This is a genomic window from Hydrogenophaga sp. Root209 (genome assembly GCF_001428625.1).
In the GTDB taxonomy this organism is placed as follows: domain Bacteria; phylum Pseudomonadota; class Gammaproteobacteria; order Burkholderiales; family Burkholderiaceae_C; genus Hydrogenophaga.
On the sequence record NZ_LMIE01000012.1, the window covers coordinates 384,571 to 441,632 of the forward strand.

The window sequence follows — 57,062 nt, forward strand, 5'->3', positions numbered from 1 at the left end:
GCGGGTGCAAATCGTCTCGGCCGACGGCCGACCGCTCACCATCGCCAACGGCGTGCACGTGGTGCCAGACGCTTCGCTCGCCGACGCAGCGCCGCCGCAGGTGATCTGCGTTCCGGAGGTGTTTCTGCTGCCGGACGCCGACCTGCGCGGCCGCTTCCAGATTGAAGTGGCCTGGCTGCGCGAGGCGCATGCCCGGGGCGCCGTGGTGGCCGCTGCCTGTTCGGGCGCGCTGCTCCTGGCCGAGGCCGGCCTGCTCGAAGGCGAAGACGCCACCACCCACTGGGCCTACTGCGATGCGCTGGCGCAGCGGCATCCCGGCATTCGCCTGCACCGCCAGCGCGCGCTGGTCACCGCGGGTGAAGGCCAGCGGCTCGTGATGGCCGGTGGCGGAACATCGTGGCAAGACCTGGCGCTCTACCTGATCGCGCGGCTGGCGGGCATGGAAGCGGCCATGCAGATGGCGCGCCTGTACCTGATCGACTGGCACGAGCGCGGCCAGCAACCCTTTGCCCGGTTATCGGCCAGTCGGCAATCGGACGACGCGGTCATCACACGCTGCCAGCTCTGGGCGGCCGAGCACTACCGCGAGCCCAGCCCGGTCGCGGCGATGACGCGTCTTTCCGGCCTCGCCGAGCGCTCCTTTGTGCGCCGCTTCCAGCAGGCCACGGGCCTGTCACCGCTGCAATACGTGCACCACATCCGGCTTGAAGAGGCCAAGCAATTGCTGGAAGCCAGCGTCGACTCGATCGAGGCCGTGGCCGAGCAGGTGGGTTATGAGGATGCGGGCTACTTCGCACGTCTGTTCAAGCGCGAGGTCAACCTCACGCCGGCGCAGTACCGCAAGCGCTTCGCGGGCCTGCGCGAGGTGCTGCAGCAGGGTCGCGCAGCCTAGGCCCGCCGGGGCGTCTCGCTCGTCACCATGAACGCGCCGGCGCGCTGCTAGCCCGCGCCGGTCGTCAGACGGTTGGGCAGCCACAGCACCAGATCGGGCGCCGCGAGCAGCAGGAACACGAACAGAATCATGATGGTGAGATAGGGCAGCGCATAGCGGGCGATGCGGCCGAGTTCCAGGCCCGTGAGCCCCTGCAGCATGAACAGGTTGAACCCCACCGGTGGGGTGATCTGGGCCATCTCGATCACGATCACCAGGAAGATGCCGAACCAGATCGGATCGAAGCCGGCGGCCTTGACGATGGGCAGCACGATGGGCAGCGTGAGCACCATCATCGAGAAGCCGTCGAGGAAACAGCCGATCACCAGATAGAGCACGATCAGCACCGCGATGAGCGCCAGCGGCGCCAGCTCGAAAGCCGTCACCCACGTGCTGATGGCGCGCGGAATACCCAGGAAGGCCGCGGCGCTGGCCAGGATCGAGGCGCCCAGCAGGATCAACGCGATCATGGCGCAGGTCTGTACCGCACCCATCGCGATGTCACGCAGCGATTGCCGCGTGAGACCCCCTTGGAAGTGCGCGATCAAAGCGGCGCCGAGCACGCCCACCGCCGCGCTTTCGGACGGCGTTGCGATGCCGGTGTACATGGAGCCGAGGATGGCCACGATGAGCAGCAGCACCGGCGCCAGGTCCCGCAGTGCGTGGAACCGTTCGCCCCAGGTGGCACGGCGGGATGTTTCGTCGTGGGGCACCAGCGCGGGGTTCAGCGTGGCCTGGATCATGATCCAGGCCATGAAACACCCCGCCAGCAGGATGCCGGGCACCACGCCGGCCATGAACATCTTGAGCACCGACACGTCGCCCAGCACGCCGTAGATGATCATGATGTTGGACGGCGGAATCAGGAAGCCCAGCGTGCCCGCGCCCGCGAGGCTGCCGACCGCAATCGATTTGCCGTAGCCGCGCCGCTCCAGTTCCGTCAGCGAAATCCGGCCCACCACCTGCGTGGTGGCGGCCGACGAACCCGAGATCGCCGCGAAGATCGTGGAGCCGAACACGTTCACATGCAGCAGGCGGCCCGGCAGCAACGAGGCCCAGGGCGCCAGGCCATTGAACAGCGACTGCGACAGGCGCGTGCGGAACAGGATCTCGCCCATGACGATGAACATGGGCAGCGACAGCAGTTCCTGGGTGGTCAGGATGTTCCAGGTGTACTGCGCGAGCAGCTTGTCGAGCGGGATGTCGCGAAACAGCGCGAGCATGGCGGTGCCGGTGGCGCCCAGGCCCAGCCCGATCCAGACACCACTGCCCAGGAACGCGATCAGCAAGGCGCCGAGTGTGAGTACGACTGCAAGCATGGGGGTTCCTATTCCAGTGGGGCGGTGGGTTTCATGCGGCCGTCTTCCAGCGGCAGGCCGGCCAGTGCCTGGATCAGGCGGGCCAGCAACTGCAGCGCGAGCAGAAGAATGCCGAAGGTCACCGCGAGTTGCGGCATCCACAGCAGCGTCCCGCTTTCGGCCGAGACCTGGCCCGAAACGAACGAGGTCCAGGTGAAGCGGGCCATGGAGTAGCTCAGGAACGACACCGACAGCAAGCCGATAAGGGAGGTGAGGGCCTCCAGAGCGCGCCTTGCGCCAGGGCCCAGGCGGCACAGCAAGAGCTGAACCCGGATGTGACCGCCCGTGCGCAGCGTCATGGCGGCGCCGAAAGTGAAGCTGGCCGCCATCAGATAGGAGCAGTACTCCCAGGTGTGCGGAAGACCGCCGGGCAGCGCCGGAAACACGTTGGAGAGTGCTCGCACCGCCAGCTCGGCCACCATCAGCGCGATCAGCGTGGCCAGGCAGGCCACGCCGATCCAGCCGTCCCATTGCGACAGGCTCTCGATGCCTTGCAGCAGCTTCGATACCGCGACCGGGGCGGGTCGCCTGGCAGCGAGCGGCGCGGTCCCGATCATCGCTTGAGCTCGGCGAGGTAGGCCGTCAGAGGCTGCTTCGACGCAGGCACGTTCTTCTCGAACGCCTGCAGCAGGCCCGAGGTGCGTCGGCGCATCTCTGCGTTCATGGCGGCCGAGACCGGCATCACTTCCATGCCCATGCTCTTGAGCTTGGCCAGGCTGTCGCTGTCGACCTTGCTGGTCTGCGCCCAGAACAGCGGCTCGAGGCGGTTGGCAATTTGCGTCATGGCTGTCTGCTGCGCGAGCGTGAGCTTCTTCCAGACATCCAGGTTGATGTTGACCATCTGGGAGATCCAGGTGTGGTTGGTCGGGTAGGCGTACTTGACGAACTCCCACAGGCGGCCGTCCACACCCGACACCGCCGACGTCATGACGCCGGAGATGGTGCCGGAGGCCAGCGCGGGAATGGTTTCCACCCAGGGGATGAGCACCGGCGTGATGCCCACCGCGCTGCAGAGGTCCTGCACGTTGCGGTCGGACACGCGGACCTTGCTGTTGCGCAGGCCTTCGAGGTTGTCGGCCTTGACCTTGGAGAACAGGTACTGCGACGGCCAGGGAACCATGTAGAGGATCTTCTGGTTGTTCTTGGCCGCGGCGGCATCGAACAGGGGCCTCAGGTGGCGGTGCAGCGCCCGCAGCTCGTCGAGACTGCTGACGAGAAACGGCGAAGTCTCCGCCGCAAAGATCGGCTCGTCGCCCGCTTGCTGCGAGGCGTGGATGTCGGCCATGCCCACCAGCCCGTCGCGCACGGCCCGCAGGTGATCCGGACCCTTGAAGCCCAGCGCGCCGCCGGAGTGCACGGTGATCTTCACCTCACCCGACGTGGCGGCGAGCACCTCGGCTGCGTAGCGCTTGGCGTTCTCGGTGTGGAAGCTGCCATCGGGCAGCACGGTGGACAGATCGATGGAGGTCGCCGCATGGGCGGGGCGGCTGGCACCCAGCAGCGTGGCGGTGGACAGCGTGAGCGCGGAAAACTGACGTCGTGTGAGCATGATGGGCCTTTGGTTGAGGGGAAGAATCAGCAGGGGAGTGACACGGTGAGGGGCGACGATGCGCGAAGCAGCCCGTCGGCAAGATCCGCTTCGACCTGTGATGGCGGGCGCTTGCGGGGGTCCCCGCTGCCGCCACCACCGGGCGTCTGAATGACCAGGCGTTGACCCGGCGCGATCTCCTGCACGCCCTTGCCGCGCAGCGTCTGGCCGGTTGAAAGACCAATGAAGCCGGCCGCGCCGTTGCCGCCACCATCGCGGCCGCGCGGCGGATGGGCGATGCGGTCGAAAGAGGCGAGGATCTCGAACGGCTTGCCGCAGGTGGATTCCACCTCGATCACCTGGCCGAGTCCGCCGCGCTGTTCGCCATCGCCGCCGGAGCCTTCCCGCAGCTCCTTGCGCCAGAAGATCAGCGGCGTCTGCGTCTCGGCGATCTCCACCGGCGTGCCGTTCAGATTGGTGGGAAACGCCGTGGCGGAGAGGCCGTCCTTGCGCTCGCGCGCGCCGGTGCCCCCATTGCTGGTGAAGCCCATGGTGAAGCCGTAGCGCCCCTGGGCGGCATCGGCGGTGGGCCCACGCAGCGTGAGCAGCCACACGCACGACGCGCCTTCGGCCGGCACGCGCTCCGGCATGATCTGGCGCAGACAGCCGAAGACCACGTCGGGCAGCATCTGGCCGATGACGTGGCGCGTGGACACCGGCGCGGGCGCGGGCGCATTGAGCACGCAGCCCTCGGGCGCGGAAACGGAAAACACCGACAGCGAGCCCGAGTTGTTCGGGATGTCGCCGGCCACCGCGCAGGCCAGGCCGAACATGGTGTACGCGGCGGCGTAGTTGATGGGCACGTTGATGCCGCGCGTCGACATGGGCGAGGTCCCGGTGTAGTCCACGTGAATGCCATCGCCTGACACGGTGAGGCTGGCCACGAGATCGATGGGTTCGTCGTAGCCGTCGACGGTCATGCGGTTGGTCCAGGTGCCCTGGGGCAGTTGGCGCACGGCGTCGAGCACGGCGGCGCGCGAACGCTCCACGATGAAGTCCGCCAGCGAATCGAGTGTGTCGAGCCTGAACTCCGTCATCATTTCAACGAGCCGTTTGCACGCCACGTCGTTGCACGAGGCGAGCGCGTAGGTGTCGCCTTCGGTTTCCATCGGCTGGCGCGTGTTCGCGGCGAGCATGGCCATCAGGGTTTCATTGGGCTGGCCCTGCGAGAACAGCTTGAGCATGGGAATGAACAGGCCCTCCATGTGCACGTCGGTGCCGTCGGGGCCGAAGCCCAGGCCGCCGATGTCCATCACGTGGCTGGTGGCGCAGAACAGCGCGACCGGCTTGCCGGCAAGGAAGCAGGGCGTCACCACGACGAAGTCGTTCAGGTGCCCGGTGCCCTTCCAGGGGTCGTTGGTGATGAAGACATCGCCTTCGCGCATGTTGCTCAGCGGGTATTTGCCGAGAAAGTGCTTGACGGATTCGGCCATGGTGTTGACGTGGCCCGGTGCGCCGGTGATGGCTTGCGCCAGCATGCGACCCCGGGTGTCGAACACGCCGGCTGAGAGGTCGCTGCACTCACGCACGATGGCGCTGAAGGCGGTGCGCAGCAGCACCTGGGCCTGCTCCTCCACGGTGGCAATGAGGCGCTGCCACATCAGTTGATGTTCGATGGCGGTTCGGTTGCTGTTCATGCGTTCACCTGAGTTTTCAGTTGGCGGTCAAGGACGAGATTGCCGTGGCGGTCCACCTGCGCGCCGAACGAGGCAGACACGAAGGTGGTGGTCTGGGGTTCCGTGATCAAAGCCGGTCCTTGGATGAGCTGCCCCATGTGCAGTTGCGCGCGCTCGAACACCGGAATGGCGATGCGCTGTGCCGTGCTGCCGTCGAAGTAGTCGCGGTGCCCGGTGGGAATGGGAGGCGTGTGGCTGACAGCGGCGTCCGCTGACGGTGCGCTGGCTTCGGGATGGGTCGTCACCAGAACGGACCAAGTGAGTATTTCCACCTGCGCACCCGGAATCGCGCGTCCGAAAAGCTTGATGTACGCCGACTCGAAGGAGCGGCCCAGCAGCGCCACGTCGGCATCGGTCAATCGGTGTTTCGACGCCGGGATGGCGATCTCATGACCCTGGCCCACGTACCGCATGTAGGCGGTGCGCTGCGTGATCAAGGGTTGGTCGGGCGCGCCTTGCCGCACCAGTTGCACCGCCTCGGCGGCCATCCGGCCCAGCATCCCCTCAGTCTGTTCCACGTCCAGGACACCCAGCAGCGAGTGGCGGCTGCGCACCACCTCGTAGGAAATGGGCGCACGCAGGAAGCCGATGGCGGAGCCCACACCGGCATGGGGTGGCACCAGGATGCGCTGGACGCCTGTCTTTTCGGCCACCCGGGCCACATGCAGTGGCGCCGCACCGCCGAACGCAATGAGTGTGTGGTTGCCGATCGTTTTGCCTTTCTCGATGGCGTGCACGCGCGCAGCGTTGGCCATGCTTTCGCACACCATTTCGTGCACGCCGAAGGCGGCCATGTCGCTCGACAGATTGAGCGATGCGCCGATGCGGGAGAGGGCCCGGCGCGAGGCCAACAGGTCCAGCGGAACGGTGCCGCCCGCGAAGCCGTCGGGATCGATAAGACCCAGCACGGCGTCGGCGTCGGTGACGGTGGCTTCAATCCCGCCCCGCCCGTAACAAGCAGGGCCGGGTTCGGAGCCAGCACTCTGAGGCCCCACCTGGATGTTCTTCAGCGCATTGACCTGGGCAATGGAGCCCCCGCCTGCGCCGATCTCGAACAGGTCGATGACAGGAATGCGCAGTGGCAGCCCGCTGCCTTTCTGGAACCGGGCCGAGCGGTCGACTTCGTACACCCGGTCGGTGTCGGGCGTGAAATCGTCCATGAGGCAGATCTTGGCGGTAGTGCCACCCATATCGAACGCGGCCACGGTGGCTTCGCCGGACCGGCGTGCCACATCGGCGGCAAAGATCGCGCCGCCGGCAGGCCCTGATTCGATCAGCCTCACCGGGAAACGGCTGGCCGTGCTCAGCGAGGTCAGGCCGCCGTTGGAGGTGACCAGGTAAAGCGCGCCTTGAAAGCCGGCCGCATCCAGGTGTTCAAGCATGCGGGTGAGGTATTCCGACATCTGGGGTTGCACATAGGCGTTCGCCACGGTGGTCGACACGCGTTCGTACTCCCGGATTTCGGGACAGACCTCGCTGGAGATCGAGACATGCAGCGTTGGCAGGGCGGCCAGCAGGGTGCGCCTGGCGGCCTGCTCATGCTCGGGGTTCACGTAGGCGTGCAGAAAGCAGATGGCCACGCTGGTGACACCGGCGGCCTTGAGCGCGTCGACGTGCGCCAGCAAGCCCGCTTCATCGAGCGGCAGCACGGCGCGTCCGTGCACGTCCATGCGCTCCTGAACCGGCAGCCGCAGGCTGCGAGGCACCAGCGGAGCGCGTCGCTCCATCTGAAGATCGTATTGATCGAAGCGGCCTTCGGTACCGATCTCCAGCACGTCCCTGAAGCCTTCGGTGGTGATCAAGGCGGTCACTGCGCCGCGCCGTTCCAGCACGGCATTGGTCGCCAGCGTGGTGCCGTGCACGAATACATTGACGTCCTTCAAACCCAGCCCGTGGCGCGCGAGCAGACCACTGGCGCCGTCGAGCACGGCCCGTTCAGGGGCGGAGGGGGTGGTGAGCACCTTGGTCGTGGCAAGCGTGCCGTCGGCCAGCTCGATCACGAGGTCGGTGAAGGTGCCGCCGATGTCGGCCGAGAGGCGCACCCTGGAGTGGGACATGGCGCTCAATCACGCACTCCCGAGGTGCGGAAGTGCACCAATAACGGTAAAACGTGTGCGAAAATAGATGTGTAATACATGTTTGATGACAGGATAACGTTGGGAATTTCCTAATGTTATACGATCGAAGCCACACAGATATAAGGGTTTACGCGCATGAACAAGCCAAAGAAGCCGCTGGTCCTCTCACCTCATCTCGTTTCGCCCAAGGGAGCAGAGCTCAGTGAGTTCGAGTTCGCCATGGTGGTGTGCTGGAACGCCTTCACGCGCTGGCTGGTCAAGGGCGCCTCGGCCACCGGCGTGGGCGACATGACCTTCATCGACGTGGTGGTGCTGCACCAGTTGAAACACCGCGCACGAAACAAGAAGGTCGCGGATATCTGCTTCGTCCTGAACTTCGACGACGTGCACGTGGTGACCTACTCGCTCAAGAAACTGGTGGCGAGTGGCCTGGCGGTGGGCGAGAAGGTGGGCAAGGAGGTGCTGTACCGCACCACCGACGCGGGCGAGGCCGCGATCGAGGCGTATCGCGAAGTGCGCGAGCAGTGCCTCATGAGCAACGTGGACGAGGCCTTGAACGCGCAGTTGCCCGAGATGGTGCGCTTTCTGGGCGGGCTGGGTGGCCTCTACGAAAGGGCCGCGCGCTCGGCCTCGTCGTTGCGCTGACCAGCCTTGCCGTCGGCATCGAGGCTGGGCCGCGCGGTGGTTTCAGGCCATCGCGTTACGCGGCGCGCCCCGGCGTCTCGCTCGTCACCGCAAACGCACTCGCGCGCACATGCTCGAAGGGCCGCACTTCGTATTCGAGCCCGCAGGCCAGGCAGGGGTTGTCGGCCGAGATGCGCGCGGCCTCTTCCAGGCTGTTCGCGCGAATGAACCAGAAACCGCCGACCACTTCCTTGGCCTCGGCGAACGGGCCGTCGATGATGCGCTCGCGCGAGACCAGCTTGCCTTCACGCGCCAGTCGCTTCCCCGAGCGCATCACGCCCTGGGCCACCAGCTCGCCGTGCCATTCGTAGAAGCGGTCGATCGTGGCCTGGATCTCTTCGGGCGATTTGTCGGCGTCCCACTGGCCGCGCGAGATGACGAGGAACTCCAGGGGAGGATTCTCCGAGCTCATGTGGCGGCCCCTGGGGGAGGCTGGGGCGTGCGCTGCGCCGGGTCGTAGAAGAACTGCTCCGCCACGATGCGATCCCCCTCCCAGCGCTGGTAAGCGAGCTCTTCCATTTCGGTGACCGAGTCGTCCCGCCAGACGAAGCGGAACACCCAGCGGATCACCACGTGGTCACCGTTCACCAGGACCGGGCGCACGCAGCGCGATTCGATCGTGGTCGCGCGCGCCATCACCTTGCGCTCGCCCGCCAGCAACTGGTCGCGGCCCACGCGTGGCGGGGCCTGGTTTTCCTGCATGGAGGCGTGCGGCGCGTAAAAGTCGGCAATCGCCTGGTCGTGCGCGTTGCTCTCCACCAGGGCAATGAAGCGTTCGAGGGTGTCGGAACTGGGCATGCGGGGGTCGCTTTCAAATGGAGTGAACCGGCACGGGCGTGTGGCTGCTCGCACCCTGCGCAGGACAGATGTGCTGCGCCACAGTCTGCGCCTGTGCGGCGATCGAGCGCAACAGCCCACCGGGCTGGCGCACGTCGAACCCCACGAAGTACACACCGGCGAGCGCGCCCTGCCCCACCACGTCGGCGGGCATGCCGCGTGCGTCCAGCGGCAGGGACGTGGCGGGAAACAGTTCGCTCAGAGCTGGGTCGTAACCGGTGGCCAGCAGCACCGAATCGAACGGGTGCTCGGTGCCGTCGGTGAAGCGCACGCCGCCGTGCACCAGCGTCTGGACACCGGGGTAGACCTGGATGTCGCCGTTCTTGATGCGCGCGACCGTGCCCACGTCGATCACCGGCGTTTTGCCGTCTTCGCGCAGCTGGCGCAGCGGTGACACCGCGGCGGTGTGCAGGCCGTAGCGGCCGAGGTCGCCCACGCTGAGGTTGCGCAGCAGCGTGGCCGCCGCATCGCCCAACGCAGGCGGCAGCCGGCTGAGCAGGATGCTGGAGAGCTGGGTGGGCCGACCCAGCACGTCGCGGTACACGATGTTGAGCGGCGAGCGCACGGAGAGCGCGGCGCGCACGCCGTGTTCCACCAGGTCCAGCGCGATCTCGGCCCCGGTGTTGCCCATGCCCACCACCAGCACGCGCTGACCGGCAAACGGCTTGGCGTTGCGGTACTCGCGGCTGTGCAGCACGCGCCCACCAAAGAGCTCCTGGTGCGGCAGCGTGGGCACGCGCGGGCGGCGGTTGGCGCCGGTGGCCACCACCACCTGGCGCGCGGCGATCAGCCGCCCACTCGCCGTGCGTATGAGCCAGCCCGCGTTCCGGGTTTCGGGTTCGATGCTGAGCGCGGTCTCGCCCAGCTCGGGGACGATACCGTGGTGATCGGCGTATCGGGTGAGGTAGTCCACCACGCCCTGGCGCGACACATAGCGCGGCGCACTGTCGGGAAACGGCAAGCCCGGCAGCGCCGAATGGGTTTTGACGGTGTGCAGGTGCAGGCGCTCGTAGTGGTGGCGCCAGCTGGATGCCGACTCATGGGCCTGATCGATCACCAATGCCCGGGTGCCGCGCTGTGCCAGGCAGGCCGCCGTGGCCAGCCCGGCGGGCCCGGCACCGATGACGAGCGTGTCGGTGTCGGTGCGGGTGGTGGGTTTGGGGTCCATGGACGCTCGCCTATTGCGCCCAGTGTGTCTGGCGCGTGCGAGGCACGCCATGAGGGCTTACACCCGTGCAAAAGGACCTCAGATCAGCGCAAGCTTTCCGCCCGTTCCAGCAGGAAAGTTCGCTCCCGCTCGTTGCCGGCCAGGGCGCCCGCGCGTTCGAACTCGGCGCAGGCCTCGGCCCGTCGCCCCAGTTGGGCCAGCAGGTCCCCGCGCACGGCGGGCAGCCAGTGGTAGCTTCGCAAGGCCTTGTTGTCCAGCAGGGCGTCCACCAGGGCGAGCCCCGCCGCAGGGCCGGCGTGCATGGACACGGCCACCGCACGGTTGAGCTCCACCACGGGGGAAGGCGCCAACCTCGCCAGCTCGCCGTAGAGCGCGGCGATGCGCGCCCAGTCGGTGTCCCGCGCGTGGACCGCGCGGGCATGGCAGGCGGCAATGGCGGCTTGCAACTGGTACGTTCCCGCCGCTGGCGCCAGCGCTTGGGCGCGCACCAACGCGGCCAGGCCGCGGTGGATGAGCAAGGCATCCCAGCGGCTGCGGTCCTGCTCGGCCAGCAGCACCGGACGGCCCCGCGCGTCGGTGCGCGCGGTGGCGCGCGAGGCTTGTATTTCCATCAGCGCGAGCAGCCCGTGCACCTCGGCTTGCTGTGGCGCAATGCCGGCCAGCATGCGGCCCAGGCGCAGCGCCTCGTCGCACAGGGCCGGGCGCATCCAGTCGCTGCCGCTGGTGGCGGTGTAGCCTTCGTTGAACACGAGGTACACCACCTCCAGCACCGAGGCCAGGCGTTCACCCAGCGCCTCGCCGCGTGGCACTTCGTAGGGCACGCCGGCCTCGCTCAGCGTCTTCTTGGCGCGCACAATGCGCTGTGCGATGGTGGCCTCGGGCACGAGGAAGGCGCGCGCGATCTCGTGCGTGGTGAGGCCACCCAGCAGCTTGAGCGTGAGGGCCACGCGCGCATCGGTCGAGAGCACGGGGTGGCAGGCGGTGAACACCAGGCGCAACAGGTCATCGCCAATGTCGTCCTGCCGGGCTTCGTCCAGCGCGTCCACGAAATCGGGCACGTGGTCGGCGCCCAGGGCTTGGAGGTCGGCGGCGATGTCCTCGTGCCGGGCCTCGGCCATCTGGCGGTGACGCAGGTGGTCGAGGGCGCGGCGCTTGGCGGTGGTCATGAGCCAGGCGGCGGGGTTGTCGGGCACGCCCTGCGTGGGCCAGTGTTCGAGCGCGGCCAGCAGCGCGTCCTGCGCAAGCTCTTCGGCCACGCCCACGTCGCGCACCACGCGCGCGACATGCGCCGTGATGCGTGCGGACTCAAGGCGCCAGACGGTGGCGATGGCCTGGTGAACACCGGAATGCATGCGTCGGAATCTACATCTGTTCCGGCGCGGCGCTCTCGTCCATCCAGAACACCTCCCACTGGTGACCGTCCAGATCGGCAAAGCCGTGCTGGAGCATGAAGCCATGGTCCATGGGGGCGTTGGGGGTGGTGGCGCCGGCAGCCACCGCCTTCGCCACCAGTTCGTCCACCTCGGCTCGGCTGTCGACCGACAGCGCGATCAGCACTTCGGTGGTCTTCTTCGCATCGGCGATGGGCAGTTTGGTGAAGCCCTGGAAGAACGGCTCCACCAGCAGCATGGCGTGGATGTTCGGTGCGATCTCGAGGCAGGCACCCTGCTCATTGGTGAAACGCGGGTTGAACGTGAGGCCCAGCGCCTTGAAGAAGGCCTGGGACCGGGCCATGTCCTTGATGGGCAGGTTGACGAATATCTGGCGCAGCATGATGGCTCTCCCGTCGTTGTTTCAGTTCGTGCCTTCGCACAATTTCTTGAGGCCTTCCAGGGCTTGCGGCCAGACCCTGGCCATCATGTCCTCGTACTCGCCGAACACGTCGGTGTCGACCTTGACGCGGGTGCCGCCGCGCTCGTCGGTGAAGGTGTAGTTCTCATGGCAGGGCGCCCAGGCGCGCACCGCGTCGCTGGTGGTGTCTTCCTTGCCGTTCTCGATGAAGCCGAGATGGCGGATGGACACGAATTCGGCTGGGCGGTGTTCGGCGATCTCGGACACCATGCCGTTGCCGGCCGGGTCCAGAAAGCGGATCGCGTCGCCCTGCTTCCAGGAGCCTTCGAACCGCGAGCCTTCGCAGAACGCGCTGGTCCATTGTTCGTAGGTGGGGGACTGAAGCATGGTGGTCCAGACGCGCTCGCGCGGGGCCTGGATGAGGGTCTCGAAATGTTGCTTTTTCATGGTGGATCTCCTCAGCGTTTGTTGCCTTGCATGGCGTCGAGCTTCTTGAAATCCTCCAGCGGCTGGCTGGGTGGGAAGTCGTCCATCTCGTAGAGCTGGCGCAGCTCGATCACGGCGTCCTTGCCCCGGCCGGCCGGGTTGGGGAAACGGCGGCTCCATTCCAGGGCTTCCTCGCGCGAGCGCACCTGGATGAGCGTGTAGCCGGCAATGAGTTCCTTGGCCTCGGCAAACGGGCCGTCAACGACACGCTTGCCGCCGTCGGCGCTGTAGTGCACGCGCCAGCCCTTGCGGCTGGGGTGCAGGCCCGAGCCGTCGAGCAGCACGCCGGCCTGGGCCAGCTCCTCGTGGTAGCGCACCATCTCGGCCATGAGCGCTTCATCGGGCGCGGGGCTGGTCTCGGCTTCGAACTCGTCGCAGGACTTGACGATGATCATGAATCGCATGGGCTTCTCCTGGTGGGTTGGGTTGGTGTCATGGACTCCAACCGTTACGACGAACCAGCCACGGCCTTTTCGACAAGGTCACTGGTAACAGGGGCCCACCGCCCGCACTTCCACCGTGGCCCATTCGGCCGCCGGGCACTCGCGGGCGATGGCCACCGCTTCATCCAGGCTGGCGCAGTCGAGCAGGAAAAAGCCGCCCACCATCTCCTTGGCCTCGGCAAACGGGCCGTCCATCACTTTCGCCTGCCCTCCGGCGGTGGACACGCGCACCGCGCTCGCCTGCGAGACCAACGACTCCACCGCCTTGAGCTTGCCTTGCGCCTGCAGGACTTCGCCAAAACGCTGCATGCGCCCGTAGACTTCGCGGCCTTCGGCTTCGGTGCGGGTGGCGCGCTGCGTGGTGGGTTCGATGATCAGCAACATGTAGGACATGGTGGTCTCCAGGACGGGGTTGAAGCAAGCTGAGCATCCTAGCCGCACCGTGACCCGAGCGCTTGACCTGCGCCCGCCCCGGAGTGGCATGGCGCAACGCTTGAACCGCCTGGCGCCTTTCCCTCATTTGAGGGTGGTTTTGTCACGCGGCGGGCGCACAGTGGGGGTCTTGGCCATTGCCGGAGAGACACCATGAATCTGCGCCAGCTCAGCATCGCGTCGTTCAACCTCTACAACCTGAACGAGCCCGGCCTTCCGATGTACACCGACAAGACGGGCTGGACCCAGGCCGAGTACGACCGCAAGATCGGCTGGACCGCGCACCAGCTCCAGTCGCTGGACGCCGACGTGTTCGGTCTCCAGGAGATGTGGAACCCGGTGTCGGTGCAGCGCGCGCTGGCGTCGGCCGGCGTGGCGGACAGCTACGACCTGCTGGCACCGCCCAACGCCAACGGCAAGCGCATCGACTGCGGCGCCCTGGTGCGCAAGGGCTTGCTCACGGGCCAGCCCGAGTGGATCACGAAGTTCCCGCCCGGCTTCGTGCTGCGCTCCACCGGCGACGACCCGCAAACCCCCAGCATCAGCGTCAACATCCAGGGCTTCTCAAGGCCTGTGCTGCACTTCACCATCCAGCCGCGCAACCCCGGCCCCGAGGTGCACGTGTACGTGTGCCACTTCAAGTCCAAGGGGCCGACCCAGGTCTTCAACGAGAAGTGGTTCAAGGCCGACAAGGCGCTCTACGGCAAACACGCCACGGGCATCGGCGCGGCGATCTCCACCATCCGGCGCACGGCCGAGGCCACGGCACTGCGCTTCCTGCTCTCGGAACAGATGAAAGGCAACGATACGCCGGTGATCGTGCTCGGCGACATCAACGACGGCCAGCACAGCAACACCGCCAACATCCTCACCGAGCAACCGCACTACCTGGTGGGTGAAAGCAAGGGCGGCGGTGACACATCGCTCTACACCGCGCAGACCCTGCAGGAGTACCGCGACACGCGCGACGTGTACTACACCCACGTGCACCAGGACATCCGCGAATCGCTCGACCACATCCTCGTGAGCCAGGAGTTCTACGACAACAGCAAGAAGCGCCAGTGGCTGTTTGATGGTCTGGTGATCAACAACGACCACCTGAACTTCGACGACCACAAGGCCCTGGGCACCGGCGACCACGGCGTGATCCGGGCAACGTTCAGGTACAGCCCGGCGAAGGTGGTCTGAGCGGCATCAGGCGCTGGCCACCGGCTCCAGCAGCACATACAGACCCATCACCGGTTTCTGCTGGTCTTCGCGCAGCGGGGCCTGCCAGGTCTGGCGCACGCGAAAGCCACCGAGTTCGGCCAGACGATCGATGTAGGCCGGTGAATGGGCGTAGCGCAGGCTGGGCAGCAACTTGAGTTCGCTGCCATCGGTGGAGAGTTCGACCGAAAACGCAAAACACCCGCCGGGCTGCAGGCGCTCACGCACGGCCTCGAACACCGCATCGAGCGCACCCACGTAGATGAACACATCGGCCGCGATCACGAGGTCGACCGGCTCGGTGCTCTCGCGCAGGAAGGCCAGCAGATCGCCCTGCACCACGCGTCGGTAGGCGCCACTGGCTCGGGCCTGGGCCACCATGGCCGCGGACAGGTCCACCCCGTCCACCGTCCCGGCCTGAGCCTGGATGAGACGACCGCACAGGCCGGTGCCGCAGCCGAGATCGAGCACGCGCTCGAAGCGCTGCCCGCTGGCGCGCAGTGGCGCCAGCAAGGTGCTGTGCGCCTGGTGGTTGAGTTGTTCGACCAGGTGCGTCTGGAAGTCGTCGGCGTATTCGTCGAACAAGGCTTCCACGTACAGGGCGGGCGGATGGGCCGGCACAGGGCCATCCTGCACCGAGGACAAATAGAAACGGTTGAGCGTTTCATCGCCCCCTTTGGCCAGCGCCTGCTCGTAGCAACGCGCGGCCTCCGCATGGCGCCCGGTGTCGCGCATCAGGCTGCCGCGCTGGCTCCAGGCTTCGGCCAGGTTGGGCTCGATGGCGATGGCCTGGTCGAGCGCCTGCAGCACCTCCCCCGGCTGCTGCAGGCGCAAGCGGCACATGGCCAGCGACAGCCACAGTTGCCCGGTGTTCGCGCCCAGCCGAATGCCGTGTTGCAGCGCTTGCGCCGCTTCGCTCCAATGAGACAGCGCCTCGTGCGAGAGCCCGAGCGCGATCCAGGCGTCGCGGTGCGCGGGGTTGGCCTTCGTGGCCTGGGTGAGCGTGGCCACGGCCTCGGGCCACTGGCGCAACCGGCACTGTGTCACGCCCAGGTTGGCAAGGATGGAGGGGCGCCCCGGCACCAGCGCGAGCGCGGCCTGGTAGCGGGCTGCGGCGTCTTCCAGCCGGCCCGCCTCGAACAAGGCATTGCCTTCGAAGAAATGGGCCTTGGCTTGTTCGGTGGGACCGGTCATGGCGCAGTACCTTACACGAGCCCCCTCGTACCCAGGGTGCAGAGGCAAGCCGTGCCGTACTGTCGGGAAAAATTACAGAAGGCGAAGAACCAGACCGTGTCCAACACCTCACCCCGGGCGTGGAGCGCAATGGCTCAATAGTTGCTTACCAATCGTTACACGGGCCCGATCGCCGCCCTTGCAACACAGGTAACCCACACATGACAACTCTCTGGAAAAACACCTTGGTCCGCAGCGTGCTCGCACTGGGTCTCGCATCGACGCAGGCATTCGCGGTGGCCGCTCCCATCTACTGGACCGACTGGACCGGTGGGGACCTCGATGCATCGGCAGGCTTCCAGGCCCAAGGCACCATCACCACGAGCACCAGCTCGGTGACGGTTACCTACGTCAACCGCAACGGCGTGGGGTTCTATCAGCCCAGCGGCGGCATCGACTACTACACCGGCGGCGATGCATCCACTTCACCGTTCACCAGCGCGCTGGTGGACAACCGTCCGACCGGTTCGGACATCATTGCGCTGCAGTTCGCGGGCACGCAGTCGCTCAGCTTCTCCCAGGCCATCGCCAATCCGGTGTTCTCCTATGTCAGCCTGAACGGCAACGGGTATGCCTTCGACCAGGACTTCGACATCCTCAGCTTCGGCTCGCCCAGCGACGGCAACGCCTGTGGCTACTGGGGTTGCGGCACCTCATTCAAGCAGATCGTCGACATCGGCGGTGGCGTCATGGAATACCGCTTGCTCGGTACCGGCGAGCCACACGGCACGCTGCGCTTCACCGGCACCTTCGACACGGTCAGCTGGCGCAGCCTGAGCAACGAGTACTGGAACGGCTTCACGGTCGGTGTGCAGGGCACTGCGGCCGAGGTGTTTGATGTGCCGGAACCCGGCAGCATCGCCTTGCTGGGTCTGGCCCTGGTCGGCATGGCCGCGGCTCGCCGGCGCAAGGCGGCCTGAGATCCAGGTGAAGTCCGGGTCGCCTCAGGCCCGCGACGTTCCCGATACAACAGGGCGGCTTGACCGCCCTGTTGCATTTCACACTTTCGAAAAATCAGGCTTGCGGCGTTCCATGAACGCGCCAAACGCCTCCTTGGCGGCCGGCTCGCCGAGCATGCGGCCGAAGCTCGCGCCTTCTTCGGCCATCACCTCCATCACCTGCTTGAGCTGGCCCTTCTTCATCAGGCGCTTGGTCTCGATCAAGGCGGTGATGGGCTTGGCGGCCATCTTGCGCGCCGCGGTCTGCGCATAGCCGGCCACTTCCAGCGGCGGCAGCACGCGGTTGACCAGTCCCACTTCGAGCGCGGCCTCGGCCATGAAGGGTTCGCCCAGCAGCAACGCCTCGGCGGCGCGGTGGTAGCCCAGCATCTGCGGCACCAGCAGGCTGCTGGCCGCTTCGGGGCACAGGCCCAGGTTCACGAAGGGCATGGAGAAGGCGGCGTTGTCGCCCGCGTAGACCAGGTCGCAGTGGAACAGCATCGTGGTGCCCACACCCACGGCCGGGCCGCACACGGCGGCGATCAGCGGCTTGGGGAACTGCGCAATGCCGCGCAGGAAGCGGAACACCGGTGAATCGGTGGTGGCCGGCGGGTTGTTGAGGAAGTCGCCGATGTCGTTGCCGGACGAGAAGATGGTCTCGTTGCCCTGGAGCACCACGCAGCGCACGGCCGCGTCGTCCTGCGCGGCCTGCAAGGCATCGGCCAGTGCGCCGTACATGGCGGCGGTGATGGAGTTCTTCTTGTCGGGGCGGTTGAACGTGAGGGTGCAGACGCCGGCTTCGGTGTGGACGAGGATGTCGCTCATGGGGGGTCTCTCGGTGGGCAAAAGGGAAGCCGCAAATTACCACGAACGGGCGTGCTTTTCTGGGTCGCGCTCCCGAGGTCTGACGGGTGCGTGACAGCGTGTATCGGCACCGGCTTTCAGCAGGTGCCCGCCTACACTTGGCCGCATCCCGGCGCCTGGACGCCGCTTCTGCACACAGGTGTTTCATGCGCTCCCGTTCCATTCTTCTGATCCTCACCACGGTGGCGACGCTGCTCGTGCCACTGCCCTCGGCCGCCCAGGGCAGCAACGCCGGTGAACGCCCTCGCGTGGCCCTGGTGCTCTCGGGCGGCGGGGCGCGCGGCTTTGCGCATGTGGGCGTGCTCAAGGCGCTGGAAGCCGCGCGGGTGCCGGTGGACATGATCGTGGGCACCTCGATGGGCGCGATCATCGGCGGGCTCTACGCCAGTGGCATGAAGGCGGACGATCTGGAGCGCGAGATCGTCGAGGTGGATTGGGGTGGTCTCTTCAACAGCCGCGAGCCGCGCCAGCTGCTCTCGCAACGCCGCAAGGAAGAGGACTTCGAGCTCTCACCGGTGCTGCTGCTGGGCTTTCGCGACGGCGAGTTCCAGCTGCCCACGGGCGCCGTGTCCAGCCGCTCACTGGAAATGCTGCTGCGCCGCTACACGCTCTCGACCCGTCACCTGGAGTCGTTCGACCAGTTGCCCACGCCGTTTCGCGCCGTGGCCACCGACATGGAGACCGGCCTGGCGGTGGTGATGGACCGGGGCGACCTGGCCGCGGCGCTGCGCGCCAGCATGTCGGTGCCCGGTGTGTTCTCACCCCTATCGATCGACGACCGCATCCTGGGCGACGGCGGGCTGGTGAACAACCTGCCGGTGGACGTGGCCAGGGCCATGGGCGCCGAGGTGATCATCGCGGTGAACATCGGCACGCCGCTGGCCGGGCGCGACACGCTGGACACGGTGCTGGGTGTGACGACACAGATGGTCAACATCCTGACCGAACAGAACGTGCAGGCCAGCATCGCCACGCTCACGCCGAAAGACCTGCTGCTCGCGCCTCCGCTGGGCAAGCTCACGTCAAGCGACTTCGACAAGGCGGTCGAACTGGTGAAGATGGGCAACGAGTACGCACGAACCGTGAGCGAGGCGCTTGCGCGCTTCGCGGTGGACGAGCCACGCTACGCGGGCTGGGTGAAGTCGCGCAGCGCACAGGCGCTGGCCAACGCCGACCGGGTAGGACGGATCGGTGCCATCCGCTTTGAAGGCGTGAGCGAAGAGCGCGCGGCGCGCCTGGCCCGGGCGCTGGACACCGAACCCGGCCAGCGGCTGGACGTGCCCAGACTCGAGGCCGATCTGCAGAAGCTCTCGGTCAGCGGCGACTACGAACGCATCGACTACACGCTGAGCCGGCGCGAGGACAACGGCACGGAGGACCTGACGATCAAGCTGCGCGAAAACGCCTGGGGCCCGAACTACCTGCGGGTGGGGCTGGACCTGCGCACCGACTTCCAGGGAGAGGGCGCGTTCAACCTGCGCATCAGCCACAACCGGCACTGGCTCAACGAGAGCGGGGCCGAGTGGCGCAACCGGGTGCAGCTCGGCGAGACGGTGGGCCTGTACTCCGAGATCTACCAGCCGCTGGGCGTGAACAGCGAACGCTTCGCGGCGGCCTACGTGGACACCAGCATCAACAAGGTCGAGCTGTTCAGCGACGAGGGTGACGCGCTCGCGCTGGTGCAGCGGCAAGGCATCAAGGTCGGCGCCGACCTGGGCTGGCCCATCGGCCTGCGTGGCACCATCGGTGAGGCGCGCCTGGGTGTGGTGGCCAGTGCGCATCGGGCCAAGCCCGAACTGATCTCGTCCGCGCTGCCGGTCACCGCGCAGACGGTGCGCTGGACCGAGCGTGGCCTGCGTGCCGCCGTCATGGCCGACCAGCTCGACTTCGCCAACTTCCCCTCGCGCGGCTACCGCGGACAGGCCGAGTTGTCGTGGGGGCGGCGCCAGGTGGACGGCGGCGAGACCAGCGACTTCACCCGGCTGGAGAGTTCGTTCACCGCGGTGAAGAGCTGGGGCGTGCACACGTTCAACGTCGGCGGCCGCATGGCCTACACCAACCAGATTCCTCTGGCCGCCATCGACGAGTATTCGCTTGGCGGTTTCCAGAACCTCTCGGGCTACCGCACGGCACAGGTGGCGGGCAACTACCTGCTGTTCGGCCGGCTCACTTACTACCAGCGCCTGCCTTATTCGGTCGGGGTGGCGCGCGCCTTGTTCGTGGGGGGATCGCTCGAGGCCGGCAACGCCTGGACCGAGCGCAGCGACATCACGTTGCGGCAGTTGCGCGGCGCCGGTAGCCTGTTTGTGGGGGCGGACACCGGCATCGGGCCGCTGTATCTCAGCATCGTGAGCGCGCCCAAGGGCTACACCGGGCTCTACCTGTTCCTGGGCAGGCCCTGAAGGCGGTCACTCCTTGAAGTAAACCACCTGGTGCGTGGTGGCCAGCAACGCGCCGGCCTCGCTCCAGACCTGCGCGGTCTGGTCGAAGAAGCCGTTGCGCAACGCCTGGGCACTGGCCTGACCTTTCAGCCAGCCCGCTCCGGCGGATGCCAGTTGCGCCGAACCGGCGTGGAAGTACACCGTCATCGACACGGTGCCCGCTGGCACCCGCGTGGCGCGGCGCAGCCACACGCGCGGGTAGAACACATCGGCCATGGCGGTGAGGCTGCAGAAGTCGAGCGCTCGGGCGGGTTCGTCGCGCATCCACAGCGTGGTGCGGCTGGCGTCGCCGCTGCCGTCCCACGCGGTGGGGATGGAACCCTCGGTGATGCGGATGTCGTAGCGTTTGACCCACTCCACCATCGCGGCCATGTTGGGTTTGCCGACCGCGTCGGGTGCGGGCATGTCGGGCGCGGCCAGCTCGTCCACGCTCCAGGTTTCGCGGCGCGCGGCCGTCACGGCGGTGGCGGTGAGCACGGTCTCGCCTGCCTGCACGATCTCCACCACCCAATGCTGGGTGGATCGGTTGGTGCGGGCTGCCCGTGCGATCACTTCAAACGGACCATCGGCCAGCGCAGCGGCGTAGTTCACCGTGAGCGCCACCGGCTCGCCCAGCAGGGCTGGGTGCTGCAGCACGGCGCTGAGCGCGGTGGCCGCCGTGACGCCACCAAACGGCCCGACCATGTTGGCGTAGGCGGGCGAAGTCGCGCCTGCGAAGCGCCCCTCACCGAGCGGCTGCAGGGCGATGGCTGAGTCGAATGCGTGCTGAGTGGTCATGCGGGGAGTTTGCAAGAGAGCTGAGAATTCCGGCGTCCACCCCGCGACAGACCGGTCCGGAGCGAGCCAACGTTCACCAGGGATGCCAAGGGTCCGGCTCCGCCGGCCCAAGGCATCGCCCCCCTTTCAGGGGGGTGACGCGCTGACAGCGCGGCGCGGGGGGTGGGTCGTCAGACCCTTTCAATGATTCCAGCAGCCCCTTGGCCCATGCCCACGCACATGGTGACCATGCCGTAGCGCTTGTTGTGGCGCTTGAGCGCGTGCACTACGGTGGCCGCGCGGATGGCGCCGGTGGCCCCGAGCGGATGGCCCAGTGCGATCGCGCCGCCCATGGGATTGACCTTGCTTGGGTCCAGGCCCAGCGTGTTCATGACCGCGAGCGACTGCGCTGCAAAGGCTTCGTTGAGTTCGAACCAGTCGATGTCGTCCTGCTTCAGGCCGGCGTATTTCAGCGCGGCCGGAATGGCTTCGATCGGCCCCACACCCATGATGTGCGGCGGCACACCGCGCGAGGCGTAGCTGACGAAGCGCGCCAGCGGCGTGAGGTTGTAGCGCTTCAGGGCGGCTTCGCTCACGAGGATGAGCGCGCCCGCACCGTCGCTGGTCTGCGAACTGTTGCCGGCCGTGACCGAGCCGCGCGCGGCGAACACGGTGCGCAGCTTGGCCAGTCCTTCGATGGACGTGTCGGGCCGCGCGCCTTCGTCCAGGCTCACCGTGCGGGTGGTGGTGCTGACCTCGGCGGTTTCCAGGTTCACGCTGCGTTCGGTCACTTCCACCGGCGTGATCTCGTCGGTGAACTCGCCGTTCTTCATGGCCAGCACGGCGCGCTGGTGGGACTGCACGGCAAACGCGTCCTGCGCGTCGCGCGAGACCTTCCACTGCTGCGCCACCTTCTCGGCCGTGAGGCCCATGCCATAGGCGATGCCGTAACTCTCCACGTCGTCGGTGTTGGTGAAGATGGTGGGCGAGAGGCTGGGCGAGTTGCCCATCATGGGCACCATGCTCATGCTCTCGGTGCCGGCGGCGATCATCACGTCGGCCTCGCCCACGCGGATGCGGTCGGCCGCCATCTGCAGGGCCGAGAGGCCCGAGGCGCAGAAGCGGTTGACCGTGATGCCCCCCACGCTGTGCGGCAGGCCGGCCAGGATGGCCCCGATGCGCGCCACGTTCAGGCCCTGTTGCGCCTCGGGGATCGCGCAGCCGCAGATGACGTCTTCAATGGCCTTGGGGTCGAGCGTGGGCACCTGCGACAGTGCCGAGCGCAGCGCGAGGGCGAGCATGTCGTCCGGGCGCAGGTGTTTGAACGAGCCTTTGTGCGAACGGCCGATGGGGGTGCGGGTGGCGGCGACGATGTAGGCGTCTTGAATCTGTTTGCTCATGGAGGTTCCTAAGTGTCTTGCCCCCTCTCCCGCGTGCGGGAGAGGGTTGGGGTGAGGGCCTGCAACGTCAGCCAGATCTTCTCCAGCACGGCAGGGGTTTCGTTCATGACTTCGTGGTTCCAGAAGCGGATCACCGTGAGGCCTTGCGCTTCAATCAACGCAGTACGCGCTTGGTCGTACGCCTGTTGTCCGCTGTGCTGGCCACCATCGATCTCGATGACCAGACCAGCTTCAAGACAAACGAAGTCGAGGATGTAGGGGCCGAGCGGACGCTGTCTGCGGAACTTGAAGCCTTGAAAGCGGCGACCCTTCAACTGCAGCCAGAGCAGGCTCTCCGCTTCTGCCATCTGACCGCGCAACTCGCGCGCTTTTTCCTTTGCGTCGGCCCTCACCCCAACCCTCTCCCACCCTCTCCCGCACGCGGGAGAGGGGGTAAGTCACTTCGGCCTCGGCGCGTTTCATCACGTCAATTCCGCACCGGCTTGCCCGTGTTCAACATCCCCAGAATCCGCTCCTGTGTCTTGGGGTGCACGATCAGCGAGCAAAAGGCCTGACGCTCCAGCGTCATCAGGTAGTCCTCGTTCACCAGCGTTCCGGGCTCCACGTCGCCACCGGTCACCACGTTCGCGATCAGCGAAGCGATGTGGAAGTCGTGCTGGCTGATGAAGCCGCCGTCGCGCATGTTGACCAGGCTGCCCAGGATGGTGGCCTTGCCGTCGCGCCCTGCCACCGGGAACAGGCGCTTGTGTGGCGCGCGGTAGCCACCGTTGAACAAAGCCTTGGCTTCGTTGATGGCCACAAACAGCAGCTCGTCCTTGTGCGGCACGATCACGTCGGAGTGCAGCACGTAGCCGAGCTGGCGAGATTCGAGCGCGCTGGTGCCGACCTTGGCCATGGCGGCGGCGGTGAAGCCTTCGGTGAGGAAAGGCAGCAGATCTTTGCCGGTGGATGCCTCGGCGTTTTCGGCGGCGCGTCGGGCAATGTAGGTGAGGCCGCCGGCACCGGGCACCAGGCCCACGCCCACCTCCACCAGACCGATGTAGCTTTCCATGTGCACCACGCGGCGCGCGCTGTACACGGCGAGTTCACAACCACCGCCAAGCGCCAGCCCGCGCACGGCGGAGACCACCGGCACGTTGGCGTAGCGCAGGCGCAGCATGGTCTGCTGCATGAAGCCTTCGGCGTCTTCGATGGCGCTCACGCCCACGGCCATGAAGGCCGGCAGCATGGCCTGCAAGTCGGCACCGGCGCTGAAGGGCTCGTCGCCCGACCAGACCACCAAGCCCTGGTATTCCTTCTCGGCCAGGTCCACGGCGGCCATCAAGCCTTCGCAGACCTCGGGGCTGATGGCGTGCATCTTGGTCTTGATGCTGGCGATCAGCACCTGCTCGTCCAGCGTCCAGATGCGGATCGCATCGTTCTCTTCGATCGTGTTGCCGGCGGTCTCGAACTTCGGCCCGGCTTCACCGAGCAGCAGTTCAGGGAAGTGCTGGCGCTGGTACACCGGCAGCTGCAGTCGGCCCTGGAACTCGCCCTTGCCCGGGTTCCACGAACCCTGCGCGGTGTGCACACCGCCGGCCTCGGCCACCAGGCCCTTGAACACCCACTCGGGCAGCGGCGCTTTGGAGAGCGCCTTGCCGGCGTCGATGTCTTCCTGGATCATCTTCGCCACCTCGAGCCAGCCGGCTTCCTGCCAGAGCTCGAACGGGCCCTGCTTCATGCCGAAGCCCCAACGCATGGCCTGGTCCACGTCGCGCGCAGTTTCGGCGATTTGGCCCAAGTGCACGGCGGCGTAGTGAAAGCTGTTGCGCAGGATGGCCCAGAGGAACTGGCCCTGCGGACCTTCGGCGTTGCGCAGCAGCTTGAGGCGCTCCGCGGCCGGGCGCTTGAGCATGCGGCCGTAGACCTCGTCGGCCTTCTCGCCAGCGGGCACGTAGTCCTCGCTGTCCAGATCGAAGCGCAGGATGTCGCGCCCGACCTTCTTGAAGAAGCCAGCCTTGGCCTTCTGGCCCAGATTGCCGAGTTCGATGAGCTTCTTCAGCACGGGCGGCGTGCCGAAGCTGCCGTAGAACGGGTCGGTCTCCAGGCTCAGGTTGTCCTGCAGCGTCTTGACCACGTGGGCCATGGTGTCCAGGCCCACCACGTCGGCGGTGCGGAAGGTGCCGCTGCTCGCCCGGCCCAGGCGCTTGCCCGTGAGGTCGTCGACCACATCAAAGGTCAGGCCGAAGTTCTCCACCTCTTTCATCGTGGCCAGCATGCCGGCGATGCCGATGCGGTTGGCGATGAAGTTGGGCGTGTCCTTGGCGCGCACCACGCCCTTGCCCAGGCCGCTGGTGACGAAGGTCTCCAGGTCGTTGAGGATCTGTGCTTCGGTGGTGGGCGTGGCGATCAGCTCCACCAGTGTCATGTAGCGCGGCGGGTTGAAGAAGTGGATGCCGCAGAAGCGCGGTTTGATCGCCTCGGGCAGCACCTCGCCGAGCTTGGTGATCGACAGGCCCGAGGTGTTGGACGCGACGATGGCGTGCGGTGCGATGAAGGGCGCGATCTTCTGGTACAGGTCGAGCTTCCAGTCCATGCGCTCGGCGATGGCCTCGATGATCAGGTCGCAGTCCTTCAACTGCTCCATGTGCTCTTCGTAGTTGGCCTGGACTATCAGGTCGGCGTCGGCCGCCACGCCCAGCGGCGAAGGTTTGAGCTTCTTGAGGTTCTCGATCGCGCGGGTGACGATGCCGTTCTTCGGGCCTTCCTTGGCCGGCAGGTCGAACAGCACCACCGGCACCTTGACGTTGACCAGGTGCGCGGCGATCTGCGCGCCCATCACGCCTGCGCCGAGCACGGCGACTTTCTTCACTTGAAATCGGTTCATTGGTTTTCCATGAATGGGGAAAGGCTCGCGGTCACTCGACTCGCAACCAGACCTGGGTTCGGTAGAACGGGCCGATGTAGCCGCGCATCTCCAGCTTCTTGCCGTCGTCCACCGGCTTGAGGCGCGTGCGGTAGACCTTGCCGTTGTTCGGGTCGACGATGGTGCCGCCCTCGAACACCGTGGCAGCACCATCGCTGGCCTTGAGGCCGCGCAGGATGGTCATGCCCAGCACGGGCTTGTCCTTGCGATCGTCGGTGCACTTGTCGCACACCGCGTCGGGCTTGCTGTCGGGGTCCAGCAGCTTCTCGATCGTGCCGCTGTACACCCCGTTGCTTTCCTTGATGCGCACCAGGGACTTCTCTTTCTTCGTGTCGTCGTCGATGGTCTTCCACAGGCCCACGGGCGACATCTGAGCGAACGCAGACAACGAAGCCAGCGACAGGGCCAGGGTGCTCACAACGGTCTTGATCATGGAAGTCTCCTGGTGGTTGTTGGGAAACGCGTGTTTACGCCAGGGCGGCGTCGGTGTCCATCAGCACCTTGCTGCCCGAGCGCGCGGTGCGCATCAGCGTCGCGGTCTCGGGGAACAGCTTGGCGAAGTAGAAACGCGCGGTCTGCAGCTTGGCCACGTAGAAGGGGTCGGTGTTGCCGGCGGCGATCTCGCGCAGCGCCACCTGCGCCATGCGGGCCCAGAAGTAGCCGAACACCAGGTGGCCGGCCACGCGCAAATAGTCCACTGCGGCGGCACCCACTTCGTCGGCGTTCTGCAGGCCCTTGAAGCCGATCTCGGTGGTGAACTTGGTGATCTGCTCACCCAGCACGGCCAGCGGGTTGATGAACTCGGCCATCCTCTCGTTGACGCCCTCTTCCATCACCAGCGCGCCCACCAGTTTGCCGAACTTCTTGAGCGTGGCGCCGTTGTTGCCCAGCACCTTGCGGCCCAGCAGGTCCAGGCTCTGGATGGTGTTGGTGCCTTCGTAAATCATGTTGATTCGGGCGTCGCGCACGAACTGCTCCATGCCCCATTCCTTGATGTAGCCGTGGCCACCGAACACCTGCTGGCACTGCGTGGCGGCGTTGTAGCCGTTGTCGGTCAGGAAGGCCTTGGTGATGGGCGTGAGCAGCGACAGCATGTCGTCGCTGTCCTTGCGCACTTTCTCGTCGGGGTGGTTGTGCACCTTCTCCAGCAGCACCGAGCAGAAGATAGCCAGCGCGCGGCCGCCTTCGGCGTATGCCTTGGCGGTGAGCAGCATGCGGCGCACGTCGGGGTGCACGATGATCGGGTCGGCCGGCTTGTCCTTGGCCTTCGGGCCGGTCAGGCTGCGCATCTGGATGCGGTCCTTCGCATAGGCCAGTGCGTTCTGGTAGGCCACCTCGGTCAAGCCCAGGCTTTGGTTGCCCACGCCCAGGCGCGCGGCGTTCATCATCACGAACATGCCCTGCATGCCCTTGTTGGGCTGACCCACCATGGTGCCGATGGCGCCGTCGATCACGATCTGCGCCGTGGCGTTGCCGTGGATGCCCATCTTGTGTTCCAGACCACCGCAGTGGATGCCGTTGCGCTCGCCCAGCGTGCCGTCCTTGTTCACGTTGAACTTGGGCACGATGAACAGGCTCACGCCCTTGATGCCGGGAGGCGCATCGGGCAGGCGGGCCAGCACCAGGTGGATGATGTTCTCGGCCATGTCGTGTTCACCGGCGCTGATGAAGATCTTGTTGCCGGTGAGCTTGTAGGTGCCGTCGGCCTGCGGCTCGGCCTTGGTGCGCATGAGCCCCAGGTCGGTGCCGCAATGCGGCTCGGTCAGGCACATGGTGCCGGTCCACTCGCCGTTGGTCATCTTGTGCAGGTAGGTCTTCTTCTGCTCGTCGGTGCCGAAGGTGTGCAGCGAAGCGTAGGCGCCGTGCGTCAGACCGGGGTACATGGTCCAGGCTTGGTTGGCCGAGTTCATCATTTCGTACATGCACTGGTTCACCACCAGCGGCAGACCCTGGCCGCCGAACGCGGGGTCGCAAGAGAGCGCAGCCCAGCCACCGTCCACATAGGTTTTGTAGGCTTCCTTGAAACCCTTGGGCGTGGTGACTTCGTGTGTTTTCTGATCGAGCTTGCAGCCCTCGGTGTCGCCGCTGATGTTCAGCGGAAAGATCACCTGGGAGGCGAACTTGCCGCCCTCTTCCAGCACCGCGTTGATGGTGTCGGCGTCGATCTCAGCGTGGGCCGGAATCGCCTTGAGGTCGTCGGTGACCTTGAGCACTTCGTGCATCACAAACTGCATGTCTCGCAGGGGCGGGTTGTAAACGGGCATGGGGAAACTCCTGTGCTGGGTTTGCGAAAAAACGAAAAGGAAATCAGCCCCGCGTGCGTGCAGCGGCTGGGGTTTTGGTGGTCTTGCGCGCGGCCGGTGCGGGGGCTCTACCGAAGCGGGTCACGATGTTCTCGAACGCGCGCACCGCGCGGCTGGCCGAATCAGGGCTGCGCAGGAAGCGGGCCTCGTAGTGCAGCGCAAGAATCAGCGCGTGGATCTCGAACGCCATCTGCGCCGCGTCGGTGTCGGGTGCGAGATGGCCTTCTTCAATGGCGATTTCGACCGCGCGGCGCATGGCCGAGAGCCAGGTGTTGACCGAACTCGCCAGCGCGTCGCGCACCGGACCGGGCCGGTCGTCGAACTCGACCGCGCCGCTGATGTAGATGCAGCCCGAATCGATCTCCACCGAGGTGCGCTTCATCCAGTTCTCAAACAGCATGCGCAGACGTGGCAGGCCGCGCGGCGCGTTGATCGCAGGATAGAACACCTCTTCCTCGAAACGCGCGTGGTACTCGCGCACCACCGAGATCTGCAGCTCCTCGCGCGAGCCGAAGTGGGCGAAGACGCCCGACTTGCTCATCTGCATCACCTCGGCCAGCGCGCCGATCGACAGGCCTTCCAGACCGATCTGCGTGGCCAGACCGAGCGCGGCATCCACGATGGCGGCTTTGGTCTGCTGACCCTTCTGCAAGGGCTTGTGGGCCGATGCGTCGGATCGCGGGCTGCGGGTGATGGGGTTCACGCTCATGCGGGTCGGTCCTGATGAAGAGGAAGGGGCAAAAAAGACGACCGCTCGAATAATCGAACGGTCGTTCTATTTTTACCGCAAAAGGCACTTCACGCGCAAACAGGCTGCGCTTTGAGGGAATTTGTTTAGGTGCGACGCCCTAAAAGACACACCACGGCACCCAGCCATGGTGGACCGTGCATGCGCCTAGAGCCTGGTGACCGGCAGCAGCAGCGCGAGGCTGTGCTCGAGGTTTTCGCTGGGCGAGCGTTTGAAGCCGCTGCGCGCGAAACGCTGCAGGCGGCCCACGCAAAAGGCGGTGATGACCGACGCATCGGCCTGCGCGTCCACCGTGGGCGTGACTGCGCCGGCCACCAAGGCCGATTCACGCAGGTTCTGCCGCAGCACCGATTCAATCTTGTCGAAGAACAGGTTCATGCGTTGTTGCAGACGCTCGTTTTCGTAAACCAGCGCATCGCCCACCATCACGCGGGTCATGCCGGGGTTCTTCTCGCCGAACTGCAGCAGCAGCGTGACAAGCTTGCGGCTGCGCGCGTTGCCGTCGGGTTCACGCTCGCCGAGCTGGTTGACCAGGCCGAAGACCGACTGCTCGATGAATTCGATCAGACCCTCGAACATCTGGGCTTTGCTGGCGAAATGGCGGTAGAGAGCGGCTTCGCTCACTTCGAGCCGTGCCGCCAGGCCAGCGGTGGTGATGCGCTCGGCACCGGGCTGCTCCAGCATGGTGGCCAGCGCCTCCAGGATCTGCACCCGGCGCTCGCCAGGTTTGGGCCGCTTGCGACCGGTGCCCTCGGCATGCGCGGCGGCTTCGATCACGCTGGCCGCTTCAAGCGCTGCAGCGTCTTCCGGGGACGGAGACTCGGGGGCATTGGGGGTCATGGGCAGGCGGTCCGATCGGTGGGTGCTGATGGGTGCTGGTGGCCGCGGTGCCGGCCCTGGTTCGTCTTCCTGTTACGAATTTTCGCACATTGCCGCAGCGCCACGAACCCAACGGGGGCGGGGTACCCGATGTCAGTGGGTGATCGCATTCCGCGCCGTGCCAGCGCGCCTGACCCACGGGTCAGTGGCTTTTGATCATGGTGCCGAAAGGCTCGTTGCCCAACACCTCCAGCAAGAGCGCGTGTGGCACACGGCCATCGATGATGTGCACCGCGTTCACGCCGCTCTTGGCCGCGTCCAGCGCGCCGGCGATCTTGGGGATCATGCCGCCGGAGATGGTCCCGTCTTCGACCAGTTCGTCGATGCGCCGGGGCGTGAGCTCGGTGAGCAACTGGCCGTCCTTGTCGAGCACACCACGGATGTTGGTGAGCATGAGCAGCTTCTCGGCCTGCAGCACGGTGGCGAGTTTGGCGGCCACCACGTCGGCGTTGATGTTGTAGCTCTCGTTGTTCTCGCCAAAGCCGATCGGGCTGACCACGGGAATGAACTGGTCGTCCTGCAAGGCTTTCACCACGCTGGGATCGATGCTGACGATGTCACCCACCTGGCCGACGTCATGCTCCAGGTTCGGGTCTTTCTGGTCGGTCATGCGCAGCTTCTGCGCGCGGATCATGGCGCCATCGCGCCCGGTCAGACCCACGGCCTTGCCACCGGCCTGGTTGATCAGGCCCACGATGTCCTGCTGCACCTCACCGGCCAGCACCCACTCCACCACCTCCATTGTCTCCGGGTCGGTCACGCGCATGCCCTGGATGAACTGACCCTGCTTGCCCAGCCGCTTGAGCAGCGTCTCGATCTGCGGGCCACCGCCGTGCACCACCACCGGGTTGATCCCGACCAGCTTGAGCAGCACCACGTCCTCGGCAAAGTCCTGTTGCAGGGCCGGGTCGGTCATGGCATTGCCACCGTACTTGATGACCATGGTCTTGCCGTGGTACTTGCGGATGTAGGGCAGTGCCTGGGCGAGGATCTCGGCTTTGTCGCGGGGGGAGATGGAGGTGACGTCTGGGGGGGTGGTCATGGCTTTGGGCTTTGTGTGGTTTTGAAATTGTAGGCTTCGTATGTTGTGCTTTCTCTTTCGTTGCAGGCCGGGTCTCGGCCCGGCGGCCGACTCACTTTCTTTTGCTTCGCCAAAAGAAAGTAAGCAAAGAAAAGGCGAGCCGAATTCGCTGTCCCTACGCTTTGCTTCGGGCAAGCTGCGTTGCTCGGATCACCCGGGGTGCGCACAAACTTGTCTGCTTCGCAGCCTTCGGACATGTGCGCCCCTTGTCCGGGCGCTCCTGGAGGGGAAGCCCGATCCCGCTTGTGGCCGTGTGGCCGGGCCGAGACCCGGCTCGCCACGAAAGCAACAACATCACGACAAAGACGAAGTAGAAGAAGCAAGCCCAGAGACAGCCTGAAACAAAGCCTGCCGAGCCTGCACAACAACCCGCGCCTTCCACTCATCCGTATCCACATAAAACGCCGCCAGCACGCGAGCCTTGATCGCAGCACGCAAGGCCTCGGGCGCTTCGGGATGCAGGTGCAGCCAATGGTCCCCCCGCAGCGCGTCGATCACCTCTTCGATCGGCACCGTGCCGTACTCCATCGCGATGCCGGTGTACTGCGCCTGCGGACATTCCTCATAAGCGGCGATCCACATCAAGCCCGTCAAGAGGGCCGACGTCGACGAGCCGTCGTAAATGGAAGTCACCGGTGTCTGGCCACCACCACCCCACCATGCCCGGGCACGCTCCAGCGCCACCGCATCGTCGCGGCAGGCGCAGATGCGCTCGCCCAGCCCACTCTCGCCCAAACCGGTGTGCAGGTCGATCCACGCAAGGTGGCGGGCATGTCTGGCGTGGCGGCGAAGCACGTCGCGCAAGGTGCGGTTGCTCCAGGTGGCATCAACACCGCCATAAAACAGGCCATCGGCAAACGCATGCTGCCCCTGCGACACGGCGGCCTGAAAGCGGGTCAGGCCGTGGGCCTGGATGTAGGCTCCGATGACCGCGGCGTTGTCCGGCCCGGGGGGCCACTGCGCGGGCAGCAGCAGCTCGTGCAGTTCGGCGTATGCCGGGTTGGCGGGCAGCGGTTGGCTGAAGTCCTGGAAGTTGCGGTTCAGGTCGACGTTCTCTTGCGTGACACGGCGCACCCACGAAAAACCGTGCGGGTTGAGGGCGTGGATGTAGAGCACCGCCACCCCCGCGTCGCGAGCGTGCTGGCGCCACTCGGCGTCGTGTGCGGCGAACACCTGCACGCCCGAGCCGCAGTAGCCCTCGACCCCGTGGCAGGCGCTGCTGACGATCAGCAGCCGCTCGGCGTTGGCCGGGCCATCGAGCGCCACGTCCATTGCCAGCACCTCACCATCGCGGCCCGGCAGGGGATGGTTGTGGCTGGAGATGGCCATGCCCGCGCTGGCAGCCGCCTCCAGAAACCGCACGCGTGCGCGGGCGTATGACGGGGAGAACGCGTCGGCGGGTGCGATCAAGCAGCCACCCCCGGACGCGGGCGGCCCAACCACTTTTCGGCCAGCTGCACCCAGTAGGTGGCACCCAGCGGAATCAGGTCGTCGTTGAAGTCGTAGCTCGGGTTGTGCAGCATGCAGGGGCCACCGCCGTGGCCCATCTCGCGGTGCGCGCCGTCGCCGTTGGCAATGAAGGCGTAGCAGCCCGGGCGCGCCTGCAGCATGTAGGCGAAATCTTCGGCGCCCATGGTGGGTTCCTGCTCGACCACGCGATCAGCGCCCACGATCTCGGCCATCACCTCGCGCGCGAACGCGGTCTCGGCGGCATGGTTGATGGTGGGCGGGTAGTTGCGTTTGAACTGGAATTCGACCGTGGCGCCGAAGGCCGCGCTGGTGTGTTCGGCAATCTCCTGCATGCGGCGCTCGATCATGTCGAGCACCTCGTAGGTGAAGGTGCGCACCGTGCCCTGGATCTCGCAGCTGTCGGGCACCACGTTGGTGGCCTCGCCGGTGTGGATCATGGTGACCGAGATCACGCCGGCGTCCACCGGCTTCTTGTTGCGCGAGATGATGGTCTGGAAGGCCATCACCATCTGGCAAGCCACGGGCACCGGGTCGATGCCGTTGTGGGGGAGCGCAGCGTGCGAACCCTTGCCGCGGATCGTGATGTGAAATTCGTTGCTCGACGCCATCACCGGGCCGGCGCTCGCGGCGAACGTGCCCACCGCCATGCCGGGCCAGTTGTGCATGCCGAACACCGACTCCACCGGGAATTGCTCGAACAAGCCGTCCTTGATCATCTCGCGCGCGCCGCCACCGCCTTCTTCGGCCGGCTGGAAGATCAGGTAGACCGTGCCGTCGAAATTGCGGTGCTTGGCAAAGTGCTGCGCCGCGCCGAGCAGCATGGCGGTGTGGCCGTCGTGGCCGCAGGCGTGCATCTTGCCTGCGTGCTGACTGGCGTGGGCAAACGTGTTGTGCTCCTGCATGGGCAGGGCGTCCATGTCGGCGCGCAGGCCAATGGCCCGACCGCTCTTGCCGCCGTCGCGCCCATGAACGATGCCCACCACGCCGGTGGTGCCCATGCCACGGTGCACGGGAATACCCCATTCGGTGAGCTTGTCCGCCACCACATCGGCGGTGCGCACCTCCTTGAAACAGAGTTCGGGGTGGGCGTGGAGGTCGCGGCGCACAGCCGCAATGCTGGCGGCCTGCGTGAGGATGGAGTCGATGAGTTTCATGAGGACCTTTGCGCGCCGTGACAAGGGCGTCGAAAACAAAAAGGTCATGGTATCGAAGACCTGCAAGCGCCGAGGCTGCGCAGGAGACACCCCCATCGTCAGGTGGGCCACTTGAGCGGCCGTGACCACCATTGGCCGCAAGGCACGCCGGCCTACCGGCGAATGCGACCGTCTTCGGTCAGCAGCGTGAGTTCAACAAACCGGGAGCCGGTGTGTTTTGTCGGTCCGAAGTCCACCGGAAACCCGCCCAGATTCACGTTCTGCATGCCCTGCACGGCGTTGATGAAACCCTCACGCGTGAGGGCTCTCCCCGCGCGACGCACACCTTCGGTGAACACCTTGGCGGCGACGAAACCTTCCATGCCCGAGTAGTTGGGCTCGACGCCCCGCTTCTCCTTGATGGTCGCCAGGTACTCACCCGAGAGCGGTGTGGCCGGCGTGTAGGGGAACGGCATCACCTGGCTCACAGACACCCCGCGCGCCTCGGCGCCCAGCTCGTCGATGAGGGCCTGGGTCCCCACGAACGAGACGTTGTAGAAGTTGCCGCTGAACCCGGCACGGCGCGCCTGCCGCACAAACGTGGCCACCGCCTTGTACGCTCCGATCTGCACGATGGCCTCGGGCTTCTGGGCCATGATGTCCTTCACCGCCTGCCCCACTTCGATCGTGTTGCGCTCCACCGTGCCCAGGGCCACCGGCTCCATGGTCATGGCCGTCATGGCCCGCGTGACGCCGTCCAGACCGGTCTTGCCGTAGGCGTCGTTCTGGTAGAAGACCGCGATTTTCTTGATGCCGGTGGAGGTGATCTGGCGAACGATGGCGGCCGTCTCGTCAAAGTAGGAGGCGCGCACATGGATGGCGTAGCGGTTGAACGGTTCGCGCAACGCCTGCGCGCCGGTGAACGGCGCGAAGAACGGCACCTTGGCGGTGGTGGCCAGCGGCAGGGCGGCCAGGCTCGTGGGCGTGCCGATGTAGCCAAACAGGGCGAACACGTCGTCAGCAATGAGCTGGCGGGTGTTGGCGGCGCAGCGCTCGGGCTCGTAGCCGTCGTCCAGCCGCTTGATCTCGATCGTGCGGCCGTTGACCCCGCCTTTGGCGTTGACCGTGTCGAAGTAGGCCTGCGCGCCCAGATGGAACTGCAAGCCCAGCTGCACGGCCGCGCCGGTGAAGGGTGCGGACTGCCCCAGGACGATGCGGGCGTCGGTCAAGGCGGCGCTCTGCGCGCTGGCGGATGCGCCCCAGGAAGCCAGGGCCCCCGAGCCAACCAGCTTGCACACTTGGGATAGGGCTTCACGACGCTGCATGCGGATACTCCTGATATGCTGATTTGGACACCGAGCAGGGTAAAGCAAGCGCCCTGCCATCCCGACGTACCGACTCCTTTTGGCAACACCCATCCGATGAACACGACTGCGCTCACGATCCGCGGTGCCTGTCCCCACGATTGCCCCGACACCTGTTCCCTGGTCACCACGGTGGAGGGCGGCGTGGCCGTGCGGGTGCAGGGCAACGCCGACCACCGACACACCGACGGCGTGCTGTGCACCAAGGTGTCGCGCTACACCGAGCGCACCTACCACCCCGAGCGCCTGCTGCACCCGCTCAAACGCACCGGCCCCAAGGGCAGCGGGCAGTTCGAACGCGTGAGCTGGGACGACGCATTGGACACGATTGCCGACCGCCTGAAGACCATTGCGGCCCGAGACCCGCAGGCCGTTCTGCCGTACAGCTACGCCGGCACCATGGGGCAGGTGCAGGGTGAAGGCATGGCCGCGCGCTTTTTCCACCGGCTCGGCGCCTCGTTTCTGGAGCGCACCATTTGTGCATCGGCTGGCGGCGAGGCGCTGGTGCAGACGCTGGGTGGCAAGGTCGGCATGAAGGTGGAGCACTTTGCGACATCGAAGTTGATCCTGATCTGGGGCAGCAACTCCATCGGCAGCAACCTGCATTTCTGGCGTCTGGCCCAGCAAGCCAAGCGCGACGGCGCGCGGCTGGTCTGCATCGATCCGCGTCGTTCAGAGACGGCTGAGAAGTGCCACGAACACATCGCCCTGCGCCCGGGCACCGACGCGGCGTTGGCACTCGCGCTCATGCACCAGCTCATCACGCACGACTGGCTGGACCACGACTACATAGCGCAGCACACGCTGGGCTGGGAGGGTCTTCGCGAGCGCGCGCTGCAGTGGCCCCCCGAGCGCGCGGCACAGGTGTGCGGCATCCCGGTGCAGCAGATCACCGATCTGGCGCGCGCATACGGCACCACCAAGCCGGCCGCCATCCGCCTGAACTACGGCATGCAGCGCGTGCGCGGCGGCGGCAACGCGGTGCGTGCCATCGCCTGCCTGCCCGCGCTGGTGGGCGCCTGGCGCCAGCCCGCGGGCGGCTTGCTGCTCTCCAGCTCGGGCCAGTTCCCGGTGGACCGCGCAGCCCTGCACCGGCCCGACCTGCTGGCCGGCAGAAGCCCGCGCACCATCAACATGAGCACCATCGGCAACGATCTGCTCAACGAAGGTTCGACCGGCTTCGGGCCCAAGATCGAAGCGCTGATCGTCTACAACAGCAACCCGGTGGCGGTGGCACCCGAATCGGGCAAGGTGGTGCAAGGCTTCCTGCGCGAGGGCCTGTTCACCGTGGTGCTGGAGCATTTCAAAACCGACACCGCCGACCACGCCGACATCATCCTGCCGGCCACCACGCAGCTGGAGCACTGGGACATCCACACCAGCTACGGTCACACCGACGTGCTGCTCAACCGCCCGGCCATCGCACCGGTGGGCGAGGCCCGCACCAACACCGACATCTTCCGCGCGCTGGCCGCGCGCATGGGCTTTGACGATCCGTGTTTTCAGGACGACGACGAGACCCTGTGCCGCACCGCATTTGGCAACGCGGTGGATTTCCAGCAACTGCTCGACCAGGGTTTCACCACCCTGCCGGTGCCCGAAGCACCGTATGCCAACGGCGGCTTCCCCACGCCTTCGGGCCGCTGCGAGTTCTTCAGCACGCGCCTGGCCGCGCAGGGCATGGACGGCCTGCCCGACCACCTGCCCAACCACGAACTGCAAGGCTCGTCGCCGGCCTACCCGCTGGCCATGATCTCGCCACCGGCGCGCAACTTCCTCAACTCCAGCTTCGTCAACGTGCAGAGCCTGCGCGACATCGAAGGCGAACCGTTGCTGGAGATCCACGCCGACGACGCCGCCCTGCGCGGCATCGAGACTGGCCATATGGTGCGTGTGTTCAACGACCGTGGCGAATACCGCTGCAAGGCCAAGGTGTCGACACGGGCGCGGCCCGGCGTGGTCAACGGCCTGGGCATTTGGTGGCGCAAGCTCGGACCAGCGGGCACCAACGTGAACGAAGTCACCAGCCAGCAGCTCACCGACATGGGTCGTGGTCCGGTGTTCTACGACTGTCTGGTCGAAGTGGCCAGCGTGCCCTGAGGTCGCCATGAAGCGGTTGCCGGCACTCGCATTCATGGCCATGCTGAGCGCCGGCTGCGCGAGCAACACGGCTGGCGTGGGCTACTACTGGCAGTCGGTCAGCGGGCACCTGAAACTGATGCAGGCCGCGCGCCCGGTCGACGACTGGCTGGCCGACGAAGCCGCTCCGTCCAGACTCAAGGAACGGCTGGAGAAGGCCCGGCGCATCCGCCAGTTCGCGGTGAGCGAGCTCGCCCTGCCCGACAACGCCAGCTACCACCGCTACGCCGACCTGCAGCGACGCGCCGCTGTCTACAACGTGGTGGCCGCACCTGCGCTCTCGCTCACACTGGAGACCTGGTGCTTCCCGGTGGCGGGTTGCGTGGGCTACCGCGGCTACTTTCTGGAGTCGGATGCACGGTCCTTCGCCGACAGCCTGGACGAGGCGCTGGAGGTGGCGGTTTACCCGGTTCAGGCCTACTCCACCCTGGGCTGGATGAACTGGGCCGGCGGCGACCCGCTGCTCAGCACCTTCATCACGTACCCCGAGGGCGAGCTCGCGCGCATCATCTTCCACGAGCTCTCGCACCAGGTGGTCTACGTACAGAACGACACCGCGTTCAACGAGTCGTTCGCCACCACGGTCGAGCGGCTTGGCGGGGCCCGGTGGCTCAACCGGTCAACCGACCAGGCCCGCGCCGACTACGCCACCTTCGACAACCGCCGCCGCGCCTTCCGCGCCCTCACCCGCTCCACCCGCGAGCGTCTCAAAGCCATTTATGAAGATGCCCACCTGCTGGATGACACCAAGCTGCAACGCAAAGCCGTCGCCATGGCCGATTTCCGGCAACAGTACGAGCGCCTGAAAGCCGGCTGGAACGGTTACGCCGGTTACGACCCTTTTGTGGCGGCGGCCAACAACGCCACCTTTGCTGCGCAGGCGGCCTACGACGATTGGGTGCCCGCGTTTGAAGCGCTGTTCGAGCGCGAGGGCCGCGATTTCACGCGGTTTTATGATGCGGTGCGCGCGCTGGCCCATCGCCCGAAAGAAGAGCGCCAGGCCGCCCTGCGAGAGCTGGCACCAGCCGCCTTCGCAGCCAACCACCACGACTGCCCCTGACAACAACACGCGAGACACCCATGGCCGACATCCACATCGAACGCGATCACCAACTCGGCATGGGCGCTGCGCGCAAACTTGCCTGGCGCTGGGCGGAACAGGCCGAGAACGACTTCGACATGAGTTGCACCTATGAAGAAGGTGGCGACTGCGACGAAGTGCAGTTCACCCGCTCGGGCGTGAGTGGCACGCTCAAGGTGTCGGCGGAAAAGTTTGAACTCGATGCGCGCCTGGGCTTCCTGCTGGGCGCCTTCAAGGACCGCATCGAGAGCGAAATCGTGAAGAACCTCGACGAACTGCTGGCGGCGAAGAAGCCGGCCGCCAAAAAGAAGAAGGCTGGCTGAGGATCAGCTCAGGCTCTGGATGAGGTCGATGTACTGCTGCATCGCGTCATCTTTTCCGGTGCCCTTGAAACCGTTCCACGCGTCCCACTTGGCGCGACCGACCATGTCGCCAAAACCGGGCTTCTTGCCTTCGACATCACCCTCCGTGGCTTGTTTGTACAACGCGTAGATCTTCAACAGCGTCGCGTTGTCGGGGCGCTCGCTCAGGTTCTTGGAATTCGCCACCGCGGCTTCGAATAGGGACTTGAGATCGGCCATGAATGCTCCTGTTGTTGAAATGATCGCCTGACCAACCCGCAGCGGGCTTAGGGCTCTCCCGATATCTTACGGTTGGAGGCCTCTGCACAATAGACCCACAAGCCAAGACCCGCACAGCCACCCGAGGAGCATCCATGGTTCAACGCGTCGCCGCCCGCAGCGGCACCCCTGCGGCGCGTGCCGCCCGCCCCCGCGCGCCCCGCAAGACCGCCATCAACGGCGCGCCGGCCGGCGTGCTGCCTGCGGTGAAGCAGGCGCTGTCCAGCACGCTCGGGCTGGAAGGTGAGCGCATGAGCAAGGTCGACACGGCCTGGCTGCGCATGGATTCACCGTCCAACCTCATGATGATCATGGGTGTGTGGATCCTCAAGCCGGGCATCACCCTGGCGGCCTTGAGCGAGCGGGTGCGGGAGCGGATGCTGCCCTACCGCCGCTTCGTGCAGGCGGCGCGCGAAGACGCCACCGGCGCCCACTGGATCGACGACGCCGACTTTCGCCTGGACCGCCACGTGGTGGCGCACCGGCTCTCGCGGACCGGCGCGCAGAGCGAACAGGACGCCCTGCAGGCCCGCGTGGCCGAGCTCGCCATGCAGCCACTGGACCGGCAGCACCCGCTGTGGCGCTTCGAGTTGATCGAGCAGTACGACGGTGGCTCGGCGCTGGTCGCACGCATCCACCACTGCATCGCCGACGGCATTGCACTCATCGGGGTGATGATGAGTCTGGTCGACGGTGGCGGTGCACCGCCGCAGCGCAAGAGCCACAAGACCCCCAAGCCGGGCCTGGACGGGGCCGAAGACTGGGTGGTCGACACGCTGATCCGGCCCTTCGGCGACCTCACCGCGAAGGCGCTTGAAGCCGCTGGCGGGGGCGCTGCCAAATCGTTTGCAATGCTGGCGTCACCCCAGCAGAGCCTGACCGACTCGCTCGGCCAGGCGGTGGATCTGGCCCGCATGGGAGGCCAGCTGGCCAGCGACGTGGCCGCGCTGGCCCTCATGCCCGACGACTCACCCACGCGGCTCAAAGGCCAGCCCGGCAACACCAAACGCGTGGCCTGGTGCGAACCCATCCCACTGGACGAAGTGAAGGCGATCAGCAAAGCATTGAACTGCTCCGTCAACGACGTGTTGCTGGCCTGCGTGGCCGGGGCCATCGGCGCCTACCTGAATGCCATGGGCGACGACACGCAGGGCAAGGAGATCCGCGCCATGGTGCCGATCAACCTGCGCCCGATGGAAGATGCCTGGAAACTGGGCAACCGTTTTGGCCTCGTGCCCCTGGTGCTGCCCATTGGCTGCACCAACCCGGTGGAACGCGTGTTCACCGTGCGTTCGCGCATGAACGATCTCAAAGGCAGCCTGCAGCCGCTGCTGACCTTCGCCCTGTTGTCGGTGGCTGGCCTGCTGGTCAAGCCTGCGCAGGATGCGCTGCTCAGCCTGTTTGGCCGCAAGACCACGGCGGTGATGACCAATGTTCCGGGCCCGGTCGCCAAGCTCAAGGTGTGCGGCTCCACGCTGGAGCAAAACATGTTCTGGGTGCCGCAGACAGGGACCGTGGGGCTGGGTGTGTCGATCCTGAGCTACGGCGGTGGCGTGCAGTTCGGCGTGATGGCGGACACCACGCTGTGCCCGGAGCCTCAGCGCATCATCGACGCGTTCGAGCCGGAGTTCAGGCGTTTGCTGACCTTGACCTTGATGCTGCCCTGGGGTGAGGCCAAAGCCTAAGCCAAGGCCAGGCGGCGCGCAGCCATCTCCAGCAGCCCGTCAAAGATCAGACCCTCCACCAGCTCGACCTGCAGCGCCATGCTCGGGGCCATCTTCCAGCCGGCACCGCCGGTCATGAAACACACCGGTTCATCGCCGCAATGGCGGCGCAGGTTGTCCACCATGCGCTGCACCGCGCCGGCAATGGCAAAGGTGCCGCCGCTGGTGAGCGCGTCGCTGGTGTTGGTGGGGAAGTCGCGCACCTCGCCGGTGGGCACGTGCAGGCCGGCCGTGCCGGACTCGAGCGCGCGCAGCATGATGCCGTGGCCCGGCAGGATGATGCCGCCCAGGAACCGCCCGTCGGTGTCGATGGCCTCCACCGTCACGGCGGTGCCCACCATCACCACCACACAAGGCCGCGCCAGGCCCCGCGAGACCAAGCGATGGCGCGCGCCGATGATGGCGACCCAGCGGTCCGATCCGAGCCGCGCCGGGTGGTCGTAGCCGTTGGTCACCCCCGCTTCGGCATTGCTGGAGACCACCCACTGCGGAGTCACGTCCCACAGCTCAAGCTGTTCTTCAACCCGGCGTTTGACCGCATCGCCCGCCACCACACACCCCAACACCCAGCGCGGCGCGGCCAGGTCGGCCCAATCACCCTCGGCCAGGGTTTCGATGTTTTCGAGGAACTGCGCGCCTTGGGCAATCAGACGCGCACCCGAACGCGGCTCCTCGTACAAGGCCCATTTGAGGCGGGTGTTGCCAACGTCCAAGGCCAGGAAAGTCATGCGCGGATTATGACCACGCAAACCGGGGGGAGTTTGCGCACTGCAACATCGATAGGAACGCAGCAGCGAAGTGTGGAGTGTGGCAACGGGCCAGCCGCCGGGCCGCCCCCAAGGCAGGCCCAGCCCCCTCGGGGGGCAGCGGACCACGCGCAGCCGGGGAGCGTGGGGGCCTAATTAAATCAGACCGATCCAGCAGGCACGTTGCACGGCCGCCAGTTTGTTGTCGGTCTTGAGCTTGCCCATGGCGTTGGCCAGGTGGTAGTTCACCGTGCGCTCGGAGCAATCCATGCGCGCGGCGGTTTCCCGCGCCGTCAGCCCTTCAAACGCCATGTTCAGGCTTTCCAGCTCGCGCGGGCTCAGGCCCACGCGCGCTTCAGCGATGGCACGGCGCAGCATGGGCCAGATGTTGAAGGCCGACCAGGCCAGCGCGGCCGCTTCGGAGCGATCGGCAAACGCCCGGGGACTGAACATGAAACATTCAAAGGCGCGACCGGCGGGCAGGCTGAATGCCACGCGCACCAGCGTCTGGTAACCGTGCGCAAGCCACAGGCGTCGCCAGCGGCTGGATTGTTCAAAGACCGATTTGGAGATGTCTTGCCAGGCCACCAGGGGCGCATCACTTTCGCGCCAACTGGCCCCAAAATCGCGGCTGTCGGCCAGCGCCTGGGCAGCCGACAGCAATCGGGGGGGGTGCACCGCCAGCACCTCACGCTCGTCTCTTCCGCCGGTGGGCGCCGGGCCCAGCACCATGACGGCCTCAACGCCCTGGTCATGCAAGGCGCAGACCCAGTCGGCCAGGATACTGTCCAGGCTGACACTGTCAAAGTTGACAGGTAAGGTCATGGTTTGAAACAGCCTGTTGCACAGACAATGCGGTACGTGTTTGGGCAGCCGGTGCGGGCAACGGGTGCTCGACAATCGAAGGAGTACATATTGCCTCTGGACCGGTTGAGGTTGCACAGCGCCAAAGCGCGCCTGTGGAGGTGGTTGCTGGACGAGGTGGTCCATGCACCCCTGGAACCCATTTTGCACCCATCCCGTGCACGGTTGCAGTACCTGGGCGCGTTCACCATTCTCGGCCATATCGCGTTTGGCTGGATCTGGATCGACCTGTTGCCGCAGCCCTACGAAAGCGTGCCCACCCGACTGGCCATGGCCAGTCTGGGCATCCCGCTGCTCTTCGGCATGGTCAATCGGGACCTCACCTCCAAGGCCACGATCTGGATTTTTTCCCTGGCCAGCTGGTTGCAGCTGCCGATGTTCTTTTCCTGGATGTACTGGCTCAACGAGGGCAACGACGTCTGGCTGGCCAGTGTTTCCTGCATGCTGGTGATCTACTACCACCTCACCGACTGGCGGGTGGCCACAGTGGGGGTTGTCGGGGGAGCGGGGCTCAGCCTGGGGCTCACTCAGATGCTGGGGATACCGCTGACGCAAGCCGCCACACGGCCCGATCATCTGGTGGTGCTGGCTTTCGCATGGGGCGCGGCCGTGATGCTGGGGGCCTCCAGCGCCAACTTGCGCCGCACGCGCCTGATCAACACGCTGAGCACCATGGGTGTGATGGCGCACGAGCTGCGCACGCCGCTGGCCACGGTGCACCTGATGGGCGACGTGCTGCGCAACCTGTCGCAGTACGACTTGCCGGAGGCCAAGCAGAAGAAGTTCGACGAGCTGGCGACACGGCTCCAAAACCTGGTGCGCAGCATGAACCGCCAGATCGATACCCAGATATCGAATGCACAACTGACTCGGCTGCCGCGCGACAAGTCATCGATCCGCGCGGCGGAGCTGGTGCAGGACGTGGTGTTGCACTACCCCTACCGCTCGTCCCGGGAGCGCGATTGCGTTCAAGTGCACATCCAGCAGGACTTTCACTTCGTTGCCTCCCGCCAGTTGTTCTCTCAGGTGCTCACCAACCTGATGAAGAACGCACTGCACGCGCTGGCCTCGGCCAGCAATGCACCGAGCCCGGGCGACTTGCGGCTGGACGTGGGCGTGCACCACGGCAAAGGCCGCATTGCAGTATCTGACGACGGAATCGGCATCGCCCACGAACAGCAGACGAGAATCTTCGAACCGTTCTTCTCCACGCTGGCAGGTGCCGGCAACGGCCTGGGTCTGACGTTCTGCAAGAACGTGGTGGAGGCGGCGCAGGGAAATCTCAGCGTGCATTCCGAACCCGGCCTGGGCGCGGTCTTCATGATCGATCTCCCGATCCAGACCCCGACTCCCGCGACTTCATCCTCCACTCGCTGACGATCTGATGGCACTGACGATCCCTTTATTCCACCGTCCCGGCAGCATCCTGTTCCTCGACGATGACACCGACTACCTCGACATGCTCGGTATGGTGATTCCGACGCATTGGCAGGTGGAGCTGTTTTCTCGGCCGTCGGGCTTTGCGCAGCGCATGCAGCAGGAGCCGGCGCGGTGGGAAGCCGACGCGATGCTGCAACTGCAAATGATCGAGCGCTGGCGCCAGGGACAGCCGCTGCTGCCGCAGATCCTGCGCTACTGGGCGGTGAACCCGGCACGCTACCAGTTGGTGAAGACCTGCGTGGTCGACTATGCGATGCCCGGCACCGACGGCTTGAAGGTGCTCAACACCTTGCTGGACTGGCCTGGTTCGCGCGTGCTGCTGACCGGCCAGGCCGACGAGCAGATCGCCATCCAGGCCTTCAACAACGGTCTGATCGACCAGTTCGTGCCCAAACAGACCACCGACATCACGCGTCACCTTATGGGTGTCTTGCGCAAGCTCATGCACGCGCCGCACCCACGCCTTAACACCCTGTGGCGTAGCGCGCTGCAGCCGTCGCAACAATCGCTGCTGCAGATTCCGTCCATCGCGCAGGCCCTGCAGGCTTTCGCCACTCAGAACTGGGTCGAGTACGCCGTGTTGGGAGAGCCGTTTGGCCTGATCGGTCTCGACGGCGCGGGCGATGCCCACTGGCTGCAGCTGGAGCCCACCAGCAGCCTGGGTGACCTGGCCGAACTCGCGGGCTCGGCCGGGCTGGGCTTCGACGTGGTGCGCGCTGTGCAGGCGGGCAACCAGTTGGCTGCGGTGGAACTGCACCAGCAACTCAATCTGGGCGGGCCGGTGCGCACCTCGCCGGCCTTCAGCCTGGGTGATGACAAGCTGATCACGGCGGCGGTGTTCTCACTTGACGCCACCGACCTGCCGCACCCCATCTACGGCTACCGGCGTTTCCTGGACGCCGAAGGCCACCGCAGCGTTCAGGACAACTGAGCGCACGCCGCGCGGGCGCGCCGCGCAATGGGCCAGTCCCACGGCTTGACCATGGGCGCCAGTTCGCGCGCCACGGCGGCCACATGGTCCAGCTCCGCATCGGTGAGCGCAGCGTGCAGCGTGAGGCGCACCATGGTGCGGTTGCGGCTGGTGGCGGGCGCGCAGAATACGGCGCCAAACACATCCCGCTCCTCCAACAGATCGCGCAGCACCATAGTGGCCGGTTCGGTGCCAGCCTCCAGGGCGATGATCTGTTCGGTTCCCTGGTGGATCGGGTAGCCCAGATCGCTGAGCATGCCGCGCAACTGGCGCGTGTGGGCGTGCAGGCGCGCGCGCTCGGTGTCGCTGCGGCGGATCACGTCCAGCGTGGCGTCGAGTGCGGCAATCTCGTGCGGCAGCAGGCAGGAGCTGAACATATTGGGATAGCTGGTGCTCAGCACGTAGTTGCGCATGGCCGCGGGCACGCTCAGGAAACCGGCACGTCCGGCAAACGCCTTGGCCAGGCTGGCGGTGATGAAGTGCACCCGGTGACTCAGGCCGAGCTCGGCGCACAGGCCCGCGCCCTGCGGACCATGCGTACCCAGCGAATGCGATTCGTCCACCAGCGTCATGCAACCCCACCGCTCGGCCACCTCCACCACCTGCACCAGAGGCGACACGGCGCCCGTGGTGCTGTAGATCGAATCCACCACGATCACACCGGCGCCGTGGCGCTGCACCAGCCGGTCCAGGTGCTCGGCGTCGTTGTGACGGAACGGGTGGGTGGTGGCCCCGGCGCGACGCGCACCTTCCCACAGCGAGGTGTGGGCCAGCGTGTCCATGTAGATCACGGTCTTCTCGTCAGCGATGGACTGCAGCAGACCCAGGTTGGCCGCGTAGCCCGACTGGCAGATGAGACCGTCTTCCTGACCAAGCATGTGGGCGAGCTTGAGTTCGAGCTTGCGCGCTGGATGCTCGTCCAGCAGGAACACGCCGGACTGGATGACGAACTCGGAGTCGGTCTTGATCGCCAGCGTCTGCGCCTGAACGATCTCGGAATGGCCGGTGAGGCTGAGGTAGTCGTTGCCGTTGAGCCGCACCGCGCCGGGACCCGCCTCACGACCATGCAACAGTGAGCGCCCGCTCCAGAGTGTGTCCCAACGGGTGGTGAATTCGCGCTGAATGCGCCCCGCCAGATGGTCGGAGATCGGTGGGCAGGAGGGTGCTTTTTCCCGAGAGCAGGCCAACAACGTCATGGAGCAATCCTTTTGGAATGGAAAACCCCATTGAAAAAAAAAATTCGTGAAAAAACACACGAACCCTGTCAACCCTGACAGGGGTTGTGAGGCATTCTTCTCAAATTGCGGGCAGCTCGCGCGACCAGCGGTTGCCGGCAAGCCACATCGGTGGCACAGACCCCGCGCGCTTCAGCGCTCAGTTCTGGCGCCAGGGCAGCGCATGGTGGCGCCAGCCACCTTGCTGCCCGCGGTGCGCATGCGCATCCGGATCGCCCTCGAATCCCTCCAGGATGTTGTAGGCCTCCAGGCCGAGCTCGGTGGCGCGTTTGGCCGCGGCGATCGAGCGCACGCCACTGCGACACAACAACACGATCTTCTTGCCACCCGCCGCCTGGCGCACCTGCGCATCGAAGTCGGGGTTCATCGCCATCCCGGGCCACTGCTTCCAGGCCACCGGCACCGCGCCCGGCACGAAGCCGACCCACTCCCGCTCGGCATCGGTGCGCACATCCACCAGCACAGCCTCGCCGGCCTGCACCCATTGCCAGGCCAGCTGCGGCGTCACGTCGCCCGCGTAGCTGCCCGCGTGCGGACCGGCCGCGAGCCGGGGCTCCATGAACACGACGCCGCCCGCGTCGTGGCGCTGCCCCGACATGAGATTGGCGGGCACAGCCTCGTCCATGCGCCGGGGCCTGGGGAGGTTGAGCGACTCCATCAAGGCGATGAACTCGGACTCGCTCTTGCCCGCGACACGTTCGTTGTGCTTCTTCTCGGCGCCGATGGTGGAGTGGTGGCGCCCGTGGTAGTCGTGTCCTGGCCAGACGGTGGTGTCGTCCGGCAGATCGAACAGCACCTGGGTGATGCTGTGGTACAGCTCTTTCGCACTGCCCGACTGGAAATCGGTGCGGCCGCAGCCACCGATGAGCAACGTGTCGCCCGTGAAGACGTGGTGCCTCCAGACCAGGCTCATGCTGCCAGCGGTGTGACCGGGCGTGTGCAGCGCGCGCAGCACCTCGCCGCCAAAGCTCAGCGTGTCGCCGTGGGCAAGCTGCACTCCGGCGGTACCGATGCCGCAACCCTGTGGCGCCGCCGTCTTGGCCCCTGCCAGTTCGGCCAGCTTGCCGGCGCTGGTGATGTGATCCGCGTGCGCGTGGGTCTCCACCGTCCAGACCAGTTTCAGGCCGTACTCGCGAAGCACGGCGAGATCTCGCTCGATCTGTTCGTCCACCGGGTCGATGATGAGAGCGTCGCGGGTGATCTGGTCGAACAGCACGTACGTGAACGTGCTGGAGGCGGCATCGAAGAGCTGAATTGGTTTCATGATGCATAGCATGCCACCGGCTGGACTCTGTGGATGTGACCCAAGTCGAATGCGACGTTGTTAGCATGCAAACTTGCACTGGGCTTACATCCTGCTGACGCAGCGGTTTTCAACAGAACAATGCCGAATACAGATATCGGATGAACCCGCTTTTAAGTGGCTTTTTGTACGCTATTCAAGGCCTGTGAAAGCAGCAACGTCAGCCAAAGGAATCATGGTCGGTGAAAACCCTGTCGAGGGGAGCGAGCTGCGGGCCGCATGATGCACAAACCTCAACCCAGACTGGAGACAAACACATGTCAGACAAGAAAACCGTGACGTCACGCCGCGGCATGCTGAAAGGCGCGGCCGTTGCGGCTGGCGCCATGTCGGTGCCGATGATTGCGACCGCGCAGACCACGTCGTTGCGCTTCCAGAGCACCTGGCCCTCGAAGGACATCTTCCACGAGTACGCCCAGGACTTCGCCAAGAAGGTCAACGACATGGCCGGGGGCAAGCTCAAGATCGAAGTGCTGCCCTCCGGCTCCGTGGTCCCGGCTTTCCAGCTGCTCGAAGCGGTGGCCAAAGGCACGCTGGACGGCGGCCATGGCGTGGTGGCTTACCACTACGGCAAGAACTCGGCACTCGCCCTGTGGGGTTCCGGCCCTGCGTACGGCATGGATCCCAACATGGTCCTGGCCTGGCACAACTACGGCGGCGGCAAGGCGCTTCTGGAAGAGATCTACGCCAGTCTGAATCTGGACGTGACCTCCTTCCTGTACGGCCCCATGCCCACGCAGCCGCTGGGCTGGTTCAAGAAGCCCGTGGCCAAAGTGGCCGACATGAAGGGCCTGAAGTTCCGCACCGTGGGCCTGGCCGTTGACGTGTTCACCGAAATGGGCACCGCGGTCAATCCGTTGCCCGGTGGCGAGATCGTGCCCGCGCTGGACCGCGGCCTGATCGACGCAGCCGAGTTCAACAACGCATCGTCGGACCGCCTGCTGGGCTTCCCCGACGTGGCCAAGAACTGCATGCTGCAGAGCTTCCACCAGTCTGGCGAACAGTTCGAAATCTTGTTCAACAAGACCAAGCTCAATGCCCTGCCGGCCGAGCTGAAGGCCATCGTCGACTACGCCGTGCAAGCGGCCAGCGCCGACATGAGCTGGAAGGCCATCCAGCGCAACTCGCAGGACTACATCGAGCTGAAGAAGCAAGGCGTGAAGTTCTACAAGACACCGGACCCGATCCTGCGCGCGCAGCTCGAAGCCTGGGACAAGACGATTGCAAAGAAGGCCGGAGAAAACGCCATCTTCAAGAAGGTGCTGGACTCGCAGAAGGCATTCGCCCAGCGCGCCGGCCAGTGGCAGAACGACTACCTGGTCGATTTCAAGATGGCCTACAACCACTACTTCGGCAAAGGCGCCAAGAAGTCCTGATCGGACTTTGCTGAACTCGGGGCGCCTGCAGGCGCCCCTTTCTGTTTCTGGAAATTCACATGCAAAAACTATTACTGGCCGTTGACAGCCTGTCGACCTGGTTCGGCAAGGCCTGCGCCTGGACCGTCATCGGACTCACGCTGTTGATCACGTGGGAAGTGTTTTCCCGCTATGTGCTCAATACCCCTCACGCCTGGGTGCTCGACGCCCAGATCATGTTGTACGGCGTGCTCTTCATGAGCGCGGGCGCCTACACGCTGGCCAAGAGCGGCCATGTGCGCGGTGACGTGCTCTACGGATTCTTTAGCCCGCGCACGCAAGCCGGCTGGGATCTTGCCCTCTACATCCTTTTTTTCCTGCCCGGTATCGTGGCTCTCACCTACGCCGGCTGGTTCTTCGCCAACGAATCGCTCGCCATCCGCGAGCAGACCTTCAACGCCGATCCCATTCCCGTCTACCCGTTCAAGTTCGTGGTGCCGATCGCGGGAGCCTTCCTGCTGCTGCAGGGGATTGTGGAAATCATCCGCTGCGTGATCTGCCTGCAAACGGGCGAATGGCCCAAGCGGGAAGAGGACGTGGAAGAAGTCGATGTCGAAAAACTCAAGGAAATGGTGCACGTGAAAGACGCTGACCTCGCCGACCTGGAGCAGCTGGCTCCGCAGAAGGGTGGCCAGAAATGACGATCCGCAAAGAACTCTGGTTCGGCTTCGTGCTGATGGCGATCATCAGTGTCGCCGCGATCACCATGGTGTTCAGTGTGGACACCATGACCAACGGCCACTACGGCCTGCTGATGCTCTCGCTGGTGGTGGTTGCCATCATGCTGGGCTTCCCCACCGCCTTCACCCTCATGGGCATGGGCATGATGTTCGCGTTCTTCGCCTACCACTCGGGTGACCAATCGGCCGCGGGCGCGATGCAACAGACGCTGGACCTGATGGTGCAGCGTGCGTTCTCGGTGATGGGCAGCGACGTGCTCATTTCGATTCCGCTGTTCGTGTTCATGGGTTACCTCGTGGAGCGCGCCAACCTGATCGACAAGCTGTACCGCAGCCTGCACCTGGCCCTGGCCCGCGTGCCCGGTTCGCTGGGTGTGGCCACGCTGGTGACCTGCGCCGTGTTCGCCACCGCCACCGGCATCGTGGGCGCGGTTGTCACGCTCATGGGCCTGCTGGCCCTGCCGCAGATGTTGCGCGCGGGCTACGACGTGCGCCTGTCCGCCGGTGTCATCACCGCCGGCGGCTGCCTGGGCATCCTGATCCCGCCCTCGGTGCTGCTGATCGTGTACGGCGCCACCGCCGGTGTGTCGGTGGTGCAGCTGTACGCCGGTGCCTTCTTCCCCGGCATCATGCTGGCCGGTCTGTACATCGTGTACGTGATCATCATGGCCAAGATCAAACCGGACTGGGCGCCCCCACTCACCATGGCGCAGCGTTTCGTGCCGCTGCCGCCACGGCTCACGGCCGTTGGTGCCACCGGTGATGGCTGGGCTGTGTCCAACCTGATCAAGGCACTCAAGGGCAAGCGCAACCAGGACGTGTCCACCAAGTACCTGCTGGGCCAGTTGAGCATTGCCCTGCTGCCGGCCATTCTGTTCGCCGCTGTTGCCGTGATGAGCTACCAGAGCGCCACCACCGTGGTGCCGGTGGAAACCTACGACGAACTGCAGCCCATGGGCAGCGGTGCCAGCGTGGACGAAAACGACTACCAGGGCAGCCTGGCCGACCCGCCGGCGCAAGAGAGTGGTCTGGCAGAACCTCCTTCAGAAGCAGGCGGCCTGGCAGAACCCCCGTCCGACGATGCGGTGGCCGAGCCACCCGGTGCGAAAGCCGATGCCGTGGCAGCCCCACCAGGCGCCGAAGAAGACGCCCCGGCCGCAGGCCCCGCAGTTGATGCCGTGGCCGAGCCAGCGGCAGCCGCCGCGCCAGCGGGTGACACCGCCGAGCCGGTGGCCACCACCAAGCCCGCGTCCATGAGCTTCTGGATCGGCCTGGCCGTGGGCCTGCTGGCCATGGTGATCTTCTATGCCATCCTGAGCTTCACCCGGCTGGAAGTCTTCAAGATGCTGCTCACCAGCTTCTTCCCGCTGTTGGTGCTGATCCTGTCTGTGCTGGGATCCATCGTCTTTGGTCTTACCACGCCCACGGAAGCAGCGGCCGTCGGCGCATTCGGTGGATTTGTCCTGGCAGCGGCCTACCGGCAACTCACCTTCGGCGTGATCAAGGAAAGTGTGTTCCTCACGGCCAAGACGAGCGCCATGGTGTGCTGGCTGTTCGTGGGATCGGCCATCTTCTCGGCGGCGTTCGCACTGCTGGGCGGGCAGGAGCTGGTCGAGACCTGGGTGCTGAGCATGAACCTGTCCAAGACCGAGTTCCTGATCCTGTCGCAGGTGATCATCTTCGTGCTCGGCTGGCCGCTGGAGTGGACCGAGATCATCGTGATCTTCATGCCTATCTTCGTTCCGCTCCTGGACAACTTCGGCGTGGACCCACTGTTCTTCGGTTTGCTGGTCGCGCTGAACCTGCAGACCGCATTCTTGAGTCCGCCGGTGGCCATGAGCGCGTTCTACCTGAAGGGCGTGGCGCCGAAGCACGTGACGCTGAACCAGATCTTTGCCGGCATGCTGCCGTTCATGGGCATCCAGGTGCTGGCCATCATCTTGCTGTACCAGTTCCCCGCCATCGGCATGTGGCTGCCACAGGTGCTTTACCGCTGATCCGGCGGGCCGCAACCACGCAGAACAGGGGCGCGCGAGCGCCCCTTTTTTTGCCCAAACGCGTTAACATTACGTTTACGTAAACGTCAACCAAAACGGGCTCGCAAAACAGCGCCCGTGCACCGAACGGAACCCATGCCCAGCCCGAACGACGACGCCCTGCCTTTTCCCGCCCGGGCCATCCTGGCCGCCAAGGGCAGCACATGGCAGGACTGGCAGGTGAGTCCGGGCAACGGCAACAAGAAGGCCAAGGGCGTCTCGCTCAAATCGTTCAAACCCGACGCCAAGCCGTTTTCCAGCGGCAGCAAGTCCACCGATCAGGCCGCTTTGGCCGGAATCGCCGAAGAGCTCGACGCGCTGCAGAACCTCTTCTATGCCGACGGCCGCTACAAGCTGCTGGTGGTGCTGCAGGGCACCGACACCTCGGGCAAGGATGGCACGGTGCGAGGCGTCTTCGCACGCACCAGCCCGCTGGGCGTGCACACCGTGGGCTGGAAAGCGCCCACCGAAGCCGAACGCGATCACGACTACCTCTGGCGCATCCATCAGAAGGTCCCGGGCGCCGGCGAGATGACCATCTTCAATCGCAGCCACTACGAAGACGTGCTGGTACCGGTGGTCAATGGCTGGATCACGCCGCAGCAGACGCTGCAGCGCTACGAACACATCAAGGATTTCGAGCGCCTGCTGGCCGAGACCGGCACGGTGATCCTCAAGTTCATGCTGCACATCAGCAAGGACGAGCAACGCGAGCGCCTGCAGGAGCGGGTGGACGATCCCGAGAAGCATTGGAAATTCAGCCTGGGCGACCTCGATGTGCGCAAACAATGGGACGACTACCAGAGCACCTACGAAGCTTTCCTCAACGCCACCAGCACACCCTGGGCACCCTGGACCGTGGTGCCCGCTGACTCCAAGACGCACCGCAACCTGATGATCGCCACCCTCGTGCGCGACACGCTCAAGGCGCTGGACTTGCGCTTTCCCCCCGAAGACCCGAAGCTGACCGGGCTGAAGATCGCCTGAAGCCGGGCACCGTTTTTGACACCGACAGAGAGAGACACCATGAGCAACCTCGCCGCCGAATTCCAGGCCCTGGCCAACTACCGCCCCACGCACAAGGTGCGCTTCGTCACCGCCGCCAGCCTGTTCGACGGGCACGACGCGGCCATCAACATCATGCGGCGCATCCTGCAGGGCATGGGCGCCGAGGTGATCCACCTGGGCCACAACCGCTCGGTCGACGAGGTGGTCACCGCCGCGCTGCAGGAAGACGCGCAGGGCATCGCGATCAGCTCCTACCAGGGCGGTCACGTGGAGTACTTCAAGTACATGGTCGACCTGCTCAAGAGCCGGGGCGGTGAACACATCCAGGTGTTCGGCGGCGGTGGTGGCGTGATCGTGCCCGGCGAGATCCGCGAGCTGCAGGACTACGGCGTGACGCGCATCTACAGCCCCGAAGACGGGCAGAAGATGGGCCTGGCCGGCATGATCGGCGAGATGGTGATGCGCTGCGACCGCGACTTGAGTCCCTTTGCGCCGACGTCTTTGGCAGCGATTGAAGGCCAGGGCGAGATGAACTGGCGCGCGCTGGCGCAGCTGATCACGGTGCTGGAGAACGGCAACGCGGATGCGGCCATCGTCTCGGCGCTGCGTGAACAGGCCAAGAGCAAGAAAGTGCCCGTGCTCGGCATCACCGGCACCGGCGGCGCGGGCAAGTCCTCGCTCACCGACGAACTGATCCGCCGCCTGCGCCTGGACCAGGACGACAGCCTGCGCGTGGCCGTCATCTCCATCGACCCCTCGCGCCGCAAGAGCGGTGGCGCCCTGCTGGGCGACCGCATCCGCATGAACGCGATCAACCCGTGGCAGCAGGGCCAGCGCGTGTACATGAGATCGCTCGCCACGCGCGACTTCGGCAGCGAGATCAGCGCCGCCTTGCCCGACGTGATCGCCGCCTGCAAGTGCGCCGGTTTCGACCTGATCGTGGTGGAGACCTCGGGCATCGGCCAGGGAGACGCGGCCATCGTGCCGCACGTGGACGTGCCCATGTACGTGATGACGCCCGAGTTCGGCGCCGCCAGCCAGCTCGAGAAGATCGACATGCTGGACTTCGCGGCCTTCGTGGCGATCAACAAGTTCGACCGCAAGGGCTCGCTCGACGCCCTGCGCGACGTCTCCAAGCAGGTCCAGCGCAACCAGGAGGCCTGGAGCACGCCGCCCGACCAGATGCCGGTGTTCGGCACCATGGCCGCGCGCTTCAACGACGACGGCGTGACCGCGCTCTACCAGGCGCTCAAGGCGAAGCTGGGCGAGCTCGGCCTGCCGCTCAAAGAGGGTCGCCTGCCGGTTGTCAAGGTCCGCCACAGCACCAACCAGACGCCCATCGTGCCGCCCGCGCGCACGCGTTACCTCGCCGAGATCAGCGACACGGTGCGTGGCTACAAGAAGAAGGCGATCGAACAGGCCCGCCTGGCGCGCGAGATCCAGCAGCTCACCGAAAGCGCCCGCATGCTGCGCGTGGAAAAGCCCGAGCGCTCACGCGCCGCGGAGGCCGTGATCGACCTGGCGCAAGTGCGCGAACTCGACCAGGACCCGGCCGCGCGCAAGCTGCTGACCCAGTGGCCCGACATGCAAAAGGCCTACGCGGGCGACGAGTACGTCGTGAAGATTCGCGACAAGGAAATCCGCACCGCGCTCACCACCAAGAGCCTCTCGGGCACGACCATCCGCAAGGTCGCGCTGCCGAAGTACGAGGACCACGGCGAGATCCTGAAGTGGCTGATGCTCGACAACGTGCCGGGCAGCTTCCCCTACACCGCCGGCACCTTCGCCTTCAAGCGCGAGGGCGAGGACCCCACGCGCATGTTCGCCGGTGAAGGCGATGCTTTCCGCACCAACACACGCTTCAAGCTGCTCTCGGCCGGCACACCGGCCAAGCGCCTGTCCACCGCGTTCGACTCGGTCACGCTCTACGGCAACGACCCCGACCCACGCCCCGACATCTACGGCAAGGTGGGCAACTCGGGTGTGAGCATCGCCACACTGGACGACATGAAGGTGCTCTACGGCGGCTTCGACCTGTGCCACCCGGCCACCTCGGTCTCCATGACCATCAACGGCCCGGCGCCCAGCATCCTGGCCATGTTCATGAACACCGCCATCGACCAGAACCTGGAGAAGTTCGAGGCCGAGAACGGCCGCGCGCCCACCGACACCGAAGCCGCCAAGATCCGCGAATGGGTGCTGGCCAATGTGCGCGGCACGGTGCAGGCCGACATCCTGAAAGAAGACCAGGGTCAGAACACCTGCATCTTCTCCACCGAGTTCTCGCTCAAGGTGATGGGCGACATCGCGGAGTATTTCGTGCACCACGACGTGCGCAACTTCTACTCGGTGTCGATCTCGGGCTATCACATCGCCGAAGCCGGCGCCAACCCGATCAGCCAGCTCGCGTTCACGCTCTCGAACGGCTTCACCTTCGTGGAGGCGTACCTCGCGCGCGGCATGCACATCGACGACTTCGCGCCCAACCTGAGTTTCTTCTTCAGCAACGGCATGGACCCGGAGTACACCGTGCTCGGCCGCGTGGCGCGCCGCATCTGGTCGGTGGCCCTGCGTGACCGCTACGGCGCCAACGAACGCAGCCAGAAGCTGAAGTACCACGTGCAGACCAGCGGCCGCTCGCTGCACGCGCAGGAAATCCAGTTCAACGACATCCGCACCACGCTGCAGGCGCTGATCGCGATCTACGACAACTGCAACAGCCTGCACACCAACGCCTTTGACGAGGCCATCACCACGCCGACCGAAGATTCGGTGCGCCGCGCGATGGCGATCCAGCTCATCATCAACCGCGAGTGGGGCCTGGCGAAGAACGAGAACCCCAACCAGGGCGCCTTCATCATCGACGAGCTCACCGAGCTGGTCGAAGAGGCCGTGCTGCAGGAGTTCGAGAAGATTGCCGAGCGCGGCGGCGTGCTGGGCGCGATGGAGACCGGCTACCAGCGCGGCAAGATCCAGGACGAGTCCATGCACTACGAGATGCTCAAGCACACGGGCGAGTACCCGATCGTGGGCGTGAACACCTTCCGCAACCCGCACGGCGATGCGACCCCCGACACGCTGGAACTCGCCCGTTCGACCGACGAAGAGAAGCAAAACCAGCTCAAGCGCCTGGCCGAGTTCCACGCGCTGCACGCAGCCGAATCGCCCGCCATGTTGCAGCAACTGCGCCAGGCCGTGATCGAAAACGGCAACGTGTTCGAGGTGCTGATGCAGGCGGTGCGCGTGTGCTCGCTCGGCCAGATCACCTCGGCACTGTTCGAGGTGGGCGGCCAGTACCGCCGAAACATGTGAGCAACATTTGAGAACAGGCGCGAAGCGCTGCGTGCTGCTCAACCCGCACGCCCAGGGCGGACGGGCGGCGGCCTTGTTGCCCACGCTGCAGGCCGCCCTGCCGCCCGACGTGGCCCTGCACGCGCCGCGCGATGTGGTCGATGCGCTCGACCTGCTGGCCAGCCTGCCCGCCGGCAGCCGTGTGGTGGCGGTGGGCGGCGACGGCACGCTCAACCGCTGGTTGCCTGCCCTGCTGCACAACGACCTTGAACTCGGTGTGGTGCCCGTGGGCAGCGGCAACGACGTGGCCCGCTCGCTCGGTCTGCACGGCCGGGCGCCGCTGGCCGCCCTGGTGCACGCCCTCAACGCCGACACGCGCCCGATGGACGTGGGATGTGCCGAATGGCGCGATCCCCATGGCCGCGAGTACCGGGCCCTGTTTCTCTCCAGCTTCACCGCCGGCTTCGACTCCGCCGTGGTGCTGCGCACGCTCACGGGCCCACGCTGGCTCGGCGGCCTGCCGCGCTACCTGTGGGCCACGATGGTCGAGCTGGCCCACCTGCAGACATGGACGCTGGACGTCACGGCCAACGGCAAACATCTGCACAGCGGCCCCGCCCTCTTTGCCTCCAGCCTGAACACATCGACCTTCGGCAGCGGCATGCCGGCCGCGCCGGCGGCGCGCACCAACGATGGTCTGCTCAACCTGCTGCTGGCCGGGCCATTCGGTCGCCTGGGTGCGCTGGCCATGCTGCCGCGCCTGCTCACCGGCACACACCTCGGCCACAGCCGCATCAGCACCCGCGCGTTCGAAACGCTCACGGTGATCAGCGATACCGACCTGCCCCTGGCCGCCGACGGCGAGTTCCTGGGATACGCCCGGCACTTGCGGATGAGCGTGCTGCCGGGTGTGCTGCCGGTGGTGGGAATCTAGGTCCTCAGGCAACCGCTGCCAGCGGCAGGTTGAGCAGCAGGTTCTGCGGCTTGATCTTCATCAGGCCCTCGGCGTTCATCGCCAGGCCCAGGTACACCTGCTTGCCGCGCACGTCGGCGCGCATGACCTGCGGATCGTCGAAGCCCAGGCGAAACAGACTGATCAGGCGCTGCTGCCGTTCGGGCTCCACGTCGTGGCCGAGGTACAGGTCGTTGAGCAAGGCAGTGGATTCGGCGTCCAGCCCCAGGTGCCAGCGCCACGCCGTGTCCTCCACCCGCGATTCGGGCTGCACCTGCACCGCCACGCCGTGGAAATGCCGCACCCACTTCTGCAGCACCACCGCCAGCGCCTTCAAACCCGACTGCGAACGGTTCATGGTGAGCGTGAGACCGTGCGAGAGCTCGCGCTGGATCTCGTGCGTGAGGTCGAGCACGAAGTTGAAACGTCCGTTGCCCGCTCGACTGCCCAGGTAGCGTGCGGCGTTGTCATCACCCAGCACCTCGATCTGCACCTCGGGAATGGCCGCGCCGCTCTGCATGAGCAGACGGCCCACCGCACCGAGTCCGCCGGTCTCATTGAGCATGTCCAGCACCTCGCTGTCACCACTGAGCACGCGCCCGTCCTGCACCCGCACGCGCTGGCGGCGAAACAGCATCTCGGCCGCGCGCCACTGCCAGGCATCGTCAACACCCTCGAGCAGGTTGCACACCATGGCCTGCACCACCAGATCGAGGAACAGCGGCGGGATCTGGATCGCGCCGGCCTTGAAGAAGCCGGCGTATGCGGCCTCCAATGAACCGGCCGCGATCACCGCGTCACGAAAGCCGAGGAACAAGCGGTGGTTGGCGCGGGCATCGGCGTCCTCAAAGGCATCGAGTTCGTGCTGTGCCACGGCACGCGTGGGCGCTTCCACGAGCGAGGCATGCAGTGCCTGCTCGGCCGAACACGACTCCTCGACCAAGGCCAGTTCGGGCCGCTGCAGCCACAGGCGCCAGTAGGCGTCGGTGGGCACCAGCCAGCCTCGCGGGTTGCGCCTCAGGTGATCAAAGCCACAGGGAGTCCAGATGGGGAAGGCGTGGGAAGGCATGACATCCACCCGCAGCGCGTGGGCGGGTCTCGCAGGAACACAAAGGGCCTGCATTGTCGTTCACCACGCGCGGGCTTGCCTGCACCACAGACGCTCCCCCCTCCCCGGCGTCAAGGTGCCGACTGCAGCGCCCCCGCCTTGCGAGCACTGCTCAGGGCGCGCAGCTGGAACGGCCGAGGTGTATCGCGAACGTAGGTGGCATCGAGCACGCTCCCCAAAGTCAGCGAAGCCTGCAAGCTGGCGTTGGGCCAGAAGTTCGGGCTGGCGATGTTGGCGGCACCGGGGATCTGGTTCGC

51 protein-coding genes and 1 pseudogene (2 of these 52 only partly in view) are annotated in these 57,062 nt (G+C 65.9%); 17 read left to right on the forward strand and 35 right to left on the reverse strand.

Going from position 1 to position 57,062, the window contains the following annotated elements:
* Positions 1–892, forward strand: the 3' portion of a protein-coding gene (locus tag ASE11_RS10575) for a GlxA family transcriptional regulator (RefSeq protein WP_056270309.1). It extends 158 nt beyond the left edge of the window; only the last 892 of its 1,050 coding nucleotides appear in the window; the start codon falls outside the window, past its left edge; the stop codon is at positions 890–892.
* Positions 893–939: 47 nt separating this feature from the next.
* Here ASE11_RS10575 and ASE11_RS10580 read toward each other — a convergent pair whose 3' ends face one another.
* The 5 genes from ASE11_RS10580 to ASE11_RS10600 are packed head-to-tail and all read right to left on the reverse strand — an operon-like array spanning position 940 to position 7,610.
* Positions 940–2,250, reverse strand: a complete 1,311-nt coding sequence (locus tag ASE11_RS10580) for a TRAP transporter large permease (RefSeq protein WP_056270310.1) — start codon at positions 2,248–2,250, stop codon at positions 940–942.
* Between the two features lie 8 nt (positions 2,251–2,258).
* Positions 2,259–2,846: a TRAP transporter small permease subunit gene (locus tag ASE11_RS10585; RefSeq protein ID WP_056270313.1), complete on the reverse strand. Its 588-nt coding sequence runs from the start codon at positions 2,844–2,846 to the stop codon at positions 2,259–2,261.
* The gene (locus ASE11_RS10590) at positions 2,843–3,838 is read right to left on the reverse strand and encodes a TRAP transporter substrate-binding protein (protein WP_056270316.1); all 996 of its coding nucleotides are present in this window, start codon (positions 3,836–3,838) and stop codon (positions 2,843–2,845) included. Before ASE11_RS10590 ends, ASE11_RS10585 begins: the two co-directional genes overlap by 4 nt.
* A gap of 26 nt (positions 3,839–3,864) precedes the next feature.
* On the reverse strand, positions 3,865–5,514 hold the full coding sequence (locus ASE11_RS10595; RefSeq protein WP_056270317.1) for a hydantoinase B/oxoprolinase family protein: 1,650 nt from the start codon (positions 5,512–5,514) through the stop codon (positions 3,865–3,867).
* Positions 5,511–7,610, reverse strand: a complete 2,100-nt coding sequence (locus tag ASE11_RS10600) for a hydantoinase/oxoprolinase family protein (RefSeq protein ID WP_056270320.1) — start codon at positions 7,608–7,610, stop codon at positions 5,511–5,513. Before ASE11_RS10600 ends, ASE11_RS10595 begins: the two co-directional genes overlap by 4 nt.
* Before the next feature lie 156 nt (positions 7,611–7,766).
* Between ASE11_RS10600 and ASE11_RS10605 the strand changes: the two genes are divergently transcribed.
* Positions 7,767–8,276, forward strand: a complete 510-nt coding sequence (locus ASE11_RS10605) for a winged helix DNA-binding protein (RefSeq protein WP_056270323.1) — start codon at positions 7,767–7,769, stop codon at positions 8,274–8,276.
* Positions 8,277–8,331: 55 nt separating this feature from the next.
* Here the strand turns inward: ASE11_RS10605 and ASE11_RS10610 are convergent, their stop codons facing one another.
* The 8 genes from ASE11_RS10610 to ASE11_RS10645 all read right to left on the reverse strand — a co-directional run bounded on the left by ASE11_RS10610 (position 8,332) and on the right by ASE11_RS10645 (position 13,433).
* Entirely contained in the window at positions 8,332–8,727 is a 396-nt protein-coding gene (locus ASE11_RS10610) for a YciI family protein (RefSeq protein ID WP_056270327.1), read from the reverse strand.
* Positions 8,724–9,113, reverse strand: coding sequence for a nuclear transport factor 2 family protein (locus ASE11_RS10615; protein ID WP_056270330.1), 390 nt, complete (start codon positions 9,111–9,113; stop codon positions 8,724–8,726). The genes ASE11_RS10610 and ASE11_RS10615 overlap by 4 nt, the downstream gene beginning before the upstream one ends.
* Positions 9,114–9,126: 13 nt before the next feature.
* A complete protein-coding gene (locus tag ASE11_RS10620) occupies positions 9,127–10,320 on the reverse strand; it encodes a flavin-containing monooxygenase (RefSeq protein ID WP_056270333.1) in 1,194 nt (397 codons plus the stop codon).
* An 83-nt stretch (positions 10,321–10,403) separates the two neighbouring features.
* Positions 10,404–11,672, reverse strand: a complete 1,269-nt coding sequence (locus ASE11_RS10625; protein WP_056270336.1) for an RNA polymerase sigma factor — start codon at positions 11,670–11,672, stop codon at positions 10,404–10,406.
* 10 nt (positions 11,673–11,682) lie between these two features.
* The gene (locus tag ASE11_RS10630; protein ID WP_056270339.1) at positions 11,683–12,093 is read right to left on the reverse strand and encodes a VOC family protein; all 411 of its coding nucleotides are present in this window, start codon (positions 12,091–12,093) and stop codon (positions 11,683–11,685) included.
* 21 nt (positions 12,094–12,114) lie between these two features.
* A complete protein-coding gene (locus ASE11_RS10635) occupies positions 12,115–12,558 on the reverse strand; it encodes an SRPBCC family protein (protein ID WP_056270342.1) in 444 nt (147 codons plus the stop codon).
* A gap of 11 nt (positions 12,559–12,569) precedes the next feature.
* Positions 12,570–13,001 (reverse strand): YciI family protein, encoded by a 432-nt coding sequence (locus ASE11_RS10640; protein ID WP_056270344.1) that lies wholly within the window; start codon positions 12,999–13,001, stop codon positions 12,570–12,572.
* Between the two features lie 78 nt (positions 13,002–13,079).
* On the reverse strand, positions 13,080–13,433 hold the full coding sequence (locus ASE11_RS10645; RefSeq protein WP_056270346.1) for a YciI family protein: 354 nt from the start codon (positions 13,431–13,433) through the stop codon (positions 13,080–13,082).
* Between the two features lie 192 nt (positions 13,434–13,625).
* Here ASE11_RS10645 and ASE11_RS10650 point away from each other — a divergent pair, with 192 nt between their 5' ends.
* Positions 13,626–14,660: an endonuclease/exonuclease/phosphatase family protein gene (locus ASE11_RS10650; protein WP_056270349.1), complete on the forward strand. Its 1,035-nt coding sequence runs from the start codon at positions 13,626–13,628 to the stop codon at positions 14,658–14,660.
* Positions 14,661–14,666: 6 nt separating this feature from the next.
* Here ASE11_RS10650 and ASE11_RS10655 read toward each other — a convergent pair whose 3' ends face one another.
* Positions 14,667–15,872: a tetratricopeptide repeat protein gene (locus tag ASE11_RS10655; protein WP_056270355.1), complete on the reverse strand. Its 1,206-nt coding sequence runs from the start codon at positions 15,870–15,872 to the stop codon at positions 14,667–14,669.
* Between the two features lie 200 nt (positions 15,873–16,072).
* Between ASE11_RS10655 and ASE11_RS10660 the strand changes: the two genes are divergently transcribed.
* Entirely contained in the window at positions 16,073–16,831 is a 759-nt protein-coding gene (locus tag ASE11_RS10660) for a PEP-CTERM sorting domain-containing protein (RefSeq protein ID WP_056270358.1), read from the forward strand.
* A 78-nt stretch (positions 16,832–16,909) separates the two neighbouring features.
* Here ASE11_RS10660 and ASE11_RS10665 read toward each other — a convergent pair whose 3' ends face one another.
* Positions 16,910–17,674, reverse strand: coding sequence for an enoyl-CoA hydratase (locus tag ASE11_RS10665; RefSeq protein WP_056270362.1), 765 nt, complete (start codon positions 17,672–17,674; stop codon positions 16,910–16,912).
* 185 nt (positions 17,675–17,859) lie between these two features.
* Here ASE11_RS10665 and ASE11_RS10670 point away from each other — a divergent pair, with 185 nt between their 5' ends.
* Complete coding sequence (locus ASE11_RS10670) at positions 17,860–20,115, forward strand: patatin-like phospholipase family protein (protein ID WP_056270364.1); 2,256 nt, start codon at positions 17,860–17,862, stop codon at positions 20,113–20,115.
* 6 nt (positions 20,116–20,121) lie between these two features.
* Here ASE11_RS10670 and ASE11_RS10675 read toward each other — a convergent pair whose 3' ends face one another.
* The 12 genes from ASE11_RS10675 to ASE11_RS10730 form a co-directional block, all read right to left on the reverse strand.
* Positions 20,122–20,931, reverse strand: coding sequence for an acyl-CoA thioesterase (locus ASE11_RS10675; RefSeq protein ID WP_056270367.1), 810 nt, complete (start codon positions 20,929–20,931; stop codon positions 20,122–20,124).
* Positions 20,932–21,101: 170 nt separating this feature from the next.
* Positions 21,102–22,310 carry an acetyl-CoA C-acyltransferase gene (locus ASE11_RS10680; protein WP_056270369.1) on the reverse strand — a complete coding sequence of 403 codons (1,209 nt, stop codon included), beginning with the start codon at positions 22,308–22,310 and terminating at the stop codon, positions 21,102–21,104.
* 8 nt (positions 22,311–22,318) lie between these two features.
* Positions 22,319–22,702: an endonuclease domain-containing protein gene (locus ASE11_RS10685; protein ID WP_200959335.1), complete on the reverse strand. Its 384-nt coding sequence runs from the start codon at positions 22,700–22,702 to the stop codon at positions 22,319–22,321.
* A 74-nt stretch (positions 22,703–22,776) separates the two neighbouring features.
* Complete coding sequence (locus tag ASE11_RS10690) at positions 22,777–25,176, reverse strand: 3-hydroxyacyl-CoA dehydrogenase/enoyl-CoA hydratase family protein (protein WP_056270374.1); 2,400 nt, start codon at positions 25,174–25,176, stop codon at positions 22,777–22,779.
* Between the two features lie 31 nt (positions 25,177–25,207).
* On the reverse strand, positions 25,208–25,648 hold the full coding sequence (locus ASE11_RS10695; protein WP_200959336.1) for a DUF2147 domain-containing protein: 441 nt from the start codon (positions 25,646–25,648) through the stop codon (positions 25,208–25,210).
* A gap of 34 nt (positions 25,649–25,682) precedes the next feature.
* The gene (locus tag ASE11_RS10700) at positions 25,683–27,479 is read right to left on the reverse strand and encodes an acyl-CoA dehydrogenase C-terminal domain-containing protein (RefSeq protein WP_056270377.1); all 1,797 of its coding nucleotides are present in this window, start codon (positions 27,477–27,479) and stop codon (positions 25,683–25,685) included.
* 43 nt (positions 27,480–27,522) lie between these two features.
* Positions 27,523–28,227, reverse strand: coding sequence for a TetR/AcrR family transcriptional regulator (locus ASE11_RS10705; protein ID WP_056270379.1), 705 nt, complete (start codon positions 28,225–28,227; stop codon positions 27,523–27,525).
* A 186-nt stretch (positions 28,228–28,413) separates the two neighbouring features.
* Complete coding sequence (gene slmA, locus ASE11_RS10710; RefSeq protein ID WP_082585662.1) at positions 28,414–29,106, reverse strand: nucleoid occlusion factor SlmA; 693 nt, start codon at positions 29,104–29,106, stop codon at positions 28,414–28,416.
* Between the two features lie 181 nt (positions 29,107–29,287).
* A complete protein-coding gene (gene argB / locus ASE11_RS10715) occupies positions 29,288–30,187 on the reverse strand; it encodes an acetylglutamate kinase (RefSeq protein ID WP_056270385.1) in 900 nt (299 codons plus the stop codon).
* Between the two features lie 333 nt (positions 30,188–30,520).
* Positions 30,521–31,636, reverse strand: coding sequence for a M14 family metallopeptidase (locus ASE11_RS10720; RefSeq protein ID WP_056270388.1), 1,116 nt, complete (start codon positions 31,634–31,636; stop codon positions 30,521–30,523).
* Positions 31,633–32,850, reverse strand: a complete 1,218-nt coding sequence (locus tag ASE11_RS10725) for a M20 aminoacylase family protein (RefSeq protein ID WP_056270391.1) — start codon at positions 32,848–32,850, stop codon at positions 31,633–31,635. The genes ASE11_RS10720 and ASE11_RS10725 overlap by 4 nt, the downstream gene beginning before the upstream one ends.
* Before the next feature lie 152 nt (positions 32,851–33,002).
* Positions 33,003–34,154, reverse strand: coding sequence for an ABC transporter substrate-binding protein (locus ASE11_RS10730; protein WP_056270394.1), 1,152 nt, complete (start codon positions 34,152–34,154; stop codon positions 33,003–33,005).
* Positions 34,155–34,250: 96 nt separating this feature from the next.
* Here ASE11_RS10730 and ASE11_RS10735 point away from each other — a divergent pair, with 96 nt between their 5' ends.
* Genes ASE11_RS10735 through ASE11_RS10745 form a run of 3 tightly spaced genes read left to right on the forward strand, consistent with a single transcriptional unit; the run spans position 34,251 to position 37,736 of the window.
* The gene (locus tag ASE11_RS10735; RefSeq protein ID WP_056270396.1) at positions 34,251–36,293 is read left to right on the forward strand and encodes a molybdopterin-dependent oxidoreductase; all 2,043 of its coding nucleotides are present in this window, start codon (positions 34,251–34,253) and stop codon (positions 36,291–36,293) included.
* Between the two features lie 7 nt (positions 36,294–36,300).
* Entirely contained in the window at positions 36,301–37,392 is a 1,092-nt protein-coding gene (locus ASE11_RS10740; RefSeq protein ID WP_056270399.1) for an aminopeptidase, read from the forward strand.
* A gap of 20 nt (positions 37,393–37,412) precedes the next feature.
* Positions 37,413–37,736, forward strand: a complete 324-nt coding sequence (locus ASE11_RS10745) for a polyhydroxyalkanoic acid system family protein (RefSeq protein WP_056270402.1) — start codon at positions 37,413–37,415, stop codon at positions 37,734–37,736.
* Positions 37,737–37,739: 3 nt separating this feature from the next.
* Here the strand turns inward: ASE11_RS10745 and ASE11_RS10750 are convergent, their stop codons facing one another.
* Complete coding sequence (locus tag ASE11_RS10750; RefSeq protein WP_056270405.1) at positions 37,740–37,994, reverse strand: acyl-CoA-binding protein; 255 nt, start codon at positions 37,992–37,994, stop codon at positions 37,740–37,742.
* 134 nt (positions 37,995–38,128) lie between these two features.
* On the opposite strand from ASE11_RS10750, the gene ASE11_RS10755 reads away from it, so the two are divergent.
* A complete protein-coding gene (locus ASE11_RS10755; protein WP_414842441.1) occupies positions 38,129–39,718 on the forward strand; it encodes a wax ester/triacylglycerol synthase family O-acyltransferase in 1,590 nt (529 codons plus the stop codon).
* Here ASE11_RS10755 and ASE11_RS10760 read toward each other — a convergent pair.
* Entirely contained in the window at positions 39,715–40,485 is a 771-nt protein-coding gene (locus tag ASE11_RS10760) for a type III pantothenate kinase (protein ID WP_056270407.1), read from the reverse strand. The two genes, ASE11_RS10755 and ASE11_RS10760, sit on opposite strands and share 4 nt — an antisense overlap.
* 174 nt (positions 40,486–40,659) lie before the next feature.
* On the reverse strand, positions 40,660–41,328 hold the full coding sequence (locus ASE11_RS10765) for a helix-turn-helix transcriptional regulator (RefSeq protein WP_056270410.1): 669 nt from the start codon (positions 41,326–41,328) through the stop codon (positions 40,660–40,662).
* 183 nt (positions 41,329–41,511) lie between these two features.
* Between ASE11_RS10765 and ASE11_RS10770 the strand changes: the two genes are divergently transcribed.
* Both ASE11_RS10770 and ASE11_RS10775 read left to right on the forward strand, forming a co-directional pair.
* Positions 41,512–42,744, forward strand: a complete 1,233-nt coding sequence (locus ASE11_RS10770; RefSeq protein ID WP_235501247.1) for a sensor histidine kinase — start codon at positions 41,512–41,514, stop codon at positions 42,742–42,744.
* A gap of 7 nt (positions 42,745–42,751) precedes the next feature.
* Complete coding sequence (locus ASE11_RS10775) at positions 42,752–43,738, forward strand: response regulator (RefSeq protein ID WP_056270415.1); 987 nt, start codon at positions 42,752–42,754, stop codon at positions 43,736–43,738.
* Here ASE11_RS10775 and cqsA read toward each other — a convergent pair.
* The 3 genes and pseudogenes from cqsA to ASE11_RS26565 all read right to left on the reverse strand — a co-directional run.
* Positions 43,726–44,973 carry an alpha-hydroxyketone-type quorum-sensing autoinducer synthase gene (gene cqsA / locus ASE11_RS10780; RefSeq protein WP_056270419.1) on the reverse strand — a complete coding sequence of 416 codons (1,248 nt, stop codon included), beginning with the start codon at positions 44,971–44,973 and terminating at the stop codon, positions 43,726–43,728. The two genes, ASE11_RS10775 and cqsA, sit on opposite strands and share 13 nt — an antisense overlap.
* Positions 44,974–45,151: 178 nt before the next feature.
* Positions 45,152–45,571, reverse strand: a complete 420-nt coding sequence (locus tag ASE11_RS26560; protein WP_235501254.1) for a rhodanese-like domain-containing protein — start codon at positions 45,569–45,571, stop codon at positions 45,152–45,154.
* 24 nt (positions 45,572–45,595) lie between these two features.
* Positions 45,596–46,276 (reverse strand): annotated as a pseudogene (locus ASE11_RS26565) (MBL fold metallo-hydrolase); the annotation flags it as partial.
* A gap of 296 nt (positions 46,277–46,572) precedes the next feature.
* On the opposite strand from ASE11_RS26565, the gene ASE11_RS10790 reads away from it, so the two are divergent.
* The 6 genes from ASE11_RS10790 to ASE11_RS10815 all read left to right on the forward strand — a co-directional run bounded on the left by ASE11_RS10790 (position 46,573) and on the right by ASE11_RS10815 (position 55,679).
* Positions 46,573–47,691 carry a TRAP transporter substrate-binding protein gene (locus ASE11_RS10790; protein WP_056270426.1) on the forward strand — a complete coding sequence of 373 codons (1,119 nt, stop codon included), beginning with the start codon at positions 46,573–46,575 and terminating at the stop codon, positions 47,689–47,691.
* A 59-nt stretch (positions 47,692–47,750) separates the two neighbouring features.
* Positions 47,751–48,371 (forward strand): TRAP transporter small permease subunit, encoded by a 621-nt coding sequence (locus ASE11_RS10795; RefSeq protein WP_056270430.1) that lies wholly within the window; start codon positions 47,751–47,753, stop codon positions 48,369–48,371.
* A complete protein-coding gene (locus tag ASE11_RS10800; RefSeq protein ID WP_056270433.1) occupies positions 48,368–50,407 on the forward strand; it encodes a TRAP transporter large permease in 2,040 nt (679 codons plus the stop codon). The genes ASE11_RS10795 and ASE11_RS10800 overlap by 4 nt, the downstream gene beginning before the upstream one ends.
* 135 nt (positions 50,408–50,542) lie before the next feature.
* A complete protein-coding gene (locus tag ASE11_RS10805; RefSeq protein WP_056270436.1) occupies positions 50,543–51,433 on the forward strand; it encodes a PPK2 family polyphosphate kinase in 891 nt (296 codons plus the stop codon).
* A 39-nt stretch (positions 51,434–51,472) separates the two neighbouring features.
* The gene (gene icmF, locus ASE11_RS10810; protein WP_056270441.1) at positions 51,473–54,766 is read left to right on the forward strand and encodes a fused isobutyryl-CoA mutase/GTPase IcmF; all 3,294 of its coding nucleotides are present in this window, start codon (positions 51,473–51,475) and stop codon (positions 54,764–54,766) included.
* Between the two features lie 31 nt (positions 54,767–54,797).
* Entirely contained in the window at positions 54,798–55,679 is an 882-nt protein-coding gene (locus ASE11_RS10815; RefSeq protein WP_056270443.1) for a diacylglycerol/lipid kinase family protein, read from the forward strand.
* 4 nt (positions 55,680–55,683) lie between these two features.
* Here ASE11_RS10815 and ASE11_RS10820 read toward each other — a convergent pair whose 3' ends face one another.
* Positions 55,684–56,766 carry a DUF6352 family protein gene (locus tag ASE11_RS10820; RefSeq protein ID WP_056270446.1) on the reverse strand — a complete coding sequence of 361 codons (1,083 nt, stop codon included), beginning with the start codon at positions 56,764–56,766 and terminating at the stop codon, positions 55,684–55,686.
* 110 nt (positions 56,767–56,876) lie between these two features.
* Positions 56,877–57,062: the end of a hypothetical protein gene (locus ASE11_RS10825; RefSeq protein ID WP_056270449.1), read on the reverse strand. It continues 897 nt past the right edge of the window; the window shows 186 of its 1,083 coding nt (coding positions 898–1,083); the start codon falls outside the window, past its right edge; it ends in the stop codon at positions 56,877–56,879.

Coding starts and splice junctions, on each gene's coding strand:
- ASE11_RS10580 (WP_056270310.1), bottom strand. CDS start 2,250: ATGCTTGCAGTCGTACTCACACTCGGCGCCTTGCTGATCGCGTTCCTG.
- ASE11_RS10585 (WP_056270313.1), bottom strand. CDS start 2,846: ATGATCGGGACCGCGCCGCTCGCTGCCAGGCGACCCGCCCCGGTCGCG.
- ASE11_RS10590 (WP_056270316.1), bottom strand. CDS start 3,838: ATGCTCACACGACGTCAGTTTTCCGCGCTCACGCTGTCCACCGCCACG.
- ASE11_RS10595 (WP_056270317.1), bottom strand. CDS start 5,514: ATGAACAGCAACCGAACCGCCATCGAACATCAACTGATGTGGCAGCGC.
- ASE11_RS10600 (WP_056270320.1), bottom strand. CDS start 7,610: ATGTCCCACTCCAGGGTGCGCCTCTCGGCCGACATCGGCGGCACCTTC.
- ASE11_RS10605 (WP_056270323.1), top strand. CDS start 7,767: ATGAACAAGCCAAAGAAGCCGCTGGTCCTCTCACCTCATCTCGTTTCG.
- ASE11_RS10610 (WP_056270327.1), bottom strand. CDS start 8,727: ATGAGCTCGGAGAATCCTCCCCTGGAGTTCCTCGTCATCTCGCGCGGC.
- ASE11_RS10615 (WP_056270330.1), bottom strand. CDS start 9,113: ATGCCCAGTTCCGACACCCTCGAACGCTTCATTGCCCTGGTGGAGAGC.
- ASE11_RS10620 (WP_056270333.1), bottom strand. CDS start 10,320: ATGGACCCCAAACCCACCACCCGCACCGACACCGACACGCTCGTCATC.
- ASE11_RS10625 (WP_056270336.1), bottom strand. CDS start 11,672: ATGCATTCCGGTGTTCACCAGGCCATCGCCACCGTCTGGCGCCTTGAG.
- ASE11_RS10630 (WP_056270339.1), bottom strand. CDS start 12,093: ATGCTGCGCCAGATATTCGTCAACCTGCCCATCAAGGACATGGCCCGG.
- ASE11_RS10635 (WP_056270342.1), bottom strand. CDS start 12,558: ATGAAAAAGCAACATTTCGAGACCCTCATCCAGGCCCCGCGCGAGCGC.
- ASE11_RS10640 (WP_056270344.1), bottom strand. CDS start 13,001: ATGCGATTCATGATCATCGTCAAGTCCTGCGACGAGTTCGAAGCCGAG.
- ASE11_RS10645 (WP_056270346.1), bottom strand. CDS start 13,433: ATGTCCTACATGTTGCTGATCATCGAACCCACCACGCAGCGCGCCACC.
- ASE11_RS10650 (WP_056270349.1), top strand. CDS start 13,626: ATGAATCTGCGCCAGCTCAGCATCGCGTCGTTCAACCTCTACAACCTG.
- ASE11_RS10655 (WP_056270355.1), bottom strand. CDS start 15,872: ATGACCGGTCCCACCGAACAAGCCAAGGCCCATTTCTTCGAAGGCAAT.
- ASE11_RS10660 (WP_056270358.1), top strand. CDS start 16,073: ATGACAACTCTCTGGAAAAACACCTTGGTCCGCAGCGTGCTCGCACTG.
- ASE11_RS10665 (WP_056270362.1), bottom strand. CDS start 17,674: ATGAGCGACATCCTCGTCCACACCGAAGCCGGCGTCTGCACCCTCACG.
- ASE11_RS10670 (WP_056270364.1), top strand. CDS start 17,860: ATGCGCTCCCGTTCCATTCTTCTGATCCTCACCACGGTGGCGACGCTG.
- ASE11_RS10675 (WP_056270367.1), bottom strand. CDS start 20,931: ATGACCACTCAGCACGCATTCGACTCAGCCATCGCCCTGCAGCCGCTC.
- ASE11_RS10680 (WP_056270369.1), bottom strand. CDS start 22,310: ATGAGCAAACAGATTCAAGACGCCTACATCGTCGCCGCCACCCGCACC.
- ASE11_RS10690 (WP_056270374.1), bottom strand. CDS start 25,176: ATGAACCGATTTCAAGTGAAGAAAGTCGCCGTGCTCGGCGCAGGCGTG.
- ASE11_RS10695 (WP_200959336.1), bottom strand. CDS start 25,648: ATGATCAAGACCGTTGTGAGCACCCTGGCCCTGTCGCTGGCTTCGTTG.
- ASE11_RS10700 (WP_056270377.1), bottom strand. CDS start 27,479: ATGCCCGTTTACAACCCGCCCCTGCGAGACATGCAGTTTGTGATGCAC.
- ASE11_RS10705 (WP_056270379.1), bottom strand. CDS start 28,227: ATGAGCGTGAACCCCATCACCCGCAGCCCGCGATCCGACGCATCGGCC.
- slmA (WP_082585662.1), bottom strand. CDS start 29,106: ATGACCCCCAATGCCCCCGAGTCTCCGTCCCCGGAAGACGCTGCAGCG.
- argB (WP_056270385.1), bottom strand. CDS start 30,187: ATGACCACCCCCCCAGACGTCACCTCCATCTCCCCCCGCGACAAAGCC.
- ASE11_RS10725 (WP_056270391.1), bottom strand. CDS start 32,850: ATGAAACTCATCGACTCCATCCTCACGCAGGCCGCCAGCATTGCGGCT.
- ASE11_RS10730 (WP_056270394.1), bottom strand. CDS start 34,154: ATGCAGCGTCGTGAAGCCCTATCCCAAGTGTGCAAGCTGGTTGGCTCG.
- ASE11_RS10735 (WP_056270396.1), top strand. CDS start 34,251: ATGAACACGACTGCGCTCACGATCCGCGGTGCCTGTCCCCACGATTGC.
- ASE11_RS10740 (WP_056270399.1), top strand. CDS start 36,301: ATGAAGCGGTTGCCGGCACTCGCATTCATGGCCATGCTGAGCGCCGGC.
- ASE11_RS10745 (WP_056270402.1), top strand. CDS start 37,413: ATGGCCGACATCCACATCGAACGCGATCACCAACTCGGCATGGGCGCT.
- ASE11_RS10750 (WP_056270405.1), bottom strand. CDS start 37,994: ATGGCCGATCTCAAGTCCCTATTCGAAGCCGCGGTGGCGAATTCCAAG.
- ASE11_RS10755 (WP_414842441.1), top strand. CDS start 38,129: ATGGTTCAACGCGTCGCCGCCCGCAGCGGCACCCCTGCGGCGCGTGCC.
- ASE11_RS10760 (WP_056270407.1), bottom strand. CDS start 40,485: ATGACTTTCCTGGCCTTGGACGTTGGCAACACCCGCCTCAAATGGGCC.
- ASE11_RS10765 (WP_056270410.1), bottom strand. CDS start 41,328: ATGACCTTACCTGTCAACTTTGACAGTGTCAGCCTGGACAGTATCCTG.
- ASE11_RS10775 (WP_056270415.1), top strand. CDS start 42,752: ATGGCACTGACGATCCCTTTATTCCACCGTCCCGGCAGCATCCTGTTC.
- cqsA (WP_056270419.1), bottom strand. CDS start 44,973: ATGACGTTGTTGGCCTGCTCTCGGGAAAAAGCACCCTCCTGCCCACCG.
- ASE11_RS26560 (WP_235501254.1), bottom strand. CDS start 45,571: ATGGAGCCCCGGCTCGCGGCCGGTCCGCACGCGGGCAGCTACGCGGGC.
- ASE11_RS10790 (WP_056270426.1), top strand. CDS start 46,573: ATGTCAGACAAGAAAACCGTGACGTCACGCCGCGGCATGCTGAAAGGC.
- ASE11_RS10795 (WP_056270430.1), top strand. CDS start 47,751: ATGCAAAAACTATTACTGGCCGTTGACAGCCTGTCGACCTGGTTCGGC.
- ASE11_RS10800 (WP_056270433.1), top strand. CDS start 48,368: ATGACGATCCGCAAAGAACTCTGGTTCGGCTTCGTGCTGATGGCGATC.
- ASE11_RS10805 (WP_056270436.1), top strand. CDS start 50,543: ATGCCCAGCCCGAACGACGACGCCCTGCCTTTTCCCGCCCGGGCCATC.
- icmF (WP_056270441.1), top strand. CDS start 51,473: ATGAGCAACCTCGCCGCCGAATTCCAGGCCCTGGCCAACTACCGCCCC.
- ASE11_RS10820 (WP_056270446.1), bottom strand. CDS start 56,766: ATGCCTTCCCACGCCTTCCCCATCTGGACTCCCTGTGGCTTTGATCAC.